Origin of the sequence: Microbacterium maritypicum MF109, assembly GCF_000455825.1 — a bacterium.
GTDB classification, from domain to species: Bacteria; Actinomycetota; Actinomycetes; order Actinomycetales; family Microbacteriaceae; genus Microbacterium; species Microbacterium maritypicum_A.
On the sequence record NZ_ATAO01000195.1, the window covers coordinates 57,672 to 113,958 of the forward strand.

55 protein-coding genes (1 of these 55 running past the window's edge) are annotated in these 56,287 nt (G+C 68.8%); 33 read left to right on the forward strand and 22 right to left on the reverse strand.

Translation table 11 applies throughout. The features are described 5' to 3' along the window. A protein-coding gene (locus L687_RS33100; protein WP_021200115.1) for a beta-ketoacyl-[acyl-carrier-protein] synthase family protein crosses the window boundary here: on the reverse strand, positions 1-529 show its beginning. The gene continues 716 nt to the left of window position 1, outside the view; 529 of the gene's 1,245 nt are visible here — the first part of the coding sequence; its start codon is at positions 527-529; the stop codon falls past the left edge of the window. Beyond that, positions 526-2,001, reverse strand: coding sequence for a class I adenylate-forming enzyme family protein (locus tag L687_RS33105; RefSeq protein WP_031207465.1), 1,476 nt, complete (start codon positions 1,999-2,001; stop codon positions 526-528). Before L687_RS33105 ends, L687_RS33100 begins: the two co-directional genes overlap by 4 nt. A gap of 106 nt (positions 2,002-2,107) precedes the next feature. Here L687_RS33105 and L687_RS33110 point away from each other — a divergent pair, with 106 nt between their 5' ends. From L687_RS33110 to L687_RS33115, 3 genes are read left to right on the forward strand one after another with little or no spacing between them, the layout of a single operon-like run. Further along, positions 2,108-2,692 carry a biotin transporter BioY gene (locus L687_RS33110; RefSeq protein ID WP_021200117.1) on the forward strand — a complete coding sequence of 195 codons (585 nt, stop codon included), beginning with the start codon at positions 2,108-2,110 and terminating at the stop codon, positions 2,690-2,692. Positions 2,693-2,710: 18 nt separating this feature from the next. Next, a complete protein-coding gene (locus L687_RS0121675; RefSeq protein ID WP_031207467.1) occupies positions 2,711-4,672 on the forward strand; it encodes an RHS repeat-associated core domain-containing protein in 1,962 nt (653 codons plus the stop codon). Then, positions 4,666-4,944 carry a hypothetical protein gene (locus tag L687_RS33115; RefSeq protein WP_152525899.1) on the forward strand — a complete coding sequence of 93 codons (279 nt, stop codon included), beginning with the start codon at positions 4,666-4,668 and terminating at the stop codon, positions 4,942-4,944. Before L687_RS0121675 ends, L687_RS33115 begins: the two co-directional genes overlap by 7 nt. Positions 4,945-5,277: 333 nt before the next feature. On the opposite strand, the gene L687_RS42810 is transcribed toward L687_RS33115, so the two are convergent. After that, on the reverse strand, positions 5,278-5,436 hold the full coding sequence (locus L687_RS42810; RefSeq protein ID WP_167256419.1) for a hypothetical protein: 159 nt from the start codon (positions 5,434-5,436) through the stop codon (positions 5,278-5,280). 116 nt (positions 5,437-5,552) lie between these two features. Between L687_RS42810 and L687_RS33120 the strand changes: the two genes are divergently transcribed. From L687_RS33120 to L687_RS33145, 6 genes are all read left to right on the forward strand, one after another. Beyond that, positions 5,553-6,989, forward strand: a complete 1,437-nt coding sequence (locus L687_RS33120; RefSeq protein WP_021200121.1) for a dihydrolipoyl dehydrogenase family protein — start codon at positions 5,553-5,555, stop codon at positions 6,987-6,989. Positions 6,990-7,167: 178 nt separating this feature from the next. Next, entirely contained in the window at positions 7,168-7,470 is a 303-nt protein-coding gene (locus L687_RS33125) for a DUF427 domain-containing protein (RefSeq protein WP_021200122.1), read from the forward strand. A gap of 80 nt (positions 7,471-7,550) precedes the next feature. Next, complete coding sequence (locus L687_RS33130; RefSeq protein ID WP_021200123.1) at positions 7,551-8,423, forward strand: ABC transporter ATP-binding protein; 873 nt, start codon at positions 7,551-7,553, stop codon at positions 8,421-8,423. Then, the gene (locus L687_RS33135) at positions 8,420-9,103 is read left to right on the forward strand and encodes an ABC transporter permease (RefSeq protein WP_021200124.1); all 684 of its coding nucleotides are present in this window, start codon (positions 8,420-8,422) and stop codon (positions 9,101-9,103) included. The genes L687_RS33130 and L687_RS33135 overlap by 4 nt, the downstream gene beginning before the upstream one ends. Next, positions 9,100-9,825 (forward strand): ABC transporter permease, encoded by a 726-nt coding sequence (locus L687_RS33140; protein ID WP_029258814.1) that lies wholly within the window; start codon positions 9,100-9,102, stop codon positions 9,823-9,825. Before L687_RS33135 ends, L687_RS33140 begins: the two co-directional genes overlap by 4 nt. A gap of 81 nt (positions 9,826-9,906) precedes the next feature. Further along, entirely contained in the window at positions 9,907-10,821 is a 915-nt protein-coding gene (locus L687_RS33145; protein WP_021200126.1) for an ABC transporter substrate-binding protein, read from the forward strand. Positions 10,822-10,885: 64 nt separating this feature from the next. Here L687_RS33145 and L687_RS33150 read toward each other — a convergent pair whose 3' ends face one another. Continuing rightward, positions 10,886-12,103, reverse strand: a complete 1,218-nt coding sequence (locus L687_RS33150; RefSeq protein ID WP_021200127.1) for an AI-2E family transporter — start codon at positions 12,101-12,103, stop codon at positions 10,886-10,888. Positions 12,104-12,165: 62 nt separating this feature from the next. Between L687_RS33150 and L687_RS33155 the strand changes: the two genes are divergently transcribed. After that, a complete protein-coding gene (locus tag L687_RS33155; RefSeq protein ID WP_021200128.1) occupies positions 12,166-12,465 on the forward strand; it encodes a chorismate mutase in 300 nt (99 codons plus the stop codon). A 161-nt stretch (positions 12,466-12,626) separates the two neighbouring features. Beyond that, entirely contained in the window at positions 12,627-13,793 is a 1,167-nt protein-coding gene (locus tag L687_RS33160; protein ID WP_021200129.1) for an ROK family protein, read from the forward strand. Between the two features lie 81 nt (positions 13,794-13,874). Here the strand turns inward: L687_RS33160 and L687_RS33165 are convergent, their stop codons facing one another. The 3 genes from L687_RS33165 to L687_RS33175 are packed head-to-tail and all read right to left on the reverse strand — an operon-like array spanning position 13,875 to position 17,051. Then, positions 13,875-14,801 (reverse strand): carbohydrate ABC transporter permease, encoded by a 927-nt coding sequence (locus L687_RS33165; RefSeq protein WP_021200130.1) that lies wholly within the window; start codon positions 14,799-14,801, stop codon positions 13,875-13,877. A 2-nt stretch (positions 14,802-14,803) separates the two neighbouring features. Beyond that, positions 14,804-15,775, reverse strand: a complete 972-nt coding sequence (locus L687_RS33170) for a carbohydrate ABC transporter permease (RefSeq protein WP_021200131.1) — start codon at positions 15,773-15,775, stop codon at positions 14,804-14,806. A 31-nt stretch (positions 15,776-15,806) separates the two neighbouring features. Then, positions 15,807-17,051: an extracellular solute-binding protein gene (locus L687_RS33175; RefSeq protein ID WP_021200132.1), complete on the reverse strand. Its 1,245-nt coding sequence runs from the start codon at positions 17,049-17,051 to the stop codon at positions 15,807-15,809. Between the two features lie 325 nt (positions 17,052-17,376). Here L687_RS33175 and L687_RS33180 point away from each other — a divergent pair, with 325 nt between their 5' ends. Genes L687_RS33180 through L687_RS33200 form a run of 5 tightly spaced genes read left to right on the forward strand, consistent with a single transcriptional unit; the run spans position 17,377 to position 21,858 of the window. Beyond that, entirely contained in the window at positions 17,377-18,273 is an 897-nt protein-coding gene (locus L687_RS33180) for an SIS domain-containing protein (RefSeq protein ID WP_021200133.1), read from the forward strand. Positions 18,274-18,297: 24 nt separating this feature from the next. After that, a complete protein-coding gene (locus tag L687_RS33185; RefSeq protein WP_021200134.1) occupies positions 18,298-19,290 on the forward strand; it encodes an ROK family protein in 993 nt (330 codons plus the stop codon). Further along, the gene (locus L687_RS33190; protein WP_021200135.1) at positions 19,287-20,231 is read left to right on the forward strand and encodes a 1-phosphofructokinase family hexose kinase; all 945 of its coding nucleotides are present in this window, start codon (positions 19,287-19,289) and stop codon (positions 20,229-20,231) included. The genes L687_RS33185 and L687_RS33190 overlap by 4 nt, the downstream gene beginning before the upstream one ends. Continuing rightward, positions 20,228-21,082 carry a class II fructose-bisphosphate aldolase gene (locus L687_RS33195; RefSeq protein ID WP_021200136.1) on the forward strand — a complete coding sequence of 285 codons (855 nt, stop codon included), beginning with the start codon at positions 20,228-20,230 and terminating at the stop codon, positions 21,080-21,082. The genes L687_RS33190 and L687_RS33195 overlap by 4 nt, the downstream gene beginning before the upstream one ends. Next, positions 21,082-21,858 carry a DeoR/GlpR family DNA-binding transcription regulator gene (locus tag L687_RS33200; protein ID WP_021200137.1) on the forward strand — a complete coding sequence of 259 codons (777 nt, stop codon included), beginning with the start codon at positions 21,082-21,084 and terminating at the stop codon, positions 21,856-21,858. The genes L687_RS33195 and L687_RS33200 overlap by 1 nt, the downstream gene beginning before the upstream one ends. Positions 21,859-22,111: 253 nt before the next feature. Here L687_RS33200 and L687_RS33205 read toward each other — a convergent pair whose 3' ends face one another. The 4 genes from L687_RS33205 to L687_RS33220 all read right to left on the reverse strand — a co-directional run bounded on the left by L687_RS33205 (position 22,112) and on the right by L687_RS33220 (position 27,467). Continuing rightward, positions 22,112-24,562 carry a CHAT domain-containing protein gene (locus tag L687_RS33205; RefSeq protein ID WP_021200138.1) on the reverse strand — a complete coding sequence of 817 codons (2,451 nt, stop codon included), beginning with the start codon at positions 24,560-24,562 and terminating at the stop codon, positions 22,112-22,114. Between the two features lie 143 nt (positions 24,563-24,705). Beyond that, positions 24,706-26,277 carry a S8 family peptidase gene (locus tag L687_RS33210; protein ID WP_021200139.1) on the reverse strand — a complete coding sequence of 524 codons (1,572 nt, stop codon included), beginning with the start codon at positions 26,275-26,277 and terminating at the stop codon, positions 24,706-24,708. A 57-nt stretch (positions 26,278-26,334) separates the two neighbouring features. Then, positions 26,335-26,790, reverse strand: coding sequence for a hypothetical protein (locus L687_RS33215; RefSeq protein ID WP_021200140.1), 456 nt, complete (start codon positions 26,788-26,790; stop codon positions 26,335-26,337). Next, on the reverse strand, positions 26,787-27,467 hold the full coding sequence (locus L687_RS33220; RefSeq protein WP_231479796.1) for an RNA polymerase sigma factor: 681 nt from the start codon (positions 27,465-27,467) through the stop codon (positions 26,787-26,789). Before L687_RS33220 ends, L687_RS33215 begins: the two co-directional genes overlap by 4 nt. A gap of 69 nt (positions 27,468-27,536) precedes the next feature. On the opposite strand from L687_RS33220, the gene L687_RS33225 reads away from it, so the two are divergent. Continuing rightward, positions 27,537-27,755 (forward strand): SCO4848 family membrane protein, encoded by a 219-nt coding sequence (locus L687_RS33225; protein WP_021200142.1) that lies wholly within the window; start codon positions 27,537-27,539, stop codon positions 27,753-27,755. 33 nt (positions 27,756-27,788) lie between these two features. Here the strand turns inward: L687_RS33225 and L687_RS33230 are convergent, their stop codons facing one another. Continuing rightward, the gene (locus L687_RS33230; RefSeq protein ID WP_021200143.1) at positions 27,789-29,102 is read right to left on the reverse strand and encodes an MFS transporter; all 1,314 of its coding nucleotides are present in this window, start codon (positions 29,100-29,102) and stop codon (positions 27,789-27,791) included. A gap of 74 nt (positions 29,103-29,176) precedes the next feature. On the opposite strand from L687_RS33230, the gene L687_RS33235 reads away from it, so the two are divergent. After that, a complete protein-coding gene (locus tag L687_RS33235; RefSeq protein WP_021200144.1) occupies positions 29,177-29,767 on the forward strand; it encodes an ArsR/SmtB family transcription factor in 591 nt (196 codons plus the stop codon). Positions 29,768-29,781: 14 nt separating this feature from the next. Here the strand turns inward: L687_RS33235 and L687_RS33240 are convergent, their stop codons facing one another. The 7 genes from L687_RS33240 to L687_RS33270 form a co-directional block, all read right to left on the reverse strand. Then, a complete protein-coding gene (locus L687_RS33240) occupies positions 29,782-30,891 on the reverse strand; it encodes an FUSC family protein (protein WP_031207473.1) in 1,110 nt (369 codons plus the stop codon). Positions 30,892-31,073: 182 nt separating this feature from the next. After that, entirely contained in the window at positions 31,074-31,760 is a 687-nt protein-coding gene (locus tag L687_RS33245; protein WP_021200146.1) for a hypothetical protein, read from the reverse strand. Beyond that, positions 31,760-32,674: an ABC transporter ATP-binding protein gene (locus L687_RS33250; protein WP_021200147.1), complete on the reverse strand. Its 915-nt coding sequence runs from the start codon at positions 32,672-32,674 to the stop codon at positions 31,760-31,762. Before L687_RS33250 ends, L687_RS33245 begins: the two co-directional genes overlap by 1 nt. After that, positions 32,671-33,060, reverse strand: coding sequence for a GntR family transcriptional regulator (locus tag L687_RS33255; protein ID WP_021200148.1), 390 nt, complete (start codon positions 33,058-33,060; stop codon positions 32,671-32,673). Before L687_RS33255 ends, L687_RS33250 begins: the two co-directional genes overlap by 4 nt. Before the next feature lie 187 nt (positions 33,061-33,247). Next, a complete protein-coding gene (locus L687_RS33260; protein WP_021200149.1) occupies positions 33,248-33,763 on the reverse strand; it encodes a GbsR/MarR family transcriptional regulator in 516 nt (171 codons plus the stop codon). Positions 33,764-33,773: 10 nt separating this feature from the next. Further along, positions 33,774-35,396 (reverse strand): ABC transporter permease, encoded by a 1,623-nt coding sequence (locus L687_RS33265; protein WP_021200150.1) that lies wholly within the window; start codon positions 35,394-35,396, stop codon positions 33,774-33,776. Further along, positions 35,396-36,388: an ABC transporter ATP-binding protein gene (locus L687_RS33270; protein WP_021200151.1), complete on the reverse strand. Its 993-nt coding sequence runs from the start codon at positions 36,386-36,388 to the stop codon at positions 35,396-35,398. The genes L687_RS33265 and L687_RS33270 overlap by 1 nt, the downstream gene beginning before the upstream one ends. Before the next feature lie 90 nt (positions 36,389-36,478). On the opposite strand from L687_RS33270, the gene L687_RS33275 reads away from it, so the two are divergent. The 4 genes from L687_RS33275 to L687_RS33290 all read left to right on the forward strand — a co-directional run bounded on the left by L687_RS33275 (position 36,479) and on the right by L687_RS33290 (position 41,301). Next, positions 36,479-37,690, forward strand: coding sequence for a class I SAM-dependent methyltransferase (locus tag L687_RS33275; RefSeq protein WP_021200152.1), 1,212 nt, complete (start codon positions 36,479-36,481; stop codon positions 37,688-37,690). Positions 37,691-38,043: 353 nt separating this feature from the next. Then, positions 38,044-39,345 (forward strand): quaternary amine ABC transporter ATP-binding protein, encoded by a 1,302-nt coding sequence (locus L687_RS33280; protein WP_021200153.1) that lies wholly within the window; start codon positions 38,044-38,046, stop codon positions 39,343-39,345. Then, positions 39,345-40,340, forward strand: coding sequence for an ABC transporter permease (locus tag L687_RS33285; protein WP_021200154.1), 996 nt, complete (start codon positions 39,345-39,347; stop codon positions 40,338-40,340). The genes L687_RS33280 and L687_RS33285 overlap by 1 nt, the downstream gene beginning before the upstream one ends. A 52-nt stretch (positions 40,341-40,392) precedes the next feature. Then, a complete protein-coding gene (locus L687_RS33290; RefSeq protein WP_021200155.1) occupies positions 40,393-41,301 on the forward strand; it encodes a glycine betaine ABC transporter substrate-binding protein in 909 nt (302 codons plus the stop codon). Positions 41,302-41,398: 97 nt separating this feature from the next. Here the strand turns inward: L687_RS33290 and L687_RS33295 are convergent, their stop codons facing one another. After that, positions 41,399-42,286, reverse strand: coding sequence for a MurR/RpiR family transcriptional regulator (locus tag L687_RS33295; protein ID WP_021200156.1), 888 nt, complete (start codon positions 42,284-42,286; stop codon positions 41,399-41,401). A 103-nt stretch (positions 42,287-42,389) separates the two neighbouring features. Between L687_RS33295 and L687_RS33300 the strand changes: the two genes are divergently transcribed. From L687_RS33300 to L687_RS33325, 6 genes are read left to right on the forward strand one after another with little or no spacing between them, the layout of a single operon-like run. Further along, positions 42,390-43,574 (forward strand): C45 family autoproteolytic acyltransferase/hydolase, encoded by a 1,185-nt coding sequence (locus tag L687_RS33300; protein WP_021200157.1) that lies wholly within the window; start codon positions 42,390-42,392, stop codon positions 43,572-43,574. Between the two features lie 34 nt (positions 43,575-43,608). After that, the gene (locus L687_RS33305; protein WP_021200158.1) at positions 43,609-45,252 is read left to right on the forward strand and encodes an ABC transporter substrate-binding protein; all 1,644 of its coding nucleotides are present in this window, start codon (positions 43,609-43,611) and stop codon (positions 45,250-45,252) included. A 5-nt stretch (positions 45,253-45,257) separates the two neighbouring features. After that, positions 45,258-46,208: an ABC transporter permease gene (locus L687_RS33310; protein WP_021200159.1), complete on the forward strand. Its 951-nt coding sequence runs from the start codon at positions 45,258-45,260 to the stop codon at positions 46,206-46,208. Then, complete coding sequence (locus L687_RS33315; RefSeq protein WP_021200160.1) at positions 46,205-47,053, forward strand: ABC transporter permease; 849 nt, start codon at positions 46,205-46,207, stop codon at positions 47,051-47,053. Before L687_RS33310 ends, L687_RS33315 begins: the two co-directional genes overlap by 4 nt. A 3-nt stretch (positions 47,054-47,056) precedes the next feature. Then, positions 47,057-47,851 (forward strand): ABC transporter ATP-binding protein, encoded by a 795-nt coding sequence (locus L687_RS33320; RefSeq protein WP_021200161.1) that lies wholly within the window; start codon positions 47,057-47,059, stop codon positions 47,849-47,851. Then, positions 47,848-48,702 (forward strand): ABC transporter ATP-binding protein, encoded by an 855-nt coding sequence (locus L687_RS33325; protein ID WP_021200162.1) that lies wholly within the window; start codon positions 47,848-47,850, stop codon positions 48,700-48,702. The genes L687_RS33320 and L687_RS33325 overlap by 4 nt, the downstream gene beginning before the upstream one ends. A gap of 6 nt (positions 48,703-48,708) precedes the next feature. Here the strand turns inward: L687_RS33325 and L687_RS33330 are convergent, their stop codons facing one another. Continuing rightward, positions 48,709-49,986 carry a sensor histidine kinase gene (locus L687_RS33330; RefSeq protein WP_021200163.1) on the reverse strand — a complete coding sequence of 426 codons (1,278 nt, stop codon included), beginning with the start codon at positions 49,984-49,986 and terminating at the stop codon, positions 48,709-48,711. A 5-nt stretch (positions 49,987-49,991) separates the two neighbouring features. Then, a complete protein-coding gene (locus L687_RS33335) occupies positions 49,992-50,657 on the reverse strand; it encodes a response regulator transcription factor (RefSeq protein ID WP_021200164.1) in 666 nt (221 codons plus the stop codon). Between the two features lie 136 nt (positions 50,658-50,793). Between L687_RS33335 and L687_RS33340 the strand changes: the two genes are divergently transcribed. The 5 genes from L687_RS33340 (at position 50,794) to L687_RS33360 (ending at position 56,141) form a co-directional block, all read left to right on the forward strand. Further along, the gene (locus L687_RS33340) at positions 50,794-51,552 is read left to right on the forward strand and encodes a hypothetical protein (protein ID WP_021200165.1); all 759 of its coding nucleotides are present in this window, start codon (positions 50,794-50,796) and stop codon (positions 51,550-51,552) included. Then, on the forward strand, positions 51,549-52,604 hold the full coding sequence (locus L687_RS33345; RefSeq protein ID WP_084487353.1) for a peptidoglycan-binding protein: 1,056 nt from the start codon (positions 51,549-51,551) through the stop codon (positions 52,602-52,604). Before L687_RS33340 ends, L687_RS33345 begins: the two co-directional genes overlap by 4 nt. After that, a complete protein-coding gene (locus L687_RS33350) occupies positions 52,601-53,311 on the forward strand; it encodes an ABC transporter ATP-binding protein (protein ID WP_021200167.1) in 711 nt (236 codons plus the stop codon). The genes L687_RS33345 and L687_RS33350 overlap by 4 nt, the downstream gene beginning before the upstream one ends. A gap of 17 nt (positions 53,312-53,328) precedes the next feature. Continuing rightward, on the forward strand, positions 53,329-54,516 hold the full coding sequence (locus L687_RS33355; protein WP_021200168.1) for an ABC transporter permease: 1,188 nt from the start codon (positions 53,329-53,331) through the stop codon (positions 54,514-54,516). A 149-nt stretch (positions 54,517-54,665) separates the two neighbouring features. Beyond that, the gene (locus L687_RS33360; protein ID WP_040569748.1) at positions 54,666-56,141 is read left to right on the forward strand and encodes a lipase maturation factor family protein; all 1,476 of its coding nucleotides are present in this window, start codon (positions 54,666-54,668) and stop codon (positions 56,139-56,141) included. Positions 56,142-56,287: the final 146 nt, after the last annotated feature.

Consider the following 56,287-nt stretch of genomic DNA (forward strand, 5'->3'; position numbering starts at 1 on the left):
GAAGGGCTTCCCCGATCGCGACCGCTCCACTCGCGCAGGCCGCGGCGACCGCATGGGTCTGACCGAGGAATGCGTACCGTCTGCTGAGCACGCCGGCGATCGCATCCGCCGTTCCGTACACCGTGAGCCTCGGCGGCACCCGACGCGCCCCGTGGTCCCGCAGCGCGCCCGCGGCTCGCACGGTCGCATCTACCGGCCCGGAACCGGTCGCGACGATCACCTGCGCGACATCCGTCTGCCACGGCTGCCCCTGGACGCCCGCGTCGGCGAGTGCTTCATCGGCGGCGGTGATCGCCCACAGCTGCATCGGGGTGAGGTGCCGGGCGAGCGATGCCGCCAGATCGACCGGGGTGGTGAAGCCGTGCACCACTCCGCCGACCTGCACAGGGCCTGAGCCGGAGATCTCCGGAGGGAGGCGGGTGATGCCGCTTCGTCCCGCGCGCACAGACGCCCATGACGCCGATACCGTCAGTCCGCTCGGTGTGACCGCGCCGACACCGGTGATGACCACGGATCGCCTGCCGTTCATGCTCGCCCCTTCCCGAGCGCGACGAGATCCGCGACGGCGGCGCGACGGATCTTCCCGCCGGCGGTCCGCGGAAACTCCGGCAGCGCGTACCAGCGGCGCGGAACGGATGCCGGGGCGAGATGCTGTTTCGCCCACCGACGCAGCTCCGCGGCGGGTGGGGCGACGCCTTCGGTGACCAGCGCGATACGCGTGCCGAGACGCTCGTCGCTCTCGGTGATCGCGCAACAGGCGCTGAGGCCCGGCATCCCTTCGAACGCGCGGTCGACCTCGTCGAGCGCGACGGTGTGTCCGCCCGTGGTGACGACGTCGCCTCTTCGGCCGACGAACGTGAAGTCCCGGCCGAGCAGTCGCCCTTGATCGTGCACGCTCGCCCAGCCGTCAGCGTCCGTCAACGATGTCGTGCTCGTCTTCGGCAGGTAGTCGGTCGAGCAGGAGGGCGAGCGCACCCAGAGACTGCCGAGCTCGCCGGGAGCCAGGTCGTCGCCGTCATCGCCACGGACGCGGGCCTCGACCTGCGGGTAGAGCCGGATGGCTTCGTCGCCGGCGCGATCGTCGCCGATGAAGCCGAGTTCGCCGGTGCCGAAGTAGCCGATGCTCCGGGCATGGGGGAGCGCCTCGGCGACGTCGGCTCGCGTCGATGCGGAGAGCGCCGCCCCTCCCGTGACGATGAGCTCGATGCCGTCGTACCGTCCCGGATGGCGGAGGGCTGCGTCGACGAGTGTCGTCACCGCCGCGGGGATCGTGACGAGGCGCGTGATGCGCTCGTCGTGCACGCGGGAGGTGAGCCACAGCTCGTCCAGGCTGTCGGCGACGTGCAGCTGACCACCCGTGGCGAGTACCTCGAACAGTGTGTACAGGGTCAGGCTGTACGACATCGGGCCGGGCGCGAAAGTCGCGACGCCATCGTGCGCGCCCAAGTGCTCGCGGGACACCTCGATGTTCGCCGCGTACTGCGCTCGCGTCTTGAGGAACGCCTTCGGCGCGCCCGTCGTACCGGATGACGTCAGCAGCAGGAACGGGGTGTCGTCGGCGGGAACCTCCGGCTCCGCGGCATTCGGGGTGGTGGGGGCGAGGTCGGCGAGTCGGAGGACCGGTCCGCGCCATCCGCTCGCTCGAAGTGCCGTTTTGAGCGCAGGAGCATCCGTGATGAGGGCCGTCGCTCCGGTGGCGGCGATCAGTCGCATCTGTAGAGCGGTCGGCCATCGTTCATCGATGACGGTGAGAATGCGCGGGCCGGCCTCTACCGCGACGGAGATGCGTGCGATGTCGACGGCGGTGGACAAGCAGATGGCGACGATCGGTGGCAGGGCCGAGGGGAGATGCGGATGATCCGTGGTCGCGGCCATCATGAGCTGGCTCTCGAGAGTCGCTGAGATTCGACGGGACTCGGCGTGGAGTTCGCCGTACGTCAGGTGGGCATCGCGGCCGACGATCGCCCAGCGGTCGGGGTCGTCGGCCGCGATACGGTGCAGCGTCGGGGTGAGAGACGTGACGACTCCTGGGGTGGGTTTGCGTGGGGAGGGCGGGCGTCCCTATTCTAATGAACACCGTTCAGGTGAACGGTGTTCAGGAGGATTCATGACCAAGCCCCGCGCCACCGACACAAGCGCCTCGATCGGACGCATCGCGGTCTTCGCAGCTCTGATCGTCGTGCTCGGCACCGTGATCGTGCCCCTGCCGAGCGGCGTGCCGATCACGGCGCAGACCCTGGGGGTCATGCTCGCCGGACTCGTGCTGGGGCCGCGTCTCGCGCCACTCGCCGTGGTCCTGGTGCTCGCGCTCGCCGCGGTCGGACTTCCGGTTCTCGCGGGTGGTCGTGGCGGCCTCGGCGTGTTCGTCGGACCGAGTGCCGGGTACCTCGTCGGCTGGATCGCCGGAGTCGTGGTGATCGGGCTCCTCATGCGCACGGGACGCTTCACGTGGTGGCGTTCCGCGACTGCCGCGTTCGTCGGCGGGGTGCTCGTCGTCTACGCATTCGGCATCCCTGTGCAGGCGCTCGTGACCGGCGTGCCGCTCGGACCCACCGCGCTGTCGAGTCTCGCCTTCCTGCCGGGAGACCTGATCAAGGTGGTGGCCGCGACGCTGGTTGCGGTCGCGCTCCGGCGGGCCTACCCGCGTGCGTTCGCCGATGGTCGGCGGGTGCGGACGGTTTCTGCGGTCTAGGAATCCGCGCAAGCTCGAGTGACGAACGGTGGATACACCACCGTCACGAGCGGGGTGTCGGTCGCGGGTTCGCCGAATGACTCGACGATCACGACGGTCACCGACCTGCTCGGTCGGACCGTGAGCTACACGGATGTGTGGGGCACGGTGACCACGCCCACATACGACCCGACTTCCGGTCGTGTGACCCAGATCTCTACGACTCCTGCCGGTGGCGCGGCGTCGGTGACGGCGTACACGTACGACGCCGACGGCAAGGTGAAGACGGTCGCGGTCGATGGGCAGCAGCTCGCATCGGTCACTTACGACGCCCTGCAGCGACTGAAGCAGGTCGCGTACCCGGATGGGTCGGCGTTGAGCAGTGTGGGTCGGGATGTGGCGGAGCGGGTGGTCGGTCAGGAGTGGCTGGTCGGCGGGCAGGTCGTGTCGGATGCTGTGGTGCGTTCGCAGTCGGGGCGTGTGGTGAAGCAGCGGTCGTCGATGGGGTCGGCGTCGTATTCGTCGACATACGGGTATGACGCGGCTGGGCGGTTGGTGTCGGCGACCATTCCGGGGCATGAGTTCACGTATGGGTTCGGGTCGTCGGGTGGGTGTGGTCCGAATGCGGCGGCGGGGATGTCGGGGAACCGGACGGGTCTGACGGATGTGCGGACGGCGCCGGGCCAGGCGGCCGTGACCACGACGACGACGTCCTGTTACGACTGGGCGGATCGGTTGTTGTCGTCGTCGGTGACGGGGGCGGTCCCGGGTGCGACGACGGTGATGGATGGTCTGGCGGCGTCGGAGATTGTGTACGACGTGCGGGGGAACACGGTTCGTCTGGGCGATATGCAGTTCTCCTACGACGCGGCCAACCGGCACATCGGGACGACGTATGACGATGGCACGACGGTGCGGATTATGCGCGACGCGTCCGGACGCATCGCCACACGCACCATTGACCCGACTGGTGATGCCCCCGCGGTGACGACGAGCTACTTGTTTGCGGCGGGTGGTGATGCGGCGTGGGGTCAGAAGTCCGGTGCGGAGTTGACCCGGAGTGTCGGGTTGCCGGGCGGGGTGTCGTGGACGAACCAGGCCGGGGTGGTGACGTGGTCGTTCCCCGGGTTGGGTGGACACGGTCTCGTGACCCGCACCGGGGTGACGACGAGTGCGTTGTTGTTGTGGGATCCGTTTGGTCAGCCGGTGGACCCGGTGACGTTCGCGATCGGCACCACTGCGTCGGATGACTCCGGGCAGGTGGCGGGGAACACGCTGTGGCATCAGGGGGCGTTGAAGCCCGCGGAATCGGCAGGGTCGGCTCTGGTGGTGGAGATGGGCGTGCGGTTGTATGTCCCCGCCCTCGGGAGGTTCCTGCAAGTCGACCCCATCGAAGGCGGTGGAGCGAACGACTACTCCTGGCCTACGGATCCCATCAACGGACACGACCTCACCGGCAAGAAATGGTCCATCGCTCCACTAGTCGACGGTGGCTCGACAGCCGCGAAACGGTCAGGGACCAAGCCTCTAACGTGGCTAGGAGGAGGCGGATTGCCGTTTAGTAAGTCACGCCCCAAGGCAAGTGGCACGCCCACGCTCATCTCGCAGCTCGCCGCGCTGCCCGCCGCACCGTCACAGCCAACCCGCACCGGGCCCAAGCAGCAACCTCTCTGGCAATGGATGCCCGAAAACGGTGGAACTGCAGACCTCACTGTCTCAGCCTGCGCCGGTGCCTGTCTCAACCTCTCAATTGGTCACGACGGTACGGGCCGAGTCGGACTTGGTTTCGGCCTGAAGGCGGGAGTATCGGTCTCAGCGGGAGCATCGACTGAGTCTGAAGGGGGGCTCTATTTGGGAGGAAGCTGCACTGCGGTCATGGGACCGGTGGGTGGCTACATCTCAGGCGGAATCCAAGAGAACGGGCCACTAGGATATGGGGGTGGCGGCGTCTCGGTGGGCGCAGCTCTCGGATGCAGCGCAGACGTCGGATGGGGATGGTGAACTTGAACTTCGTTCATGCTGGCACGATTCTCCCGAATTTGATCTTTGGGTTGATGGCCGTCGTTTTAGGGATGCTTACCATTCGCTATCGTCGGCGGCTCAACGACGCGGTCTACAAGAACCAAAAAGCGATGTTCGGTCAGCGTGCCGCTCAGGCCTCGGCGGGCCGCCAGACGCCGTTTATGATGGGGGTCGTCGGCGCCGGAATCATACTCGTGGGTCTCGTCATGCTAGCTTTTGCGATGACGGGTATTGTTCAAAACTTTCTTTGATGGATTTCTTTCGCGTCATCGATGGCTGAGTATGTGAAGACCGTGGCGGCGGGATCCGTCAGCGAGTTCCTGCGGGCGGCGGAGGGGATGTTCACTAAGGTTCGCCAGCGAATTGAGAGCGTCCACCCCGAACTACTCAGGAACCCCCACTATCGGGAACTGCTCGGTTCGTACGGGCGACCGTTGCCGTGAACGTAGCTCGGCGTAGATCCCGGAGCGATCCCCCAGCAGATCCGTCGACGTCACCTCAGCGGAACCGGTGACGTTCGACCGGGGTAGCCTGCAACGCTCAGATTGGAGTGAGTGAGGCATCGGGTTGGTGGCGCCTGCGGGCTACTGCTGCTGTGCACGGTGGATCACGCCGTGTGTGATTCCACGGATGATGATGAAGGCCATCAAGGCGGCGGCGATGAGGAAGGCCTCGCCCAGAATGCTGGACCACATCGTGGCGCGGGCGGGGCCTCCGCCGCCGATCCAAACAACGAACCACACTCTATGACCTGCCCCAGGCGTTCCCCGCCACGCCGCCGGGAACAACTCACCCGTGACTCGACGTTGCTCATGAGCGAGACTGGGCCACGTAACCGGCTCACGGAGAGGTGCGACGCATGAACGCTGCGGAGAAGACCGACGAGTACGACCTGATCGTGTTGGGCGGTGGTCCGGTGGGCGAGAATGTCGCCGATCGCGCCGTGCAGGGCGGACTCACCGCGATCATCGTGGAGAGCGAGCTTGTCGGAGGCGAGTGTTCCTACTGGGCGTGCATGCCGTCGAAGGCGCTGCTGCGTTCGGCGCAGGCGCTCAGGGCAGCTCAGCACGTGGGTGGGTCTTCGCAGGCGGTGACCGGAAAGCTCGATGTGCGCGCCGTGTTCGACCGCCGCGACTCGTTCACCAGCAACTGGTCGGACGACGGTCAGGTCAAGTGGCTCGAGTCGGCCGGCATCGACCTGGCCCGCGGCCACGGCCGCATCACGGGCGAACGCGAGGTGACCGTGACCGATGCCGACGGCGCCGAGCGCGTGCTCACGGCCCGGCACGCTGTCGCGATCAGCACCGGATCGGATGCCGTCATCCCGCCCATCGACGGACTCCGCGGGGCCACCCCGTGGACCAGCCGCGAGGCGACGAGCGCAGAAGAGCTGCCCGAGAGCCTGGCCGTCATCGGCGGAGGCGTCGTGGCCGTCGAGATGGCGACTGCCTATGCCGCACTCGGCTCGAAGGTCACCGTGATCGCCCGCAGCGGCCTGCTCGGCGGGATGGAGCCCTTCGCGGGCGAGCGCGTCGCCGCAGGCCTCAAGGAACTCGGCGTCGACGTGCGCACCGGCACGGGCACCACATCCGTGCGCCGCGGCGCGGACGGCGTGACCATCACCCTCGACGGCGGCGAGGAGATCACCGCGACCGAGGTGCTGGCCGCGACGGGTCGCTCGCCCCGAAGCGGTGACATCGGCCTCGACGTCGTGGGACTGGAACCCGGTCGCTGGATCGAGACGGACGACACGCTCCGCGTCCCCGGATCCGACTGGCTCTATGCGGTCGGCGACGTCAACGGGCGCGTGCTCCTCACCCACCAGGGCAAGTACCAGGCGCGCGCTGCCGGCGATGTGATCGTCGCCCGCGCCCAGGGCGAAGATGTCGACGATGCCCCGTGGGGCCGTCACGTCGCCACGGCCGACCAGGCCGCTGTCCCGCAGGTCACGTTCTCGATCCCCGAGGTCGGCTCCGTCGGGCTCACCGAGGGCCAGGCGGTCAAGGCCGGTATCGCGGTGAAGGCCGTCGACTACGACCTGGGCTGGGTCGCCGGCGCGAGCCTCTACGAAGACGGCTTCGAAGGCCAGGCGCGGCTCGTGGTCGACACCGACCGCGACGTCGTGATCGGTGCGACGTTCGTCGGTCCTGAGGTGGCGGAACTGGTGCACGCGGCGACCGTGGCGGTCGTTGGAGAGGTGCCGATCGCCCGCCTCTGGCATGCGGTGCCGTCGTACCCCACGATCAGCGAGATCTGGCTGCGACTGCTCGAGGGGTACGGTCGCGACTCCGCCTGATCGACACTGGGGCGTGACCCGCATCGGGGTCTGATCCCGCCGTCCGTGGCAATCCGTTCTTCCGATCGCATCGAACAGGATCCGGATTGTTTCTCATATTGACGGCCGCGGCGCAACCCTCACCCCCGATGTCCGCACCGTCTTATACGCTCATACCCACATCCGAGGAGGCAGGACCATGAAGGCTGTACTCGCAGGAACCGTCATCGCCGAAGCCGACGAGAGTGATCTCGCCCGCATCGAGGGGAACTGGTACTTCCCACCGGCGTCCATCACGCCCGGAGTGCTCGTCGAGAGCCCCACGCCCTACACCTGTCCGTGGAAGGGGGCCGCTCAGTACTACTCGGTGCAGACCGAGGGCGAGCTCCACACCGACTACGCCTGGTCGTACCCGAACCCCTACCCCTCGGCATTCGACCGCGTCGGCAAGGACTTCTCCGGGTTCGTGGCGTTCGATCCCCGTGTCGAGGTCGGCCCGTAGCCATCTGAAGAGCCCCGTAGCCATCAGAAGAGCCTAGACTCGTCCGCTCACACATCGATCGACCGACTGGAGACCAGCCCATGATCGAGTTCCGCAACGTCACCAAGCGCTTCCCCGGCGGCGCCCTCGCCGTCAATGACTTCAGCCTCGTGTTGCCCTCGCGCAAGACCACGGTGTTCGTCGGCTCGTCCGGCTGCGGTAAGACCACTCTGCTCCGCATGATCAACCGCATGGTCGAGCCGACTTCCGGCGAGGTCGAGATCGACGGCGAGAGCGTGCTCCAGGGTGACCCGGTGGCCCTGCGTCGACGCATCGGCTACGTGATGCAGAACTCCGGTCTCATGCCGCACTTCACGGTCATCGACAACGTGGCTACGGTGCTGCGCCTGACCGGCGTGAAGAAGGCTGCCGCCCATAAGCGCGCACGGGAACTGCTCGACACGGTCGGTCTCGACCAGGCACTCGCCGAGCGGTACCCGAGCCAGTTGTCCGGCGGTCAGCAGCAGCGCGTCGGTGTGGCCCGCGGTCTTGCCGCCGACCCGAACATCCTGCTCATGGACGAGCCCTTCGGTGCGGTCGACCCCATCGTGCGGGCCGACCTGCAGCAGGAGACCCTGCGGCTGCAGCGCGAGCTCGACAAGACGGTCGTGTTCGTCACGCACGACATCGACGAGGCGTTCCTGCTCGGCGACCAGGTCGTCATCCTCGACAAGGGTGCGCGAATCGTGCAGGTCGGCAGCCCCAGCGAGATCATCGAGAACCCTGCGGACGACTTCGTCTCGGCGTTCATCGGCGCCGAACGCGGACGCCGTGCTCTGCACCTCAAGCAGACGCCGCACGGCACCGTGGTGGTCGACGGCGAGGGTCGCACCCAGGGGGCGATCATCGATGTTCCTGATGCCGTGACCGACGCGCTTCTGAGCGAGGAGAGCGCGACGAAGGGCGCTCCGTGAACTGGATCGGCGACAATCTCGGCCTCATCCTCGAGCTGACCGGGATCCACCTGCAGCAGAGCGCGATCGCCATCGTGCTCGGCTTCGTGCTGTCGCTGCCGCTGGGGTGGGTCGCATGGCGTTATCAGCTGGTGAAGGGGCCGGTCATCGTTCTCACCGGACTCCTCTACACGATCCCCTCGCTCGCGCTGCTGATCCTGCTCCCGTCCGTCGCCGGATATCCCGCCCGCAGCCCCGTGAACCTCATCATCGGCCTCACGATCTACGCGGTCGCGATCCTGGTGCGCGCGGTATCCGACGGCCTCGACTCGGTCGACCCCGCCATCCGGCAATCCGCGACCGCGATGGGTTACGGCGGCTTCCGCCGGTTCTGGACCGTCGACTTCCCGCTCGCCGGTCCCGTCGTGCTCGCCGGTCTCCGCGTGGCAGCCGTCAGCACCATCTCCCTCGCCACGGTCGGCATCCTGGTCGGGGTGAACAACCTCGGTTACCTGTTCACCAACGGCCTGCAGCGTCGCATCCTCGCCGAGGTGTTCGCCGGCGTCATCGCGGTGGTCGTGATCGCGCTCGTGATCGACCTGCTGCTCCTTCTCCTGGGTCGCGCACTGATGCCGTGGACGCGCGCGGCGAAGACACCGTCGGCCGCACGACAGGCCGCCACCCTGAGGACCGCCGCATGAACGTGTTCACCGACGCCTTCGCCTGGCTCTTCTCCCCTGACCGCTGGGAGGGGCCGTACTCCCTGCCCATCCTGTTCGGCCAGCACATGTACTACACGCTGATCTCGGTGCTCATCGCCGGCATCATCGCGATTCCCCTGGGGTGGCTCATCGGTCACACCGGCAAAGGCCGTGAGATCGCGGTCGCGGTCTCCGGCGCGGCACGTGCCATCCCGTCTTTCGGTCTCATGGTGCTGCTCGTGCTGATCCTGGGCGTGCTCCGCGTTCCCGAGGCCGCGATCATCACGTTCGTGCTCCTCGCGATCCCCTCGCTCCTCGCCGGCGCCTACACCGGCCTCGAAGCCATCGACCGTCGCGTGCTCGACTCCGCGCGTTCGATGGGCATGACCGAGTGGCAGGTGTTCTGGAAGGTCGAGGTCCCGCTCGGTCTCCCGCTGCTCGTCGGCGGCATCCGCGCGGCGCTCTTGCAGGTGATCGCCACGGTCACGATCGCCGCATACGTGAACCTCGGCGGACTCGGCTGGCCGATCATCCAGGGCATTCCGCTGCGCAAGTTCGACCAGGTGCTCGGAGGGGCGATCCTCGTCGCGGTGCTCGCCCTGGTCGTCGACCTGATCTTCGCCCTGCTCCAGCACGCCGCCGTCCCCGCGGGGGTGCGCGCACCGACCACCACACGTCGCTCGCGCGCGGCCGCTGCCTCGCCGGCACCGGCCACCGCCTGACGCCCATCATTCGACTCATCCCACAGCCCTCACACCGTCCCACAGCACCAACCCCGTTGTCCCAGAGAAGAGGAAGTCCTCATGTTCACAGCACGTAAGTCACGACTCGCCCTTGCCGGTGGTGCCGCGCTCGCCGCGGTGCTCGTCCTCGGCGGCTGCGCGAACAGCAACCCGCTCGACGCCCCGAGCGAAGGCTCGAGCTCCGGCGGCGACACGATCGTCATCGGCTCGCAGGCGTATTACTCGAACGAGATCATCGCCGAGATCTACGCCCAGGCTCTCGAGGGTGCCGACATCAAGGTCGACCGCCAGTTCAACATCGGACAGCGCGACGCCTACATGCCCGATGTCGAGTCCGGCGCGATCGACCTGTTCCCGGAGTACACCGGCAACCTGCTCGAGTACCTCGACAAGGACGCGACCGCCACCAGCCCGGAAGACGTCTACGCCGCTCTGAAGGAAGCTCTGCCCAAGGGCCTGACCGCTCTGGACTACGCCGAGGCCTCTGACCAGGACACCTACACGGTGCTGAAGAGCTTCGCCGAAGAGAACGGCCTCACCACGATCGGCGACCTCTCGAAGGTCACGACCCCGGTCACGATCGGTGCCGCGCCCGAGTTCGAGCAGCGTCCGTACGGTCCGGCTGCGGCCAAGGAGGTCTACGGCGTCGATCTCGGCTTCTCGGCCACCGGCCCGACCACGCTCGAGTCGCTGCTCGCCGGCGAGATCCAGGTCGCCGACATCTACTCGGCAGACCCGGCCTTCCAGACCGAAGACATCGTCGCGCTCGAAGACCCGGAGAACATCATCCTGGCCTCGAACGTCGTGCCGATCGTCTCGAGCGACGTCGCCGACGAGATCGCCGACGTGATCAACGCGGTCAGCAAGAAGCTCACCGCCGAGGAGCTCGTGGGGCTGAACGTGCAGAGCACGGTCGACCAGAAGTCGGCGGAGGACATCGCCAAGAAGTGGCTGGCAGACAACAAGCTCAGCTGAGTCGTCATCACGCAGAAGCGCCCGGGCCCCCTGAGGGTCCGGGCGCTTCTGCGTGGCGGGTGGGTCAGATCCGGGCATCCTGCTTCGGGACGAGAACCTGTTTGATGATGATGAGGATCGACGCGGTCACCGGCACGGCGACCAGCGCCCCGAGCAGACCGAGCAGTGTGCCGCCGGCGAGAGCACCGATCACGACGAGAGAACCCGGCACCGAGACCGCCTTGTTCATGACGCGTGGGGTGATCACGTAGGCCTCGATCTGCATGTAGACGAGGTAGATCGCCGCGAAGATCAGGGCGGCGATCGGGTTGGTGAACAGCGCCAGGCAGGTGCCGAGGATCCAGAACAGCACCGAGCCGACCAGCGGGATCAACGTGATGCAGAAGGCGATGGCCGCCATCAGCGGGGGGAACGGCAACCCGAGGAAGAGGTAGAGCAGGAACGCGAGCGTCGCGTTGCAGAACGCGAGCACGACCATGCCCATCACGTAGCCGCCGACCGAGTCGGTGATCTGGTCGGTGATGTCGCCGGCACGAGCGCGGTCGCGGGCGGGGGCGAGACGCAGCAGACCCTGCTTCATCGACGGCAGCGACGCGAGGAAGTACAGCGTCAGCACGAGCACGACGATGGCTCCGGAGATGCTGGTGGCGATCGAAGCGCCCACGGCCAGGGCGCCGCCGCCGATCGTCGCGAGGTTGCCGAAGTCGGTGAGGAAGGACTGCACCTGGGCGACCAGTTCTTGGAACTGGTCACCGAACTGGGCTTCGAGGGTCGCGTAGATGTCGCTGTGCGTGAAGTCCTTGATCATGCCGGGCACGGACTGCACGAAGCTCACGATCTGATCGATCACGACGGGAACGATCATCCAGAGCACGAGGGCGAACACCACGATGAGTGCGAGGATCGTGATGACCACCGAGATCACACGCGAGAGTCCACGGCGTTCCAGGAACCGTACGGCGGGGTCGAGTCCGAGCGCACCGAACAGGGCGAGGGCGATGTAGATGAGCACGGTCGACAGGTTCGACAGCGCGAGGCCGATCACGATCGCCCCGAGTCCACCCAGCGTCACGAGGAAGCCGAACACGAACGGGCGGTCGATGCGCGTCCAGAACGAACGGCTCGGCGTCGTCGGCTCGATCACGACCGGGATCGGGGCGTCTGCGACGGCCGGCACGGATGCGGGTGCGGCCTTGCGACGGCCGGTCGCCGGCGCGGCGGGAGTCGCGGCGGATGCGTCGTCGGCGTGGGGCGCGGATTCCGGCGGCTCTTCGTTGCTCATGTGCTCACGATAGCGGTGCCATGGATCGAAACCAGGATGTCACGCGGCTCTAGAGTAGGGGCATGACCGCCGCCGAGGACCCGAAGGCCGAACTGCTCCGGCTTCGCGCCACCATCGACAACATCGACGCCGCACTGATCTTCATGCTGGCCGAGCGCTTCCGCGCGACTCAGCAGGTCGGGCATCTGAAAGCGGAGCATGAGATGCCGGCATCGGACCCGAATCGGGAGGAACAGCAGGTCGCCCGGCTGCGTGCTCTCGCCGAGGAGGCGCACCTCGACCCGGAGTTCGCGGAGAAGTGGTTCAACTTCGTGGTGGCAGAGGTCATCCGTCACCACACCGAAGCGGCCGAGAGCCGCTGAGGAGGAGCCGGACGGGCGACGGTGTGTGCAGCACTCGCCCGTCCGGAGCTTTGTGAGATTCATTGACCAACTAAGTTCAATGAATAAACTTAGGGAGAGACTACGGATCGCGCCACGATCTGTCAACAGCTCGCGACGGGCGAGCGTCGGAACGGGAACACATGCTCAGCACGGATGACGGCCTCGACACCCAGGCGTCTGTTCGGCGTGCGAACCTGCGCCGGGCTCTGCAGCTGGTCTTCCGGAATCCGGGCACGCAGACGCGCGCGGGCATCGCGAGGTCGACCGGGCTGACCGCCGCCACCGCGTCATCGCTGGTCGCCGAACTCATCGAGAACCGGCTGATCGTCGAAGGGGAGCAGGCGGCGAGCACCGGTGGCAAACGGGCGACCACTCTGAGCGTCGATGCGGACCATCACCTGATCCTGGTGCTGGTGATCCAGCCCCTGCACGCCGACATCGCTCTCGTGGCGCTCGACGGCACCGAGGTCGACCTCCGTCGCGTGAGCTACACCGCCGAGAACCGCGACCGCACCCTCGACGAGGCGGTGTCGGCCGTGGCGGAGGAGTTCGGCGGACGGCTCCTCGCCGCCGGCGTGCAGCTGCCGGGCACGACCGATGGGCGGTCGGTGCTCGAGAGCGTGCAGCTCAAATGGCAGAACGTCCCCCTCGCCGACCGGTTCGAGCGTGTGCTGGGAGCGCCCGTGCTGCTGATCAACGACGTCGACGCCGAAGCCATCGCCGAGGCGGGTATGGAGGAGTCGCCGTCCGGCTACCGCCTCTTCATCCATCTCGGCGGCGGTGTCGGCGCGGCCGTCACGCTCGACGGCGAGCTGGCTCCCGGCCCCCGAGACCGCGCGGGTGAGATCGGACATGTGCAGGTCGTGTTCGGCGACGCCGCGCGCGCCTGCCGATGCGGGCAGCGCGGCTGCCTGGAATCGGCCGCCGCTCTCGGGGCGATGCTCGGCGACGACTTCTCCGACGCCATGGATGCCCCGGAGATCCGCGCGCTCGCGGCTCAGGCCGACGAGGAGCAACTCGATGAGGGGGCTCGCGCGCTGGCCAGAGCCGTCAAGCTCATCGGCGCGCTGCTCGACCCGATCGAGGTCGTCATCGGCGGCCCGGCAACCGAGCTCGGACCGCGCTTCCTCGATCGCGTGCGCCGTGAGACCGAGTACCCCGCCCGCGGCACGGCGCAGGTTCCGGTGCGCTACGCCGATCCTCGTGTGTCGCTCGCCGCCGGAGCCGCCCAGGCCGCACTGACGTCGGCGCTCGGCGTGCGCTGGAATCCCGAGCAGCTGCGCGCGGCATCGACGTCGCGCTCCTGACCGGCAGACGCACATCCGCCCGACGGGTGCTCCCATCGGGCGGATGTCGTCAAGCGGATGTCGACGCGCGGATGCGGAGGGCTACTTGACGCTGCCCGCCGTCAAGCCGCCGACGAGACGCTTCTCGATGAGCATGAACAGGATGACCACGGGCAGGATCGCGACGATCGAGACGCCGAACACGTACTGCCAGCTCGTCTCGTACTGACCGACGAACTTGGTCAGAGCGACCGACAACGGCTGGTTCTTGTCGGTCGACAGGATCACGAGCGACGCCGCGAACTCGTTCCAGCAGGCGACGAAGGTGAACACGATCGCCGTGACGATGCCCGGCCACACGAGCGGCAGGTTGATCTTGAACAGCACGGTGAAGCGCCCGGCGCCGTCGATCTGGGCGGCCTCGTCGACCTCCTTGGGGATGCCGGCGAAGAACGAGTGCATGATCCACACCGCGAACGACAGGTTGAAGGCCGCGTTGATGAAGATCATCGCGATCCAGGTGTCGCCGAGCCCGAGCACGGTGAACTGGCGGAACAGACCTGAGGTGAGCACGGCCGGCTGCAGCATCTGCGTGACGATGACCAGGAACAGGAACACCATGCGGCCGGGGAACTTGAAGCGCGCCGTGTAGTACGCCGCCGGAAGCGAGACCAGCAGGACCAGCAGCGTCGCGAACACGGCGATGACGATGGTCGAGATCAGGTTGTACGGCAGGGGCGTCTCGGGGGTGGACCACATCGAGATGTAGTTCTCCCAGTGCCACTCGATCGGGAGGTAGGTCGGATCGACCGACCGGATCTGCGACTTGGTCTTCACCGAGCCGAAGAACATGATCAGGTAGGGCAGCACGAAGATGGCGAGCACCAGGAGACCGGCGACGGTGCGCAGGATCACCCGGGGCAGCGTGACCTGGTCTTCGGTGTAGCGGCGCTTGCGGCCGGGTGTCGGCGGCGTGCGACGACCGCGGCCTCCGGCGGTGGTCACGAGCTCGGTCTCGGTCATGGTCATGATCAGACCTCCTTCATGGGCTTGACGATCTTCACGTACGCCGCGACGATCACGATGACGATGAGGAACGCGACCACCGACAGGGCACTCGCGACATCGACCTTCTTCTGCAGCTCGATGTATTTGAAGATCAGGGTCATGATCGTGTCGGCGCCGTAGCCGGGGATCGACCCGGTCATCACCTTCAGGATCGGCAGCGAGTTGAAGACGTTGATGATGTTGATGAGGATGGCCACGGCCAGAGCGCTGCGCAGCTGCGGCAGCACGATCGACCAGTAGGTGCGGGCAGGGCCGGCGCCGTCCATCTTCGCCGCCTCGATCGCGTCGGCCGGGACCGACTGGAGTCCGGCGAGGATCGTGTAGGTCGTGAAGGGGAGCGACACGAAGATCGCGATCACGATCGACCAGGTGAAGGCCGTCGCGGGGTTCTTCGTCCAGCCGTAGCCCACCGCGTCATCGGAGAGCCCGATGTCGTAGAGGAACTTGTTGAAGATGCCGAAGTACGGCTCGAGGCTGTAGTAGAACACCATGGTCGTCATCACGACGGATGCGGCCCACGGCACGATCACGGCCATGCGCACGAGCTGGCGCCCGGGGAAGGCCTTGTTCAGGATCTGCGCCAGACCGAGCGAGATCACGACCGTGAGGGTCACGACCGCGACCACCCACACGATCGTGCGGAAGAAGATCGGCCAGAACTCGGTGAACGTGAAGACCGTGACGAAGTTGTCGAAGCCCACGGACCCCTTGTCGAGGCCCGACAGGGAGATGTCACGCGTCGAGTTGAAGAACATCACCCCGGCGGGGAACAGCACGACGCCGATGATGAGCAGCAGTGCCGGTGCGATCCACGGCAGCGCTTGGAGAAGATCCTTTCCGCCCGGCCTGCCACGCGTGGCATCCGGGGACTTCGGAGTGCGGGGGCGGCTCTTCGCCGCCCCCGCGAGGTTCGAGGACTCTGTCTTCTGGCTCATTCGGGTACCCGAACCTCTCCGATCAGCGGGCTCAGCCCGCGTCGACCTGTGCCTGGATCTCGGTCAGCACGTCCTGTGCCGGCTTCGACTGGATCTGACCGAACAGCGACTTGAACGCACCGTCGGCAGCGGACCACTTCGGGTTCGTCGACGGGTAGAACTGCGCGTCGGGCAGCACGTCGAGGAACGGCTTGAGTGCCTCTTCGCCGGAGAGCTGCTCGGCGCCGGACTTGGTGACCGGTAGGAAGCCCTCGGCCTGCACCCACGGCACGTAGACGTCGGCGGAGTAGTAGTAGTCGAAGAACTTGGTGATCGCCTCCTGCTTGTCACCATCGTTCTGGAACGCCATCAGCTGGTCCATGACGCCGAGGGTGAAGGGCGAGCCGTCCTTCGTCGGGATCGGAACGATGGAGTAGTCCAGGTCGGGGTTGTTCTCCTTGATCTGGCCGACCGTCGGCGGGAGGCCGACCTGCATGCCGATCTTGCCCTGGATGAAGATGTCCATCAAGGGGGAGCGCTGCGTGGAACCCGGGTCGGCCTGCGTCGCACCGGCGTCGATCATCTTCTTGATCTGCTCGGCGCCGGGGAGGTTCTCCGGGGTGTCGATCGTGATCTCGGAGGCATCGCCGAACGATCCGCCGCCGCCCCACAGCCACACGGCCGCTTCTGCCTGTGCCTCTTCCGATCCGAGCGGCATGCCGTAGCCGGCGACACCGCCGCCGAGTGCGGACACCTTGGTGGCGGCATCCAGCAGCTCATCCCAGTTGGTCGGCGCCTCGACGCCGGCCTGGTCGAGCAGCGCGTTGTTGACGAACAGGGCGCGCGCCGAGGCGATCATCGGCAGCGCGTAGGCGGTCCCGTCGACCTCGGCGTTCTTGAGGAACGACTCCTGGAAGTCGGAGTAGGTGTCGTCGGAGACGACGTCCTTCGTCGGGTAGAGCAGCTCATCGCCGACGAAGCCCGCGAAGGGTCCGCCGTTGTAGATGTCCGGTGCCTCGCCGGCCTGGATCTTGGTGGAGACGACCTTCTCGAGGTTGTCCCACGACTGCACCTCGAGCTTGACCTTGATGTCGGGGTTGGCCTTCTCGAACCCGTCGATCACCGTCTCCCAGTTGGCCTTGGTGCCGTCGGAGTAGCTGGGGACGAGGAGGTCGAGGGTGGTCGAGCCGTCCCCGCCTCCGCTGTCGCCGGACGAACCGCCGAACCCGCACGAAGCGAGCGAGAGCGTGGCGACGGCCGCAATGGCGGCGGCGCCGAACCGCAGTGACTTCTTCATGTGTATTGCATTCCTCACTGTGATGTCCGAACCCTCGGCGGCAGGGCCGCTTCGGGAGGGGGTGTGGTGCACAGTCGCAAGCACATCACGCGACAGTGCGTGGGTGATCGTTTCGCCGTGAGGCAGCCACGATCGTTCAAGCCGGGGCTCGGGGCTCTCGACTTCGGCCGGGGTCGACGTCGAGGGTGGAACTCGTCTGATTATTTGTCAGGAGAACAAACAAATCAAGGTAAAGCTGTTGGTGTTGTGATTCGACGCCATACTATGATCGAATTAGGCTTCAAACGATCACAAGTCTGCAACTTATCGCCAGAAAGGCACCTCGATGTCCGAATCGCTGCCCGGCGCACACATGCGCGAAGAACTCAATTCCCAGCCGGAGATGTGGGCGCGGGCGGCCGATCTGAAGGCCGAGCAGGCACTGCTCCCCGCATCGGGAGCCCGCATCGCCGTCGTCGGATGCGGCACGTCGTGGTTCATGGCGCAGTCGTACGCCGCGTTGCGCGAGTCCGCCGGTCAGGGTGAGACCGACGCCTACGCGGCGTCCGAGGCCTTCCTCGACCGCGGATACGACGCCGTCGTCGCCCTCACCCGTTCCGGGACCACGAGCGAGGTGCTCGAGCTCGTCGACCGCATCAAGGGGCGCATCCCGACCATCGGAGTGATCGGCGATCCTGATTCGCCGCTCGTCTCGCTCGCCGACGAGGCTGTGCTGCTCCCGTTCGCCGATGAGCAGTCGGTCGTGCAGACGCGATTCGCGACCACCGCGCTGGCGCTCTTCCGGGCGTCGCTCGGCGAAGACCTCTCCGGCGCCATCGCCGATGCCGAGGCCGTGCTCGCCGAGGACGGCGACGACGAGCTGCGCGACGCGGAGCAGTACACGTTCCTCGGACGCGGATGGACGATCGGCCTCGCCCACGAGGCCGCGCTGAAGCTGCGCGAGTCCTCGCAGTCGTGGACCGAGGCGTACCCCTCGATGGACTACCGGCACGGTCCGATCGCGATCGCGGCCCCTGGCCGCGTCACCTGGCAGTTCGGCGAGGCTCCCGAGGGACTCGCTGCGCAGGTCGAGGCCACCGGCGCCCGCTTCGAGCAGCGGTCGATCGACCCGCTCGCCGACCTCGTGCGCCTGCACCGCACCGCGCTCGACCGCGCCGTCGCCCGCGGCCTCGACCCCGACCAGCCCCGCAACCTCACGCGATCCGTCATCCTGGATGCATGACGCAACCCGCCGCCGGAGCTGACCATGACCCGAGCTGACGGGACGGATGCCGTTCCCGACGTCGAGCGAGACGCGACCGGTGAGAAGCTCGCCGCCGTGCGCACGCTCGGCGTCGGTGCCCCCGTGCTGGCGTTCGACGTGGGCGGCACCGACATCAAGTCGGCCCTGTTCGACGCCGACGGCACCGCCCTCGGACTGCGCCGCACGCCCACGCCGATCGCCGAGGGCGACCGCACGCAGGTGCTGCTCGAGCGTCTCGAGGTGCTGGCCGAGGAGCTCCGCGCCGCGCACCCCTCTGTCGTGCCGCAGGCGGTGGGACTCGTCGTGCCCGGGATCGTCGATGCGGATGCCGGCTTGGGCGTCTTCGCGAGCAACCTCGGCTGGCACGACTCGCCCTTGCGCGACCTCGCCGCTGAACGCCTCGGGCTGCCCGTGGCCTTCGACCACGATGTCCGTGCCGCCAGCTGGGCGGAACGCCGACTCGGTGGCGCGCGCGACTACGCCGATTCGGTGGTGCTCGTGATCGGCACGGGAATCGCCGGTGCGCTGCTGGTCGGGGGCGTCCCGTACACCGCCGGCGGTTACGCGGGTGAGATCGGGCACTCCCCGATCGCGGACGGGCCGATCTGCGCGTGCGGCGCACGCGGTTGCCTCGAAGCCGTCGCCTCGGCCGGTGCCATCGCCCGGCGGTATCGCGAGGCGACCGGGATCGCTCCGGACGGAGCGAAGGACGTGATCGCCCGCGCGGCGGCCGGCGACGAGGTGGCCGCGGAGATCTGGAACTCCGCGCTCGACGCGCTCACGATGTCTCTGGCTCAGCTCACCGCCGTCGTGGCGCCGGAAGCAGTGGTCATCGGCGGCGGGCTCTCCCGCGCCGGCGGCGCCCTGTTCGATGAGCTGCGCACGCGCCTGGCCGCCCGGCTCAGCTTCCATCGCATCCCGGCGCTGGTCCCCGCCGAGCTCTCCGGCAACGCAGGGCTGCTGGGCGCCGCTCTCCGCGCACGGGAGCTCACATGATCCTCACCGTCACTCCGAACCCCGCCCTCGACCTCACCTGGCGCGTCGATCGGCTCGTCGAGGGCGGAACGCACCGGGCGGATGCCGGGGCCGCTCGTGCCGGCGGCAAAGGACTCAACGTCGCGCGGGTGGCGCACGCCGAGGGTGCGGACGTGCTCGCGGTCACCACCGTGGGCGGTCGGGTCGGCGAGGAGTTCGCCGCGGAGCTGCGCACGAGCGGTGTGCCGAACGCGCTGGTGGCGGTCGCCGCGGAGACCCGCCGCAGCATCGCGGTGGTCGATGAGGCGCTCGGCGACACCACGATCATCAACGAGCGGGGTGCGAATCCGACCGATGCCGAATGGGCGGCGCTGCTCGCCGAGGTCGTCGAACGGTTGTCGGGTGCGCGAGTGCTGGTCGTGTCCGGCAGTGTGCCGCCTGGCGCGCCGGAGTCGTTGCTCCCCATGCTCATCGCGGTGGGGAAGGACGCCGGAGTGCCGGTGATCGTCGACACCTCCGGACCCGCTCTGCTGCGCGCGGCGGAGGCCGGAGCCACAGTGCTCAAGCCCAACGCGGCCGAGCTGGTCGAGGCCACAGGCATCGCCGACCCTGTCGAAGGGGCCCGATCGCTGATCGCCCGGGGCACCGAACTCGTGCTGCTCTCGCTGGGGGCCGAGGGCATGCTCGCGGTCACGGCATCCGCACTCGTGCACGCTCGCCTCGACGAACCCCTCGCGGGCAACCCGACGGGCGCCGGTGATGCCGGGGTCGCCGCCTGCGCCGTGCTGTACGCCGAGGGGGTGCGCGATCCCGAGCAGATCCTTCGCCGGGCCACCGCCTGGTCCGCCGCCGCGGTGCTGACCCCGCTGGCCGGCGACATCTCGTCGCGCTGGACGGAGCTCGAACAACAGCTCCGCATCTCGCATCCCCATCCTGAATCGTTCCGGAAGGACCCTTCGTGACCCTCGTCTCCGCTCGCGACCTCGTCTCCGCCGCTGCCGCCGAAGGCACCGGCATCGGCGCCTTCAACGTGATCCACCTCGAGACCGCCGAGGGGCTGGTGCGGGCCGCCGCCCTCGCGCAGCTGCCCGTCATCCTGCAGATCTCGCAGAACTGTGCCGACTACCACGGCGGGCTCGAGCCCATTGCGCTCGCCACGCTCGCGGTGGCCAGGCGCGCGCAGACACCCGTGGCTGTGCACCTCGATCACGCCGAGCGGCCCGAACTGGTCGACGAGGCCATCGCGCTGGGCTTCGGCTCCGTCATGTTCGACGGCGGCGCCCTGCCCTACGACGACAACGTGGCTCTCACGGCGGAGGTCGCCGCCCGTGCTCACGAGGCGGGGGTCTACGTCGAGGGAGAGCTCGGCGAGGTGGGGGGCAAGGACGGGGCGCACGCTCCGGGTGTGCGCACCGACCCCGACGAGGCGCGTGCGTTCGTCGCGGCCACCGGCGTCGATGCGCTCGCGGTCGCGGTGGGTTCCTCGCACGCGATGACCGACCGCACGGCGTCCCTCGACCTCGACCTGATCGCACGACTGCACGAGGCCCTGCCGGTGCCGCTGGTGCTGCACGGGTCTTCCGGCGTCGCGGATGCCGTGATCGCCGACGCCGTGCGGGCGGGCATGACGAAGATCAACGTCTCCACGCACCTGAACGGGTTCTTCACGCGGGCGGTGCGCGAGAAGCTCGACGCCGATGAGCGTCTCGTCGACTCCCGCAAGTACCTCGCCCCCGCCCGCGACGCCCTCGCCGGTGAAGCGGCGCGGATGCTGCGGCTGTTCGCGCTGCGGCCGGCGGAATCGGTCGCCTGATGAAGCGGGCGGCTCGGCTGAACGCGATCCTCGACCTCCTGGCCGCGAAGGGCGAGGTGACGGTCGAAGAGCTGGTCGAACGGTTCGAGGCCTCGTCGGCGACCACACGCCGAGACCTCGACACCCTCGCCGAGCAGCGACTGCTCACCCGCACCCATGGCGGTGCGGTGGCGCAGACCGTCGCCTATGAGCTGCCCATCCGCTACAAGAGCCACCTGCGCACGCACGAGAAGGCGAGCATCGCGCAGACCGCGGCCGGCCTGGTCGCCCCCGGCATGGTCGTCGGCCTCTCGGGCGGAACCACCACGACCGCCATCGCCGCAGCGCTCGCCGCGCGCGACGATCTCTCGGGCAACGGCGGCATCACGGTCGTCACCAACGCCGTGAACATCGCCGCCCAGCTCGCCACCCGCCCCGACATCAAGGTCGTCGTCACCGGCGGCGTCATCCACTCGCGCAGTTACGAACTGGTCGGTCCGTTCGTGGAGCAGCTGCTGCGCGGGGTGCGGCTCGACATCGCCTTCATCGGCGTGAACGGGATGGACGCCGTCGCCGGTGCGACCACGCAGGACGAGCGCGAAGCCGCGGTGAACCGGATGATGGCCGAGCGGGCCCGGCGTGCGGTCGTGGTGACCGACGGCAGCAAGCTCGGCGTGGAGGCGTTCTCGACGGTCGGCGGCGTCGACCTCTTCCCGACCGTCATCACGGACGCCGGAGCGGATCCCGAGGTGCTCGCCGCCCTCCGCGCGGCCGGATACGCGGTGCTGGTCGCCTGAGCCCGGACGGCGTCGGACACCCCAAGGGCCCCGACGTCCCCAGATCGTCGAGGCCCTCTGAGGGTGTCGCGGCTGCATGCCGCGACGCCCCCGAGCAGATGGTGTCCGTGTCGTACTCGCGCTCCCCAGTGCGCCTGATCCCCAGATCCGACTGCGCCTCCCTCGCGCCTCACCCTTCGAGGCCCTTCGCATGGCACCTTCCGAAGAACAGGAGCGTGCGGCATCGGTTCTGATACACCGAATGGAGGAAAAGTCAGAATCCGTTTCCATGACACTGGAACGGCGCGTTCACGCCGGTGTCGACCGCGGCCCTCGCGAGCGCGACGGCCGGTGCGGCACCCGCGGAGAGACCGGTGTGCACAGCGCTGAGCAGATCGCCGGCCACATCATCGGGGACCGCGACGGGGGCGGCGATCACGCAGTCGGCACCGGCGTGCAGCCACACCCGCGTCATGCCCAATGCCTCCTCGCCCCAGCGCACCGACGAGCGTCCGAGCTCACAGGCCGAGAGGATCACCGTCGCCGGGACCCGCGGAATGAGATCGACGTCATAGCCGAAGAGGATGCCGTCGGCGAGCTCGAATCCGGAGAACAGCGGGTTGTCCACCGCGTGCCTGCCGTGCGCGGCGATGTGCAACACATCGGTGGCTGCGGCGAGTTCGGTGACCGCGGCGACCGTCGCCTCCCCGGTCAGCAGGGTCTGCGGTGCCACCCCGGCGCGTCGCCAGGCCGCCGCTGCCCGTTCGACCTCGTCACCGGCGCGAGCGACACGCGGACCGGCGGCGAATCCGACCGAGGCCGGCCGCGTGATCGTGCGGGAGGGGCCGGCCAGCAGGCGCGAGACGGATGTCGCGAGCGTGAACGGGGTGCCCGACATGCCGGAGAGTATCGCCCACGGAACTCCACCGAGCGCTCCGGGTACCGTGATGGCCAGTCGTGCTGCGGACGGCGCGGCGAGCAGCAGCGGCGCGAGGAGCTCGGCGTCGAGGATCGCCAGGCGCGAGGCGAGCGCCCTTTCGGTGACCTCGCCCATCAGGCCGCCACGGGTCAGGGCGGCCATGTCGAGGTCGGCGCGGAGGCCGTCGAGCGCCGACTGCACCCGCGACCAGGACAGATCGACGACGGTCGCTCCGGTGGCGGTCACCACGACCGCATGCAGATCGGTGCCGGTGAACACGTATGACAGGACGGCAAGGTCGGGATCGAGCAGCGCCATCGCCTCCGTGAGTCCGAGCCGTTCGCGCGTGCCGCCTGAGCCGGTCGCCGCCCACTGTCGTTCGCGCACCCGATCACGGAGGGCGCGCACCCTCGCATCCGTCGTCCAGTCGGCGCCGGCCAGCTCGGCACGGAGCATGCGCAGTTCCGCCAGATCGACCGCGAGGGATTCGTCGTGCGGGGGGCGCACGGGGGCGACCTGCTGGCTGAGGTGCCGCGCACGCTCCGACCACTCGAACAGGAGGGCGGGTTCGCGCCGTCGAGCGGCCGCGGCGAGTCCAGCGAACATCAGGTCGCTGCCGTGCATCGCGACCGACGCCTGCAGGTCGAGAGCGCCGAACGACTGCTGCCAGGCGGTGAGCAGATCGAGGCCATCGGCGGCTGCCCGGAGGGCATCGCGGTCGCGACCGGCGGCTGCGGCGCGAGCGGCGCGCACCTCGTGTGCACGCAGGCGCAGGGGTGTCGGGGCCGCATCGTCCAGCCGCGGCAGCCGGCCGGAACCGTCACGCCGAGCGCTCAGGCGGAGCCCTGTCGCCTCGGTGCGGAAGCCGCCCTGGTCGAGCGCCTTCGCGGTGCGCGCGAAATCGTCGCCGTCGACGGGGCGGTGCGGCTTCGCCCGCTGCTGCGCCTCGAGGCGCACCGCTTCGGCACGCGCCGCCCACCCGTGATTCCCGAGTGCGGTGAAACGTCGGGCGGCGGTGCGGGCCGCCCGCTCTGCGGCGGCGGGATCATGTCGCAGCAGCGAGCGGGCGAGGTGGAATTCCGCCTCGCCCCTGGCTTGCCGCATCCGCTGCGCGCCGAACTGGGCGGCGACCTGTGCGAGCAGCGCTTCGGCCTCGGTCGTGAGGCCCGCGTCGCGCAGCACCTCTGCCCGATCGAGGTCGCTGATCGCCGCGGCGAGGTCGCTGATCGCGGCGAGCTTCGGACGGGAACGGGTCATTAGGGTGAGCGCGGTGACGAGGTCGCCCCCGAGCAGCGCCGCATAGCCGAGATTGTGCCGCGCCTCGGCCAGGGGCTCGTCATCGTCGTTCGCCTCGTACACGGCCACCGCGCGCCGCAGATCCTCGACGCAGGTCTCGAGCTCGCGCTGCTGCATCCGCACCACCGAACGGTTCATCAGACAGTTCGCGAGCTCGGTGGTCTCGTCTCCGATCGCCGTGAGCGTGTCGATGGCGCGGGTCAGTTCGACTTCCGCCTCGGCCAGCCGTCCGCCGTGCATGAGAAGTGTGCCGAGCTGGCCGCTGAGCACCGTGATCGTCTCCGCACGGAGGCCCGTTCGGCCGAGGGCCTCGCGGCACAGCTGCTCGGCGGCCGCGGGCTCTCCGGTCTGCGCGAGCACGTAGGCGACCGTGCCGTCGATGCGCGCGCGGAGGTCGGGGTCGTCGGTGCGGGTGGATGCCGTGTCGAGCGCGCGTCGTGCCTGCGTGAATCGTCGGGCGTTCGCCGCTTCGACGCCGCGCCGGTGCAGCTCGATCGCGGACAGGGGCATCCCTCCAGAATGCCGTGCGTCGGGTCTGCAAGGGAAGAGCCCGGATTCCGCGGAGCACCCCGCGCACCAGGACGGGCCGCCCGCATCGGTACGGACGGCTCGTCCCGGGGGTACATCAGGCCGGGTGCATCAGGCGCGATCGATCAGGCGGAGTCCACGGGATCCGGAAGCGACTTCAGCACCGCGGCGACGGCTTTCGCCGCGGCTCCGGGGCTGACACCGCCGACCGGCACGGTGCCGAGCTGCGCGGCGACGCGCGCGGCCACGTACGGGGCGGAGAAGGAGGTGCCGCTCCAGATCGCGAATCCGCCGCGATAGTCGTCGGGGTCGATCGTCTCGCGGCGGAGACCGTCGACGTCGGCCCTCGTCACCGCCTGGGTGCCGCCCACGAACGCGGGTGACGTGCTCACCACGGCCGCGCCCGGTGCATAGACCCGGACCCAGGGGCCGATGTTCGAGAAGAGGGCGACCGACTGCGCCGACGGGTTGAGAGCTCCGACCGAGACGAGCGGCGCGTCCTTGTCGGGGCGGATGCCATTGTCGGCACCAGGCCAGGGCCAGAGCGACGCGGGGAAGGAAGGGCGGTCGATCGCGTCGTTCCCGGCCGAACACACCACCACGCATCCGAGCTCGCGCGCCTTGGCGAGCAGCTGGTACAGCGTGAGGCTGAAGAGTCCGTCGGTCGGTGTCTCGTGGTAGTAGCTGAGCGACAGGTTCAGCACATCGATCGGGAAGCCCGTGTTCGGATCCTCCCGGTGGCGGGCGAGCAGCGTCACGACCTGGGCGACGGTCTCGAGCAGGGTGCTCTCGTCGACCACTCCGAGGGCTCCGGCCACCCGGATGGAGAGGATATCGGCATCCGGGGCCGCCTGTCGGACGAGCCCGGCGATGAATGTGCCGTGCCCGGCGACCGCGTCGATCTCGCCGTCGAGCTGCCCGTACAGGTCGGGGTAGCGCTCCGGGTCGGCGTCGTCGGTCAGCCCCACCGGCACGCCGTCGAGGTCGACCGTGCGGGTGACGATGTCGGCGGGCAGCCAGGCGTGTTCGCCGCAGCCGGTGTCGAGCACCGCGACGACGGGCCGCCGTCCGCGCTTCGGTGCGGGCCCGCGCACCGGAGCGGGGCCCAACCAGGTGACGGGCTGTCGCGCGCCGCGTCCGGGCTCGAGGTAGTCGTCGCTGCCGCCCGCGCCCCCTCCGGCGCCGCGCACCGGGTTGGTGCGCGTGAACGGGTTGGTGCGGGTGAACGGGTTCGTCCGGGTGAACGGATTGAGCCCGACCGGGTCGATGGACAGCACGTGGTCGAGGCTCGTGCGCGGCATCGTGGAGCGGGACATGCGGCGGGCGCGCTGGAGCACGCGCCAGGCGTCGGGTGCGACGGGCGATTCGCCGCGGACCGGTTCGTCGGGGGTGCGCAGCCGTGCGCGCAGGAAGCCGGGGACTCCCGGAACCAGCTCGCCGTCGAGTGCCGAGCGGGTGCCGTCCTCGATCTCGAGCTGCCATCCGAAGGTGTCGGCTGCATCACGCAGGGTGCGCACCTCGCGGTCGTAGGCCTCTTCGTCGCCGAGGGCGCGGGTGATCAGCAGCCGCTCCGGCAGGTACGCCGTCGGAAACGCGCGGATGCCGTCCACCGGTTCCGTGCTCGGGTCGAGTGCCGTGCCCCGGCGGATCGATCCCTCCGCGCGGTCCTGCCAGGTCCATCCCTTGGGCTGATCCATGCGTCATCCTCTCCGTGCGGGTCGCCCCGCGTCCTCATCGACGGGCGGTGCCCGCGATCACAGCTCGAACTGCGGGGTCGCGAGGGTGCGCGTCTCGTCCCCGATCACGGTCGTCAGGCTCACGCGTGTGAGGCCGGGAGGCACATCGTCGAACACGAAGCGTCCTGTCTCCTCCGGCGAGACCGACCGTGTCTTCTCGCCCTGCGTCAGCACGATCTCCGCGGCAGCGGTGTCGACCCAGCCGTCGACGCGGCGGTGACCGGACGCGGTGGTCGTCACGTGCAGCAGGATGCTCGTGGAGCCGTCGCTGAACTGCAGGGTGAGCGCATCCGCTTCGCCCCGCACCGCGCCGAACTGTCCCTCCACGAGGGTCAGAAGCGCGTACTCGCGGTTCAGGCCGTCGGCGGCGACCGCGGCGACCATGCGATCGATCAGGCCGGCGGGCATCGGATCGACCTCGCTCCACAGGGAGCGGAGCCGGGCGAACATCTGGGCATCCTCATGCTCGGTCATGCGAGTCCCCCTGTCTGCGCTGTCGGCGGCGCGTCCAGCAGGGCGCGCAGCTTGGCGAGGCACCGATTGCGTGTGGGGCCGATGCTTCCGATGGGCATGGCGAGGTCGCTGGCGATGCGTGCATAGTCGGGGCGATCCTCGAAAGCGATCACACGCAGTAGCTTCTGGCAGCGTTCGTTGAGGCGGCGCACGGCCGACCACAGGCGACGGTTCTCGTCGCCGAGCGCCGCGTGCTCCTCAGCCGAGGCCTGCTCGGGAAGAAGCGTGTCGAGGTCGTCTGCTTCGGCCGTGTCGACCTTGCCATGCGCCTTCGCGACCTTCCAGGCCTCGCGGCGCGCGGTGGTCGTGAGCCAGGCAGACACGGCGCGAGGATCGCTGATCGACCCGTGACCGCGGACGAGCTGCAGCCACGTGGTCTGCACGACGTCTTCGGCGAGCGTGCGTTCGAGCCCGTACGCGCGCACGACGTGCCAGAGCACGGGCGTCATCAGCCGTACGAGCTCGTCCATCGCGCGGCCGTCGCTCTCGCGCCATGCACCGAACAGATCCGCGGCGCGCTCCCAGCGTGCGCGCCCGTCGTCCGAGGCAGGATCGTGAGCGGTGCCGGGTGCACCGTCGATCATGAAGCCCATTGTGATCACACCTACCAGGAGCGCGGCAAGGGCTTTCTGATACATGTCTGCATCCAAGAATCCCGCGGCTCCCCGGTGGGTCGCCCACATAGGTGACGCCGATAGCGTGGAGGGGTGATCCCCCTCGCCGTCGTGCTCTTCCTCAATGCCGTCTTCAACGCTCTCGTCTGGCCGCAGTTCTACAAGCGCGTCGCCAAGGATCCGCGGGCGCGGGATGAGAACGGCAGGGCCACCACGTTCCTCAAGGTGCACGCGGTGCTCATCGGGATCGCGCTCGTGCTCGCCCTGGTCTCCCTGCTCGCCGGTATCGCGGCGCTGACCGGCGTTCTCTAGGCCGGAAGAGTCGGGCCTCGCCGCCGCGCGGCGTCAAACCCTCTCGTACTGTTTCGCGTGCGCGGCCCAGCCTGACTCGACCGGGAGCGCCCGCAGCGCACGGTTGCTCACGGCGAGCACGACCGAGATCAGGCACAGTGCGGCGCAGATCAGGATGGTCCACTCCCTCCCGATCCACGCGAGCCCGAAGCCCGCGATGAGCGGTGCGAGCGGCATCGCACCCATGCCGAGGACTCCGGCGGCGCTGTTGGCGCGACCGAGCAGATGACTCGGGGTGGCGACCATGAAGTAGCCCATCATCCCGGCGTTGAGCGCGGGGATCAGGAGAACCGAGGCGCCGAGCACCACCGCGATGGCCCAGGGATCGGTCACCATCGAGAGGGCGATCGCGCCGATCGAGACGACCGTGAGTCCGGCGATGGTCAGGACGCCGGCCTTGATCCTCGGCACGAGCAGCGGTGCACAGACCGCGCCCACGAGCATCACGGCTCCGATCGACGCGCTCAGGGTGCCGATCAGCAGCTCGGAGTAGCCGTCCTGCTGGAGGGCGTAGATGATGGTCGTGATCGTGGCGTTGAAGCCGAGGTTGATGACCGTCGTGATGAGCAGCACTCCGCCGAGGTCGGGGCGGGAGAGCAGCCAGCCGAATCCCTCGCGCAGTTCCGCCCAGGCGTTCGGCTTCACGGCCACACCGGGCTCGACGGCGGTACTCGGCTCGGCGACGTCACCCGCACCCGTGTCGATCATTCCAGCACGGCGCACCTGACGCCCCAGCATCCACGCGGTCAGGGCCGCGATCGCGTGACACAGCGTCATGACCACGCCGACGAGCCATCCGCCCACGCCCAGCAGCAGGCCGCCGAGCGGACCGCCTGCGAGCTGGAGAGCGGCATCGCGTCCCTGGTTCGCGGCTTGGGCACGGCCCATCGCGTCGTCGGGCACGATCTCCTTGATCGCGCTCTCGCCCGCGACATCGAAGAGTCCACTGCGCGCGGCGAGCAGCACGTCGATCACCAGCAGTGACCCGAACGTCATCGCATCGCCGAGGGCGAGAAGGGTGAAGCCGCCCGCGAGCACGATGCCGATGAGGGAGCCGAGGAGCATCAACGCGATGCGGCGGTGGCGGTCGGCCAGCACGCCGCCGGCCAGGGTCATGAGGAGTCGGGCGACCATGCCGGCACCGCCGATGATGCCGGCCTGGGCGGGATCGTTCGTCACGATCAGTGCGAGCAGGGGGATGGCGAAGCCGAACAGCGAGGCCGCGAGGCCCTTGCTCGTGTCGCTCACCAGCCAGGTGAGGTATCGGGTGTTGCGCCACAGGCGGTGGGGCGCGGTGACGGTGGTCATGTCTTGAGAATAGATGCGCAAGAACTATTGCGCAACGCTTATTGCGCAATTCTGGGTGCGGGTAGGATCGGCACATGACGGAGGACACCGCGAAGAGCACCAGCGACGATCCCGTCTGGATGACCTCGGCCATGCTCAAGGCCTACTCGCACCCACTGCGGCGCCAGATGATCCGGCTGTTCTCGCGGCGGGAGTTCCTCCGCGCCGCCGACATCGCCGCCGAGCTCGGTGTGCCGGCGAACAGTGCGAGCTTCCATCTGCGCGCGCTCGCCGACGCCGGGCTCATCGAAGAGGCGCCCGACAAGGCCCGCGATCGGCGCGATCGTGTCTGGACCGGACACAAGGGTGCGCTCAACGTCGGAGGGCCCGAGAGCCCCGTCGCCGACGAGGCTCTCGGCTCTGCGGTGATCGCCGCCCTCGTCGAGGACCATCAGGATCTGATCCGCCGGGTGATGGCCTGGACCCCGGAGTACGTGGCCGGGCGCACGGCCGAGGTGCACGCCGCCTTCACCCAGCGGACCATCCGGCTCACCGAGTCGGAGTTCGACGATGTGATGGTGAAGATCAACGACGTCTTGAGCGCTGCCGATGATGCCCACGACAGTTCCGACTCCGAGGGTCGGTACTGGCAACTGGATCTGATCGCCGCCGACGACACCATCTGACGCGGCTCAGGCTGCTACTCCTCCGCCGGGGCGGGCGTCCCGCTCAGGATCAGGATCCGCCGCAGATGCATGGCGGTGAGCACGCCGGGTCCCATCGACCGCCGGACATCGATGGTGCGGTCGTCGACGGTCTCGAGAAGCAGTCGGATCGCACGGGCCGCCTCGCCGCGAGCGCGGTGATCGTCACTGGAGGAGGCGTCACCGCGAGCGATCACGTCGGCGACCGCGTGACAGGCGGCGGACAGGGGATCCGGCAGGGCGGGGTCGAGCGCCAGGCCGGCCGGTCGATCCCAGATGGTGTCGGCGATCTCGTCGGAGATGTCGCGGATGAGGTGCGCGATGCGATCGAGGGCGGCGAGCTCATCGTGGCTCTGCTGGATCCGGGTGCGATGGCCCTTGGCGCGAGGGTTGCCGCGTCTGCTCTCGTCCGCCTCCGTCAGAGCCGAGCGCAGCGCGGAGGACGTGTCGGCGAGCGAGGCCGCATCGTCGGCCCATTGCTCGTGCTCCGGAGGCCACGACTCCGAGACCGCGGAGCCGATGTCGTGCAGGTGCGCGGCCAGTTGCTCCCGGAAGGCCGCCACCCGCCCGGCTGCCGCGACGGTCAGGGGTGCCGGCGCGATGATGAGGTTCACCAGCAACCCGACGATCACCCCGACGGCCGTCTGGGTCAGGTAGCCGAGCGAGTAGTCATCGGCGTCCTGCCCGCCGATGATCAGCACGAACAGCGCGGCCATCGGCACGTACTCGCGACCGACACCGAACCAGCCCGTGCCGGAGAGCAGCACTCCGACCCCGACCACCAGCGGGATGCTCCACCAGGTCGGGCCGATCGTCAGCACCACGATCGTGGCGAGCCCGATGCCCGTGGCGAGGCCGAGCAGCGTCTGCAGACTCGACTTCGCCGAACCCATCAGCGTCGGGTACATGCTCAACAGGGCCCCGAGCGGAGCGTAGTAGGGGTACTCGTCGGTGACCCCGGGCATGTGCGGGGCGATCATCCAGGCCAGTCCGACCGCGAGGGTCGTCTTGGCCACGAGCAGGAGGCGGGCGGGGCGGACGGCGTCGTGGAGTGCGCGTTGGACTCCTGCTCGTCGTACCCGGAGCCGGGTGCGGGTCTGGGGCACGGCGTCCTCTCGGTCGGGGTGGGCGCGGTCGGGGCGTGTGCGGTAGGGGCGGGTGGTTCCGCGAGCCTATGCGTCCTGTGCGTCGGGGGCGAGCGGGTTGCGTCCTCGGGGACGTACGGGTAGCGCGTACACGCGACGCCGGCCGCCCGGGAGGGCGACCGGCGTCGACGAGGCGGTCGGATCTAGGGGATGGCTCTGCGGAATGCGAGGAACGAGACGCCCATGAGGGCCGCGGTGACCACGAGGCCCCACAGCGCGAGGCCGAGGGCCCCCAGATCGCCGATCCCGGTCCAGACCTGTCCCCACAGCTCGAGCCTGGTCACGAGGTACACGATTCCGACGAGGATCAGTGCCAGCGCGATCCACGTGATCGTCAGGACCGTCAGCCCCCAGCTCTTGTAGATCGTGGCGCCCGTGAAGCCGACCACGAAGAAGAACAGCGCGAGCGTGAAGTAGACGATGAAGGCCCCGAGCGGACCCGCCTCCCACAGCCACGGAAGATAGAACACCCAGCCGTTCACGCCGTAGCCGTTCGTGGCGACCTCGATGCCTCCACCGACCAGGAAGAGTGCGCCCATGAACGTGCTGGCGAGCACCGCAGTCAGCATCGTGCCGAAGAAGAACTCGCGACGTGTGATGCTCATCGCCTGGGAGAACGGGAACGTGAGCGTCATCGCCGACAGCCCGATGGCGAAGAAGTACCAGAGGGGCGCCTGGCCGCCGCCGCCGTATTTAGGGGAGTCGCCCGGGATCATCGCGTAGATCAGCACCGAGATCAGTGTTGCTCCGGCGAGGACGATCAGCGGGACCCAGATGAACGTCTGTCGATTGATCATCTGCAGGCGGATGACGTTGAGCGTGCGTCGCATCAGCGCACCTCCTCTTTCGTGATGGCCGATCTCGTGGAGTCGGCCTCGGCCTTCTGGGTGAGGCGCACGATCAGCTGCTGCAGCGAGACCGGCGCGAGGTCGAGCCCGGAGGCTGTGATCTCCGCACGCTCCGCCGGGGACACGGCACCGAGGACGGTGACGGAGGCCACGCGGCCGAGCGCCTCACGGTGCAGCACCTCGCGAGCTCCCACCCAGGCGTCGACCTTGGCGGCGTCACCCACCACGGTCACGGCGCGGTCACGCACCGCATCCGTGTCCTCGTTCAGGAGGATCCGGCCGTTGTCGATCACGATGACCTTCTCGATGAGGTTGGAGACCTCGTCGATCAGGTGCGACGAGAGGATGACGGTGCGCGGGTGCTCGGCGTAGTCCTCGACCAGACGGTCGTAGAAGATCTGCCGGGCGACGGCGTCGAGGCCGAGGTAGGGCTCGTCGAAGAACGTGATCTCGGCGCGCGAGGCGAGTCCGATGATGACGCCGACCGCGGAGAGCTGTCCGCGGGAGAGCTTCTTGATGGTCTGCTTCATCGGCAGCTGGAACTCGGCGATGAGCTCGTCGGCGAGCGACTGGTCCCAGTTCGGGAAGAACAGGCTCGCAGCCTTGAAGGCGTGCTTGGGGTACGCGTCGTCCGGGTACTTCTGGCTCTCGCGGACGAAGCAGATCCGGCTGAGCACGTGCGCATTCTCATACGGGTGCTCACCGAACACCTTCACGGTGCCGGACGATTCGAAGTTCTGGGCCGTGAGGATCGACATGAGTGTCGTCTTCCCTGCCCCGTTGCGACCGAGGAGGCCGTAGATGGCGCCACCCTCGATGGCGAGCGACACGTTGTCGAGGGCTCGCTTCTCCTTGTAGCGCTTGCTGAGGTTCTGCACCTCGATGACGGTGGTCATGCGGGGGTCTTCCCTTCTGCGTCGGTGGTCAGTGCGGCGCGATGCCGGAGCAGGGCCGCGAGGTCTTCGGCGCCGAGCCCGAGCGTGCGGGCCTCGGCGAGGAGCGGGTCGATGTAATGGTCGGCGAAGGCGGCACGGCGCTCGCCGAGGAGCAGATCCCTGGCGCCATCGGCGACGAACATGCCGATGCCTCGGCGCTTGTAGAGCACTCCCTTGTCGGTGAGCATGGCGACTCCCTTGGCTGCGGTGGCGGGGTTGATGCGATAGAACGCGGCCAGCTCGTTCGTGGAAGGGGCCTGCGCCTCCTCGGCGAGCGAGCCGTCGACGATCGAGTCCTCGATCTGCTCGGCGATCTGGAGGAAGAGCGGCTTGCCTTCTTCGATCACGAGTCCTCCGCTGGGTTAGTGGGTTACTTACTCGACTAAGTAACCATGCAACCCGCGCGGGTGTCAACCCCTCGTCGTCTCGCGTGCGAAAACCCAGAGCATTCGTCTCGGGCTCGGCGCGTCGACGCGCGGCACGCCGGAGCGCACGCGGATGGTCTCCGTTTCGGCCGACGGGTGGGCGCTGCGGTCAGTCGGCGTCGCGGCGGTGCTCGCGCCAGTCCTCGACGATCTGCAGCATGCGTGTGGAGAGGAAGCGGAAGAATTCGGCCAGTTCGACGGCCCGGTCATGCGCGCCCCGGTCGTCGTCGTGCGCGGCGGCGATGTCGTCGATGTACTCCGACAGGCGCGAGTACACCGGCATGTTCCCGACGATCGAGCTGTAGAACGGATCGTGCACGAACTCGTAGCGGTCGCGCCGGTCGCCGGGCCGTGAGCGGCGCTGGATGAAGTGCAGCTGCTGCAGGTAGCGCACCGCACCGGAGACGGCGGCTGCCGAGACCCCGAGGCGCTCGCCGAGCTGGGCGGCGGTGTATCCGCCCTCGGGGGCGGCGATCAGCGCCATCATCACGCGGGCGGGCATGCGTGGCATCCCGGCCGCGGTCATCATGGCCGCGGCCTGCTCGGCGGGTTCCATCCCGCGGTGGGAGTCGCTGTGGCGAATCGACGCCTCGGGGTCGAGGTCGTCGGTGCTGTCGTCGGCCATCGGAGTCCTCCTATGCTCCGGGGGCGAGTTCGCGCCGCCTCATCAGGGCCAGGGATCCTGCAGCTCCAGCGGCCAGCGCGAGCATCAGCCACCAGAGGCCGCGCACGTCCACGCCGCTGCCGTCCACCACGGGGGTCACGGCGAACGGGGAGAGGTTCGCACTCCATTCCGGCAGACCGAACAGGGGGCCGAACATGCCGAGCAGGGCCGCGAGCAGCACGAGGCTCCACGCCACCGCTGTCGTCGCCCGGGGGAGGAGCACGAACACCAGCGCAGTGAGCACCGCGAAGATCGAGGCCGCGACCGCCTGGCCGAGCCCGGCCACCGCGACGATGCGGTAGAGCGACGCGTCGCCGCCGTTCGACCAGACACCCGCCCAGCCGGCGAGCACCGCGGCGGCGACCACGATCAGCACCGCGACGATCCCGACGATCACGAAGTTGGCGAGCCAGCGCACGCGACCGACCGGGGTGGCGAGCACGGCCTCGGCGGTGCCATGGGCCTCCTCCTGTCGCGCGCGCACCACCGTCTGTACGGCACAGCACGCGGCCAGGATCCCGAGCAGGGTGAAGAACACCGTGACGACGACCTCGTCGAGTCCGCCCGTCGCGCCTCCGATCTTCTTCAGGATGTCGGCGACGGCCGGATTCTCGCCCGAGATCTGGTCGACCAGCCCGCTCAGCGTGGTGGCGAGGATACCCGTGATGGCGCCTCCGATCGCCCAGCCCACGATCGAGCCGGAGGTGAGCCGCCACGCCAGGGCATGGGGCGAGGCGAGGGTCGGTCGTGCCGAGACCCGGCCGAGGCGCTCCGCGACGAAACCGGCATCGATGTCGCGCAGCGACTGCAGGGCGACGGCGGCACCGGCGAGCACGAACCCGAAACCGAGCCCGAGCAGCATCGGCCAGACGATATCGGTGTCGTACGGGCGGGTCTGCTCGACCCAGCCGAAGGGGGAGAGCCAGGCGGGCCAGGCGCTCGTCATGCTCGTGAGGTCATCGCTCGGGGTTCCTGCCGCGTTGCCGATGCCGCGGATCAGGAACGTCGCCACGAGCACCCAGACCGTCAGGGAGTTCGCCCCGCGCGAGGTGCGCATGAACTGTGCGGCCAGCAGGCCGATGCCGAGGAATGCGATGCCGCACGACGCGGCCGCAGCTCCGGTGAGGAGCGATCCTCCCGCCGGGAGTCCGGTGGCGACCAGCGCGAGCGCTGTGAGCGCGGCCAGCACGACGTTCGCCAGGATGCCGTGCACGATGGTGGCGATCGTCGGCAGGCGGCGTCCGGCCGGAGTCGCCCACACGAGCTCGGCGCGCCCGGCCTCCTCATCGCCGCGGGTGTGCCGCACGGCGAGGAACGTGCTCATGAGCGCGGCGAGCAGCGCCAGCCACGGCAGCACCTCGAAGGCGAGGAAGGCGCCCTCGGATGTGCCGGAGGGGAGGCCGCGGAACATCAGGATCACCGGGTTCGCGAGCGCCGCGGCCAGGATGTTCTGCCGGTCGGCGAGGGTGGCGTACGACTGGCTGACACCGGCGTACCCCGCGAACGCCATCAGCGCCGTGCCGACGATCCACAGGGTCAGCTGCAGCCGGTCACGCCGCAGCCGCTGTCGGAGCAGCACTCCGAAGGCGCTCATCACGCACGCTCCTTCTGCGCACGCCGCTCGCGGCGGGTGGAGGGGCTCGCGTCGTCCGTCCGACCGTCCTCCGCGGCCTCGAGCGTCGCGAGGTCATCGCCGTAGTGGCGCAGGAACAGCTCCTCGAGCGAAGGCGGCGCGACGCGCAGGTCGCTGATGCCGAGGGCCGCGAGCGCGGGAAGCACGGTGGCCGTGCGGTCGCTGTCGACGGCGAGGCGGATGCGGTCGCCCTGCTGCTCCGGGCTGTGCACATCCGGGATGCGGGCGACCTGCTCGAGGGTGGCTCCGGAGGGGGTGAACGACACGTCACTGCGCGTGAGATGCCGCAGCTCCGTGAGCGTGCCGGTCTCGACGATGCGGCCGGCGCGGATGATCGACACCCGGTCGCACAACTGCTCGACCTCACTCATGATGTGGCTCGACAGCAGCACGGTCGCACCGTTCGCATGCGCACGGGCGACCTCGCGCTGGAAGATGACCGCCATCAGGGGATCGAGGCCGCTGGTGGGCTCGTCGAGGATGTAGAGGTCGGCGGGCACCGCGAACGCCGCGATGAGGGCGACCTTCTGCCGGTTTCCCTTCGAGTAGGCGCGGCCCTTCTTGCGCGGATCGAACTGGAACGCGTCCATCAGCCGCTTCTTCTCGTGCTGGTACGCGGGATCCTTGGTGTGCGCTCCCCGCAGCCGGGCGAGCAGATCGACGGCCTCACCTCCCGACAGGTTGGGCCAGACGCTGACGTCACCGGGAACGTACGCGATGCGTCGATGCAGCTCGACCGCGCGATTCCAGGGGTCCTCACCGAACACGGTCGTCTCGCCCCCGGTGCGCCGCGCGAGGCCGAGGAGGACGCGGATGGTGGTCGACTTGCCCGCACCGTTCGGGCCGAGGAAGCCGTGCACCTGGCCGTGTTCGACCGTGAGGTCGAGGCCGTCGAGAGCGTGCACGTGGCCGTAGTGCTTGGTGAGGTTCCGGGTGGTGATGACGGTGGTCATGCGCGGGAGCGTACGCCCGATTCACAAACTTGTGAATCGGGCGAAAACAACGCATGCGAAATCCTTACGGCCGCCGCGTACAGTGGGCTGGTGCCGGAGTTCCCCTACAGCCGCCTGCGCCGCTGGCCCGACGTCGAGGCGGACAACCTCCAGGCTCATGACGCGACCGATCTGCTGCTCGTCGAACGGGCGCTCGCGCTCGATGTCGCCGGCTCCGAGACCGTGGTCATCGGCGACGAGTACGGTGCGATCACCCTCGCTCTCGTCGCCGCCGGGAGACACGGCATCCGCGTGCATCAGGACCTCGCGACCGGTCGGCGGGCTCTGCTGCGCAACGCCGAGGAGCTCGGACTCGCCGTCGCGGACGGCCGAAACGGAGACGAGGGCGCCCCGGTGCGGCGCGTCGCCCCGCAACACGCCGAGGGTAAGTCGGATGGTCTGGGTTTCGACGAACCGTTCCGCCCCCGCGAGCTCGATGCCGAACCGCTCACCGGCGCGAAACTGGTGCTGCTGCAGCTGCCGAAGGCGCTCGCGGAGCTCGAGGAGATCGCGGATGCGGTCGCCCGCTGGGCGGCTCCCGACGTGGTGCTCGTCGCCGGAGGGCGGGTGAAGCACATGACCCTCACGCAGAACGAGGTGCTGGGACGCAGCTTCGCGCGGGTTCAGCCCCAACGCGCCGAGCGGAAGTCGCGTCTGATCGTGGCGTCGGAAGCCCTGCCGGTCCCGGTCGATCCGCCGTACCCCGTGACCGCGCAGCATGACGGGCTGACCTTGGTCGCCCATGGCGGAGCCTTCGCGGGCGCGCGCCTCGACATCGGCACGCGTGTGCTGCTCGACGCACTCCGTGCTCAGCCGCCGGCCGCCGCGCCACGCGTGCTCGATCTCGGCTGCGGCACGGGAGCGCTCGCCGTGTCGTACGCGCTCGCTCACCCCGATGCGCGTGTGACGGCGACCGACCGATCCGCCGCCGCTGTGGCATCCGCGCGGGCGACGGTCGCCGCGAACGGCGTCGCCGACCGGGTCACGGTCACCCATGACGACGCGGCCTCCGAGCTGCCGGACGCCTCCTTCGACGTGATCCTGCTGAACCCGCCGTTCCACCTCGGCGCGAGCATCCACACGGGGGCGGCGACCCGCCTGTTCGAGGCCGCGGCGCGCCTGCTCCGACCGGGCGGCGAACTCTTCACCGTCTACAACTCTTCGCTCGCGTACCGCCCCGAACTCACCCTGCTGGTGGGTGCGACCGTGCAGGTGGAACGCACGCCGAAGTTCACCGTGACACGCAGCATCCGCAGCTCCTGAGAGGGCGGTTCCGGCCTGCGGCCAGCCACGCAGAAGGATTGTTGAATACCCGTGCAATTCCCCGGTCAGCGACGGAAACCCGAGCGTGCCGCGGACCCAGGATTTGCCCCTGATCGGCCATTTCGTTACGTTGGAACGTGGGCCTGACGGCCCGAAGACCAGTCCGCGACCACGTCCTTCTTTCGATGAGCTGTGCTGCGAAGAGGCGTGGACGTACGGTCGATGCTCTATCGCGGCGGATCCGAAATCCGCCGTCTGTGCCGCCACAGCGAACACGTCGAACGGCCCCGAGAGCCTCACCCGGGCGTAACCGAAGCAGGCTCAGCCACCCGAAGGCGAGCCGCGGGGGAAACGTGTCCGAAATCGCTCTCGAAGCGCGCCATCTGTACAAGGTTTTCGGTAAGAATCCGAACACCGCCGTCCGTCGATTGAAAGCCGGTGAGAGCCGTGCCGCCGTCGCGGATGCCGGTACCGCGGCGGTCATCGACGCCAGCTTCACTGTCAACCGCGGTGAGATCTTCGTCATCATGGGGCTGTCCGGATCGGGCAAGTCCACCATCATTCGCATGCTCAACGGCCTGCACGACGTCACCGACGGCACCGTCACCGTCAACGGCGACCCGATCACCGGCATCCCGTCATCGAGGCTCCGCGAGATCCGTCGCGACCGCATCTCGATGGTGTTCCAGCACTTCGCCCTGCTGCCGCACCGCTCGGTCGCCGCGAACGTCGCCTACCCGCTCGAGCTCAAGGGCACTCCCAAGGCCGAGCGTCTGGCCAAGGCGGAGGAGATCCTCTCCCTGGTCGGCCTCGAGGGCCAGGGCGAGAAGCTCCCCTCCGAACTCTCCGGCGGAATGCAGCAGCGTGTGGGCATCGCCCGTGCGCTCGCCGCCGACAGCGACATCCTGTTGATGGACGAGGCGTTCAGTGCCCTCGACCCGCTGATCCGCCGCGAGATGCAGGAGCAGCTGCTCGAACTGCAGCAGAAGCTGCAGAAGACGATCGTCTTCATCACCCACGACCTGAACGAGGCCATGTTCCTGGGCGACCGCATCGCGGTCATGCGCGACGGCCGTATCGTGCAGATCGGCACGCCGGAGGACATCCTGATGGACCCGGCCAACGACTACGTCGAGCAGTTCGTGCAGGACGTCGACCGCGCTCGCGTGCTCACCGCCGCGAACGTGATGGAGCGCCCGCGCCCCGTCGTGCCGCACACCGCCGGCCCCCGCACGGCGCTGCGGCAGATGCGCGACGCGTACATGTCGGCCACCTACGTCGTCGGCCGCGACCGGCAGCTCGTGGGCGTCGTGACCGACCGGGATGCGGTCAAGCTCGTGCGCAACGGCGCGACCACCCTCGATTCGATCATCAAGCCCGTGCTGCAGAGCGTGCGCGAGGACGACGTGCTGATGAACCTCTTCGTCCCCGCCGTCGAGTCTCCGCTGCCGCTCGCCGTGATCGACGCCGACGGCCGTCTCGTGGGTGTGATCCCGCGCGTCACCCTGCTCGCCGCCCTCGGCCCCGGGCCCGGCGCGACCGAGGAGATCACCCTGCCGATGATGCCGATGCCCCAGGCCGAGATCGATGCCGTGCTCGATGACGGGTGGACCGCCGACCCGGTCGACGCCCCGACCACGGAGGAGGTGCGCTGATGGATGGCTTCCGCATTCCCATCGGAACCTGGATCGAGTCCGCTGTCGACTGGATCAAGGACAACCTCGACGGCCTGCTCGATGTGATCTCGTTCGTGATGAGCTTCCTCGTCGACGGCCTCACCCGAGCGCTCCTCGCCCCGAACTTCGTGGTCATCATCGTGATCGCCGCACTCATCGCCTGGGTCGTGCGCTCGTGGCAGCTCGCGATCGGCACGATCGTGTCGTTCGCGCTGATCGTGGGGATGGACCTCTGGGTCCCCGCCATGCAGACTCTCGCCTTGGTGCTCGTCGCCGCCGTGATCGCGGTACTGATCGCCGTGCCGCTCGGCATCTGGTCGGCGCGCAACGCCACGGTGCGCGCGGTGCTCAAGCCCGTGCTCGACTTCATGCAGACCATGCCGGCGTTCGTGTACCTGATCCCCGCGATCGTGTTCTTCGGCATCGGCGTGGTGCCAGGCCTGGTGGCCACCGTGATCTTCGCGCTGCCTCCGGGCGTGCGCCTGACCGAGCTCGGCATCCGTGGCGTCGACTCCGAGACCGTCGAGGCGGGACAGGCCTTCGGTGCGAAGCCCGGCCAGATCCTGCGCGGTATCCAGCTGCCGCTCGCGATGCCGACCATCATGGCCGGCGTCAACCAGGTCATCATGCTCGCCCTGTCGATGGCGGTCATCGCCGGTATGGCCGGCGCGGACGGTCTCGGGAAGATGGTCGTCGAGGCGATCTCGACGATCAACATCCCGAAGGGCGTGGAGGCCGGCCTCGGCGTCGTGCTGATCGCGGTCTTCCTCGACCGCGTCACCGCGGCGCTGGGCGCGCCGGGCGAGAACCGGTCGTCGCTGCTCGGCATGATCGAGCGTCGACGCACTCCGAACGGTGGCGGAACAGCATCCGCTCCCGCTCCCGAGGTCATCGAGCAGCAGGATGCCGCGGCTGCGGCGGAACGTGCCGAAGTCGCTCCGCGACGCAACGCCGTCGGTGGCGGAGTGCACTGACTCACACCCCTACGAAACAACACCCATACGGAACGCAAGAGAGAGAAATCACATGAAGAAGAAGATCCTCGCAATCACAGCGCTCGGTGCCGCAGCGGCGCTCACCCTCGCCGGATGCAGCGGCGACGGCGCCGGTGGTACGGGCGGCGGCGACGGCTCGGCCGACGACAAGGGCACGATCACGCTGGGCTTCCTGCCCTCGTGGACCGACGGCCTCAGCACCGCATACCTGCTGCAGGACCAGCTCGAGAAGATCGGCTACACGGTCGAGATGAAGACGCTCACCGAGGCGGGACCGCTCTACACCGGACTCGCGCAGGGTGACGTCGACATGTACCCGTCGGCGTGGCCCGAACTCACCCACGCCTCGTACATGGAGAAGTACGGCGACGACATCGAGGATCTGGGCAAGTACTACGAGAACGCCAAGCTCACGCTCGCCGTGCCCGAGTACTCCGAGCTCACCTCGATCGAGGACCTCGTGGGCAAGGGTGCCGAGTTCGACGGCAAGATCTACGGCATCGAGCCGGGCGCGGGTCTCACCGCCCAGACCCAGAAGATGATGCCCGAGTACGGACTCGACAGCGAGTACGAACTCGTGACCTCGTCGACCGCGGCCATGCTCACCGAGCTGAAGACCGCGACCGACAAGCAGGAGGACATCGTCGTGACGCTGTGGCGTCCGTTCTGGGCCAACGATGCCTTCCCCGTGAAGGACCTCGAAGACCCGAAGGGCGCCATGGGCAAGGCCGAGGGCCTGCACTTCCTGGGCACCAAGGGCTTCGCGGAGGAGTTCCCCGAGGCCGCTGAGCTGATCGAGAAGATCAAGCTCGACGACGCGCAGTACGGCGCACTCGAAGACCTCGTGGTGAACGAGTACGGCGAGGGCAAGGAAGCCGACGCGGTCGACGCCTGGCTGAAGGAGTACGGCGACCAGTTCGACTGGGCCGTCACCAGCTGACGCGAACCCGTCTCAGAGGTGTGCTCCGGTCGCACTTCCTGCCGCTTCCCGGTCCGCCGGGCGACAGGAAGGGCGACCGGAGCTTCTGCGTGGGGGCTCAGTAGCCCAGTCGTGCCCGAACGTCGTTGAGCAGCTGCGAAGAACGCAGTGCCGCATCGGGGGCGACGGCGGAGATGCCCTGGACCAGCACGTCCGAGATCAGGATCGCCGAGAGGCTCTCGGAGGTCAGCCCTGTGGGGGTGTGCGGTGCGGTCAGGATCGCGTCGACACGGGAGGAGAGCCTCTCGTGGAGCTCGTCGGTCACGAGGATGACGCCGGCGCCCATCAACTGCGCGTGGTCCAGGAGCACATCGATGTCGCGGGTGACCCGTCCAGGCGCGAAGATGACGAGGACGTCCTTCGCCCCGAGGTTCAGGACCTCGTCTGCGAGACGGAATCCGTCGGTGCTGAGCCGTCGAGTGGAGAGTCCCGTGCGTCGTAGGCGCAGTGCGAGGTTCTCGGCGGCGATCCCGGAGGCGCCGAGGCCGTAGCAATAGATGCTCTCGGCGCGCATGAGCAGCGTGATGGCGGCGGAATACGCGTCGTCGTCGTTCGAGCTGCGGGCGAGTTCGATGAGCGACGCCGCCTCATCCCAGGTCTCCTGCTGGATGCGGGCGAGATCCTGGCCGATGTGCTCGATGCGGGTCTTGAGGCGCACCTCGGGCGAGACGCTGCTCGAGAACGGAGCGGCCACCTCCTGCTTCAGATGTGAGAGGCCCGAGTATCCGAGCTTCTGCAGGGTGCGCACGACGGAGGCGTTCGAGGTGCCGCTCTGGGTGCCCAGTTCGGCGGCGCTCGCATAGAGGATGTGCTCGGCTGACGTCGATGAGAGCACGCGGCAGACGGCACGTTCGGATTTCGAGAGATCGTTCCACGTCCTGGCGATGCGCGCGCGGAGGCCGGAGAGCGCGGGGTTCTCTGTATCGCTTGTTACAAACGGTTCCATTGCTGTATCATTCTGTTCGAGAGGCGCATCATCCGTAACGGATGATTCAATCATCTCGGGTGCAACCACATTGCGCAACAGGCGCACCTGACAGGGAGGTCACATGGCGGCCATGACACCGATCCGCACGATCGAGATCAGTGGGGCGCCCCGCGAGCGCGGGCGCCGATACGGCGAGGCCGCCGCCGACCTCATCGCCGGCTCGATCGAGTACTACACGGAAGCGCTGACCCAGCAGACCGGCATGAGCTGGGCCGCGATCACGGATTCCGTCTCGCGATGGGTTCCGATCAGCGAGCAGATCGCGCCGCACCTCGTCGAGGAGATGCGGGGGATCGCGGAGGGGGCGGGTGTCGCCTTCGCCGAGATCGTCACGCTGAACGTGCGCGGCGAGTTCGTCTACGACCACCAGGGACCGTCGCGAGTCACGAGCACCACGGCCCGTGCCGCCGACGACGAGCGCGACGACGCCGTCGACGGATGCACGTCGTTCTTCCTGACGGGTGAGGGCAGCGGCACCGGGCACACGCTCGTCGGGCAGAACTGGGACTGGCGCACGCGCACCGCGGGAACGACCCTCATCGTCCGCGTCGTGCAGGATCCGCTTCCCACGGTGATCATGCAGGTGGAAGCCGGGCAGGTGGGACGCCACGGTGCCAACTCCGCCGGCATCTCGTTGAACGCCAACGGGCTCGGGGGGAGCTTCGGAGCGGCGGTCGGCGTGCCGCAGACCCTGATACGCCGACTCGTGCTCGATCAGGGCGATATCGCGAGCGCGCTCAGGATGCTGGTCAAGACCCGTCCCCATATCGCGAGCAATGCGCTCCTCGCCGACCGTAGCGGATTCGGCATCGACCTCGAGACCACGCCGAGCGGCGTGGACTGGATCTATCCCGAACGCGGCGTGATCGCGCACACCAACCACTTCCAGGCGTCCGTGCCGCCGCAGCTCGCCGGGTCCTACCTTCCGGTGGCAGCGGATTCGCTGCTTCGTCTGCCGCGTGTCCAGGCCGGGCTGGCGGCGGTCGCGCGTGCGGAGAACCCCGAACAGAGCTACGCGCTCGTGCGTGAGGCGATGTCGGATCACCTCGGCTTCCCCGAGGGCGTCTGCACGCATCCGCATCCCGACTCCCCCTCGGTGAAGCAGTGGTCGACGCTCCTCTCGAGCTGTGTCGACCTCACCACCGGCGAGTACCGCGTCGCGAACGGATTCCCCTGCGAGACCGAGTACGAGGTGCTGCCCTGGAACCTCTACGACGGCCCGCACGTCGAACTCCCCTCCCCCTGACCGACAGATTGAGAACCCGAGGAGATAGCGTTCAATGAAGAAGCAGCATCACCCCATCGCCGTGACGATCGGCGTGCTCGCCGCCTCGGCATTCGTGCTCGCCGGCTGCAGTTCGGGCTCGAAGGGCGAAGACGGCGACACCGCGCTCGACGTGCCTTTCGGCGCGACGACACCCGCCGCCTCCGGCCCGCTCGAGAGCGTGACGTGGATGCTCGGCGGAGAGCCGACGACACTCGATGCCGACATCGATGCGACCACCGCCGACGACACGGTTCTCGCGAACGTCTGCGACCGGCTCATGCAGGTGCAGCCCGACCTGACCCTCGGCCCCGGGCTGGCATCGGACGCCGAGTGGACCGACGACACCCATCTCGTCTTCACCATCAGGCAGGGGGCGCTGTTCCACGACGGCAGCCCCGTGAGCACGGCGGACGTCGTGTGGAGCATGCAGCGCCACTCCGAGGACGGTGCCGCCGAATCCGACGAGTACCGGAACGTGGTCTCGATCGAGCAGACCGGCGCCGACCAGATCACCGTCACGACATCGCAGCCGGATGCGATCCTGCTCCAGGCGATGGCGGGCGATGGCGGTATCGTCTGGAACCCGCGTGTGATCGAAGCCGAAGGAGAGGATTTCGGCAGCCCCGGTTCGGCCTCCGCGTGCAGCGGGCCGTACCAGGTGACGTCGTGGGACGCGGGGTCGCAGCTCACCATCACCAGGTTCCCCGACTACTGGGACTCCGACGTCGACGCCCTCACGGACGAGGTCGTCTTCCGATGGGCCGACGAGACCGCGATAGCCAATTCGGTCACGACCGGTGAGGCCCAGGGGTCGTTCCTCGAGAACGCCGGCGCCGCCCGGAGTTTCATCGGCAGCGCCGACGTGTCCGTCTATCAAGGACCCTCGACGAACGCATGGGTGCTCGAAGCGACCGATCGCGGCGCACTGACGGATGAGCGCATCCGTCAGGCCCTCTCGCTCGCCCTCGACCGGACTGGTGTCGCCACGGCTGCCTTCGGCGGTCTCGCCCAGCCATGGAAGACACCCGTCGGCTCGGGAGCATGGGGATACGAGGTCGACACCTTCGAGCAGGCCTACGACGCCCTCGAGGGCGCGCCCGCGAAGCCGAGCGAGGCCGATCTCGCGGCGGCCAAGGACCTGATCGCCGAGGCCGGCGCCCCTTCCGCCCCGATCGTCGTCGCCTCGAACGGCTCCTCGACACACAACGTGATCGCGAATGCGCTGGTCGCCGCGGCGCAATCGATCGGGCTCGAGGCGGAGATCACCGTGATCCCGCAGGTGCAGTACGGCGACTTCTACTCCGACCCCGACCTCCGAGGCCAGGCCGATCTGTGGCCCGACGAGTACTACATCTCGAAGAACGACCCCCTCGGCTTCTACAAGAACGGCGCGTCCGATGCGAGCGTGAACTTCGGCGTCTTCTCCGACCCGGAATACGATGCGCTGGTGGACGAGGGCTACGCCGCGACCGATGACGTCGAGCGCGCCGAGATCACGACAGAGCTGCAGAAGCGCTGGGTGGAGCACGCGGTGTGGATCCCGGTCGTCGCGACGCCGTCGACGCTCATCATGTCGAAGACGGTGACGGGTGTCCCCGCCTCTGCGGCGTTCATCTACTACCCGTGGGCCGTCGATCTCGGCAGCGCGAAGGGGTAGGCACGATGCCATTCGCGCTCCGCAAGCTCGCCGGCATGGTCTTCACGCTGGTGATCGCCTCCTTCATCATCTTCGCTGCGATGTACGCAGCGCCGGGTGACCCGGTCACGTTCCTCATCGGCAACCCCGAGAACCTGACCCCGGAGCGGATCGCGAGCGTCCGGGCCCAGTACCACCTGGACGAGCCGATGCTCGTCCAGTACTGGCACTGGGCCTCCGGAGTCCTCACCGGCGACTTCGGACAGTCGTTCCAGTACCACCAGCCCGTGAGCGCGCTCCTGGCGGCGAGGGTGCCCATCACCCTGTCGCTCGTCGCCTACGCGGCCGTCGTGCTCACCGTCGTCGGCATCGGCCTCGGCATCGTCGCGGCCGTGCGCCGAGGAAAGGCGGCCGATACCGCCATCATCGGATTCACGACTCTCGCCGCGAGCATCCCCTCCTTCGTGCTGGGAATCGCCTTCGTCGCGTTCTTCGCCGTGGAACTGCGATGGTTCCCCGTGGCAGGTGCGGGTTCCGCTGGACTCGATCGTCTGTATGCGCTCACACTCCCGGCACTCACCCTCGCCATCACCGCGCTCGCCATCGTGAGCCGCGTGACACGACAGTCCATGATCGAGCAGTTCTCCTCGGAGCACGTCGAGGCCGCCCGTGCCTCGGGTATCCGCGAGCGGTACATCGTGCGCGATCACGTCCTGCGCGGGGCCTGGGGGCCCATCATCACCATGGTCGCGCTCGTCATCGCGAGCATGATCGCCGGAACGGTCGCGGTCGAGACGGTGTTCGGGATCTCCGGCGTCGGCTCGCTCCTCGTCGACGCGATCAACACGCACGACTTCCCGGTGGTGCAGGCGGTGCTCCTGTTCATGGTCGTGGCCTACATGATCGTCACGACGATCGTCGATCTGCTCCTTCCCGTGCTCGACCCCCGTATCCGACGAAGGACGGTGTCCGCATGACCTCCGTGATCCTCCCGCGGGTGCGCCGCCGTCGGCGGTCCGGATCCGACCTCGGTTTCTGGATCTCCTGCGGCCTCCTCGCACTCATCGCGGCGGCGGCCGCGTTCGCCCCGCTCCTCGCCCCCTACCAGGCCGACAGCGTCGACTTCGCCGCGATCTGGGAAGGGCCGAGCGCACAGCACCTGCTCGGCACGGACCAGCTCGGACGCGACCTCTTCTCCCGGCTCCTCATCGGAGCGGGTGAAACGCTCGTCGGGCCGGTGGTGCTGCTCGCGCTCGCCACCGTGCTCGGAGTGGCGATCGGTGTCCTGGCGGCGTGGCGGGGCGGATGGATCGATACGGTCCTGGCCCGCGCGACCGACGTGATGTTCGCGTTCCCCGGGCTGCTCTTCGTCGTGCTCGTCATCGCCGTGTTCGGCAAGGGGCCGGCCACGGCGATCGTGGCGCTCGCGCTCGCATACGCGCCGGTCATCGCGAAGTACACGCGCAGCCTGGCCCTGAGCGAGATGACGCGGCCCTACATCGACGCGTACCGGGTTCAGGGGCTCGGCGGCCTGACGATCTGCGTGCGCGGAGTCATCCCGAACCTGCTCCCTCCGCTCGTCGGGTATCTCGTCGTCCTCTTCGGCGAAGCCCTCATGAGTCTCGCGACGCTCAGCTTTCTCGGGTTCGGGGCGCAGCCTCCGAGCTCGGAGTGGGGCCTGATGGTCCAGGAGGGGCAACCCGGAATCATCCAGGGGGAGTTCCTTCCCACGCTCGTCCCCGGTGCCGCCATCGCCATCGTCGTCATCGCGGTGAACGTCGCCGGGGTGCGCGTGGCCGACCGACTGCTTGCGAAGGGATGAAAGATGCTCCTCGACATCCAGGACCTTGACCTGGCCTTCGGCGAAGGAGACGACGCGGTTCGGATCCTCGCCGGTGTCAGCCTCACGGTGGACCGCGGTGAGCTCGTCGGACTCGTGGGAGAGTCGGGCTCGGGCAAGTCCACGACGGCTCGCGCCGTCCTCGCGCTCTACGGCGATGAGGCGTCGATCGAGGGGAGCATCCGCGTCGACGGCACCCAGATGGTCGCCGCCGATGGGAGCACCCGGCGCCGAGTGCGCTCCGATTCCGTCTCGCTGGTGCAGCAGGATCCGCGCGCCGCGCTCAATCCGGTGCGGCGCATCGGGGACTCGCTCACCGAACGACTCGTCCGCGTGCACGGCTGGCGACGAGGTCGCGCCGAGGCGCATATCGTCCAGCTTCTCGCCGCGGTGGGACTCACCCACCCGGAGCGGAGAATGCGACAGTACCCGCATGAGCTCTCGGGCGGCATGCTCCAGCGCGTGGTCATCGCTTGCGCACTGAGCACCGATCCCGCGCTCCTGCTCGCCGATGAGGCGACGAGTGCGCTCGACGTGACGACGCAGGCCGAGATCATCGCGATCTTCCAACGGCAGATCCGCGACCGTGGTCTCGGCATGCTCTTCATCACCCACGACCTGGCGCTCGCCGGAGCGATCTGCGATCGGATCCATGTGCTCCGGCAGGGCGAGATCGTCGAGACGCTGACGACACCGGGGCTGTTCGCGGACGCCGTCCATCCGTACACGCTCTCGCTGATCGCCGCGGCCCCGGTGCTCGACACGAAGGAGGCGTCATGAGTCTGGTGGAGGTCTCCGAGCTGTATCGGGCCTTTCGGATGGGTCCGGGAGCCGAGCGCGTCGTCGCGGTGAACAACGTGAGCTTCGCCATCGAATCGGGTGAGGCGCTCGGCCTCGTCGGTGAATCGGGTTCGGGCAAGTCGACGATCGCTCGGATCCTCGTCGGTCTGGAACGCGCCGACGCGGGGTCGGCGGTGATCGACGGTGTCGACCGCCTGAGCAGGCCGCGCGGCGGAGCCGAGCGCCGTGCGAGGGCTCGTGCGGTGCAGATGGTGTTCCAGGACCCGAACGGTTCGCTCGATCGACGGCTGACCGTGCGCGAGGCGTTGCGGCGCACCCTGCGTCTGCGGGAACAGGGGGCGGGCGCGCACATCGACCGCACGATCGGAGAGCTGCTGGATCGCGTGCGGCTGACCGAGCGGCACGCCGACGCGAAGCCGCATGAGCTGTCGGGCGGTCAGCGGCAGCGCGTCGCGATCGCGCGCGCACTGGCGGTGTCTCCGCGCCTCGTCGTGCTCGACGAGGCCGTGTCCGCACTCGATGTCTCCGTGCAGGCGCAGGTGCTCGAACTCCTCGCCGAGATCCAGCGCGAGTCGGGGGTGAGCTATCTGTTCGTCAGTCACGACCTCGCCGTCATCCGCGAGCTCTGCTCCCGCGTGCTCGTGCTGTTCCGCGGCACGGTGGTCGAACAGGGAGAGACCGGCCAGGTGCTGCGAAGCCCGCAACACCCGTACTCGCAGCTCCTCATCGCCTCGACGCCCGGCCCGGGGTGGGACCCGGAGCGGGTCGTGCAGGACCGGATGACCTTCACGCAACGCATGGAGGTCGTCGGTCGGGGCGACCGGAGGTAGGTCGGGTCAGAGCGGGAGGACGATCGCGGCGATCAGGCCGCCGCCCTTGCGGGCGCGCAGACGCACCTCGCCGCCATGGGTCTTGGCGATGCTCTGCACGATCGCGAGTCCCAGGCCGGTGCCGTCCGGGCCGGCCGAGGTGCGACTCGCATCGCCACGGTAGAACGGCTCGGTGAGCAGCTGCACGGTGGCAGGGGTGATCGGCGTCCCGGTGTTCTCGACCTCGATGACGGCTCGTCCGCGTTCCCGCCGGCATCGCACCCACAGCTCACCGCCGGGCACGTTGTGGCGGATGCCGTTCTCGAGCAGGTTGCGCACGGCCCTGGCCAGCAGCACCGCATCGCCCTCGACCGTGAGGTCGCGCAGGTTCGCGTGCACCTCGATCTCCTGGGCGTCGAGGTCGTCGACCTGGTCCTCGATGAGCGTGCGCAGCTGCACCGGTTCGACCTCGTCCAGCCCGGTGCGGGCGCGGGCGAGGGCGAGCAGGGCCGTGATGAGACGCTCGCTCTGCTCGGTGGCCCGCAGCGCGCGCTGCATGTTGGCCTGCAGGTCCGCCGGCACCGCCCCCTGTTCGAGCGGGATCTCCAGGGCGGTCCTGGTCGTGGTCAGCGGGGTGCGCAGCTCGTGCGAGGCGTTGGCCACGAAGCGATCCTGCGCGGTGAACGCCGACTGCAGCCGGTCGAGCATCCCGTCGATCGTGTCGCCCAGCTCCTTGATCTCGTCGTCGGGGCCCGGCAGATCGAGGCGGCGCCCGAGGTCGCGCTCCGAGATGTCGCGGGCTGCGGCGGTGACTTCGCCGATGCGGTCAAGTGAGCGCCGTGCGAGCCAGAACGCGATCGCGGCGGCGACACCGGTGAAGGCGACGAGCACCACGATCGACCACAGGAGGAGCCCGCTGCCGACCTCGTCCGCGAGGAACGTCGACTGCTGCAGCACCGCTCCTTCCACGGCGTCGAGTGCGACGGTCTGCATCGGCGTGGCCACCGCGAAGCCGGTGACATCGGCGGTCTCGGCGAAGTAGGCGCATCCGGTGCCGGTCGTGCCGTAGAGGAGATCGCCGCTCTCGGCGAGCGGGGAGACGCCGCTCATGTCGGTGCTGTCCGCGGCCGGCGTCCCCGGTGCGACCTGTGTGACCGAGAGTGCGGGCACGCAGGTCGCGGCCGTCGTGTCGATGGCCGAGGCGAACAGCGACTGCACCACCAGGTACTGCACCGAGAGCAGTGCGGCACCCGCGGCGATGAACACGGCCGCGATGGTGACGACCAGCCGGGTGCGGAAGCTCATGCGTCTCATGTCGTCCCCACTCGATACCCGTGCCCTGCCGCGGACTGGACGACCTCGGGAGCCCCGAGCTTGCGGCGCAACGTGTGCACCACGATCTTGACCACGCCTCGGGTGCGCTCGTGCGGCTCGTCCCACACCTCGTCGAGCAGATCGTCGGCGCTGACGTAGCCGCCCTCCGCCGCGAGAAGCGTCTCGAGCACCCCGAACTCCTTGAGCGTGAGGCGGATCGGCGTGCCGTCGCGCTCCACGATGCGCCGCACGACGTCGAGGCGCACCCCGGCGAATTCGAGCACCGCACTCGCGCGCGCGGAGTGTCCGCGGCGGCCGAGAGCACGCAGGCGCGCGAGCAGCTCGACGTACGCGAACGGCTTGGCGAGGTAGTCGTCGGCACCGAGGTCGAGGCCCTCGACGCGGTCGTTGAGGGTGCCGGCGGCGGTGAGCATCAGGATGCGCGCCGGGTACTCCTGCGCCACGAGGGTGCGGCACACGGCATCGCCGCTCAGCACGGGCAGGTCGCGGTCGAGCACGATCACGTCCACATCGTTCGATGCGGCGGCGGTCAGGGCGCTCGCCCCATCGCGCGCCACGTCGACGAGGTATCCCTCCCGGCGCAGGCCGTCGGCGAGGGTGTCGGCCAGGTCGGCCTCGTCTTCCACCAGCAGCAGTCGCATGGCACCTCCCGTCTCCGAGGGTGCGCGGTGCGCGGTTAGTTTCCGGTTAGGCGCCGTCATACCCCCAGCAAACCAGCGCATCCGTAGAACTGACTGCACGTCGCGGACGAGCTGCGACCGCGAGAAAGGGAAAGTCATGTTCGACTCGAAAGCACGCCGGTCCATGGTGGTGATGCCCGCTGTCGTGGCGCTCTTCGCGCTCTCTGCGTGCACCGCCCCGTCCGGGGACGACAAGGCGAAGGACGGAGCGAACGATGCGGCCGCTGCGCGGTTCGTGAGCTGCCTGACCGACGAGGGCCAGACGGCGAAGATCGTCGAAGGCGGTCAGGTCGGGCTGCTGATGCCGGATGCTCCCGGTGACGGGGCGATGGGCACGCTGAGCGACAGTACCGCCTCTGCCGGCGCCGGAGAGGAGATGGCGATGACGATGATCTTCACGGACGACGACGGCACGTGGATGGCCTCGACAGCTGCATCCGGCTACCCCGAGGACGGCGGCCAGCGCGCGGCGTGGGAGGCGTGCGAGGAGAAGGTCCCCGAGTTCACGCAGCCGGAGCCGGACATCTCGATGAGGGCGGGCGCCGAGACGCAGATGATCTCCCCCGAGGAGCTCACGGAGGCCGGGCTCGCCTTCGCGTCGTGCGCACGGGACAACGGCTTCACGGACTTCGCCGACCCCGACTCCGACGGCATGCTGACGCTGCCGACGGGCATCACCGAAGACGAGGCGCGCACCCTCCTCGAGGCGTGTGCGGAGAAGGCGGGCGACATGCCGCCCATGTTCACGCAGGAGAGCATCGAAGCCGTCGACTTCGACTGGTTCGCCCTGATGAGCGAATACTTCGAAGGCGCCTTCACTGCGGCGACCGTCATGCCCTCCGGAGGCGAGGAATGAGCCGCCGGGTGACGAAGGTGCTGCTGCCGGTCGGGGTGCTGCTCGTGGCCGCGGCGGTGGCACTCGCAGTGCTGCAGCCGTGGAGCTCGGTGGCCGAGTCTCCGGACGACGCCGAGAAGCCGGTCACCGCCACGGCCGAGCTCACCACGCTGACCTCCGACCTGCGGCTGAACGGCACCCTCAGCTACGGAGCGTCCATCGCGCTGCCGGGGCGCGGGGGGACCATCACACGCCTGCCCACCGCGGGTGAGGTGATCGGCGTCGGCCAGGCGATCTACGAGGTCGACGGGAAGCCGGTGATCGCGATGCGCGGCGACCGTCCGTTCTGGCGCGACCTCGGCGTCGGCGTCGAGAAGGGCCCGGACGTGCGCCAGCTGGAGCAGGCGCTCGCCGACCTCGGCTTCGGCAGGAACATGACGGTGGACGACGAGTTCACCGCGGTCACGGAGACCAACGTCAAGGCCTGGCAGAAGTCGCTCGGGGTGCCGCAGGACGGCATCGTGAAGCTGGGAGACGTGGTCGCGATCACCGCCGCATCGGTGCGCATCGAGTCGGTGAAAGGAAAGCTGGGAGACCCCGCCGGGACGAGTCCGTTGACCTACACCAGCACCACCCTGCGTGTGGTCGCCAAGCTCACCGACGCGCAGGCCCGCGAGATCCTGCCGGGGACCCGGGTGACCGTGGTGCTGCCGGACGGGACGGAGGTGCCCGCGACGGTGACCGCCGTCGACCCCGGTGGTCAGCCGACCGAGAAGGAGGGCGAGACGACGCCCGCCACGGCGAACGTGGAGTTCGACGATCCGGCCGTCGCCGAGGGCATCGGACTGCGTGCGGTCAAGGTCGTGTTCGCGACCTCGGAGGTGAAGGAAGCGCTGGTCGTGCCGGTCACCGCCCTGGTGGCGACGACCGACGGAGGCTATGCGGTCGACGTGCTGCGCAAGGGCGGCAAGGTCGAACGGGTCGCCGTGGAGGTCGGACTGATCGCCGACACCAAGGTGCAGGTCACGGGCGGAGACCTCGCTGCCGGCGACGCCGTGGTGGTGGCGCAATGACACCGGACACCGTGGTCGAGCTCGTCGACGTGATCAAGGAGTATCCGGGAAGTCCGCCGCTGCGCGTGCTGCACGGCATGAGTCTCGCGATCGAGAGCGGAGAACTGGTCGCAGTGGTCGGGGCATCCGGATCCGGCAAGAGCACGATGCTCTCGATCATGGGCACGCTCGACGATCCCACCAGCGGCACCGTGCTGATCGACGGGACGGATGCCGCAGCCCTCGCCGAGCGCGAGCGGGCGGTGCTGCGCGCTCGCCGCATCGGGTTCGTGTTCCAGCAGTTCTTCCTGTTGCCGGCGCTCAGCGCGGTCGACAACGTGGCGCTCGGACTCCTCTACTCGGGAGTGCCTGCTGCGGAGCGCGCGGTGCGTGCCGCGGCCGCCCTGGAACGGGTCGGTCTCGGCGCCCGCATGAAGCACCGGCCCGGGCAGCTTTCCGGCGGGGAGCAGCAGCGGGTGGCCATCGCCCGCGCGATCGTCGGGAATCCGTCGGTGCTCTTCGCCGACGAGCCCACGGGGGCGCTCGACTCCACCACGGGCGACCGCATCCTCGAACTCCTCACCTCGATCGCCGACTCCGGCACTGCGGTCGTGATCATCACTCATGACCCGCACATCGCGGAGCGCACGCAGCGGCAGGTCGGCATCCACGACGGACGCATCGTGAGCGATACGGGCTCACCGGATCGGGAAGAGGTCGCGGCATGAGGCGCCGAGGGGAGCGGATGCCGCGGCTGAGCGTCGCGGACAGCATCCGCACGGCGCTCATCGGACCGCGCAGCCGCAAGATGCGCACGGCCCTGTCGGCGCTCGGCGTCGCCGTGGGCATCGCGGCACTCACCGCCATCACGGGTATCGCCGCATCGAACCAGGCGGAGCTGCTGGCCAAGCTCGACGCGCTCGGCGCCAACATGATCGTGGTGCAGCCGGGGTACGGGCCGGACAACAAACCGGTCGCACTGCCGGAGACGGCCGGCGGGATGATCGAGCGGGTGACGGGGGTGGAGCAGGTCGGGGTGCTCGAGAAGGTGCCGGACGGTACCGGCGTGTATCGCAACGACCTCATGCCGAAGAGCCAGGGCAACGGGCTGACCGCGTATGCGGCGAGTCCCGACTTCCTCTCGTCCGTGGAGGGATCGGTCGCGAAGGGGTCGTGGTTCGACGAGACCGACCGCTCCCTGCCGGTGACCGTGCTCGGGTCAGCGGCAGCTGCGCGCATGGGCATCACGGAGCCGGGCGTGCGGGTGTGGATCGGCGAGCAGTGGTACACCGTGATCGGGATCCTCGACTCGGCTGGGCTCGCGGAGGACATCGACGCGAGTGCCTTCCTCGGCGATCATTGGGCGGCCGAGCACGTGTCGGCGAAGGGCGATGACACGATCGCCTCGATCTACGTGCGCATGGCCGACGGCGGCACGGGCGAGAAGGTCCGAGACGCGATCGCCCGCGCCGCGAATCCGTCGTCCCCGTATGTGCAGGTGACCGGACTCGGCGACCTCGCCGGGGCGCGGGACACCGCGGATGACTCGCTGTCCGGCCTCGCGGTCGGTCTCGCGGCGATCGCGCTGCTGGTCGGAGGGATCGGCATCGCGAACACCATGGTGGTGGCGGTGCTGGAGCGGCGTGGCGAGATCGGACTCCGGCGGGCGCTCGGCGCGCGTTCGGGTCAGATCGCGGGTCAGTTCGTGGCGGAGGCGATCGTGCTCGGCGGCCTGGGGGGCGTCGCCGGTCTGCTGCTGGGGGCCGCGGGGGTGTTCGTCTACGCCGGCATCCAGGGGCAGGCGGCGACGATACCCCTCGTGGTGCTCGTCGGGGGCCCGGCCGTGGCGCTGGTGGTCGGTGTGATCGCGGGGCTGTATCCGGCGATCAGCGCCGCCCGCCTCTCGCCCACGTCGGCGCTGCGCACGGTGTGAGCGCGCGGTGGGAGGAGATCTCGCGTTCGGGCGGAGATCTCGACCTCGAGGCTCCTCCCGACGCGGAGACCTCCTCCCGACGCGGAGACCTCCTCCCGACGCGGTGCAACCCCCTGACCCGTTCACGAGCCCGGGCGTAGCCTGTGGCCGTGGACGGGTTCGCGGCGGTCGACTTCGGATTCGCGCGTGAGGTGCTGCAGCGCGGCATCGCGGCGATGTACCTCGTCGCGTTCGTCTCCAGCCTGAACCAGTTCCGGCCGCTGCTGGGCGAACACGGACTGCTTCCCGCGCCGGCGCTGCTCGAATGGGTCGGCCGCGACAAGGCGAGACGACGGATGCTGCATCCGACCCTGTTCTCGCGCATCCGCTATACCGACCGCCGCCTCGTGCTGCTGTGCGCGGCCGGCATCGTGGTCGCGGCACTTCTCGTGGTCGGCATCCCGCAGTGGGGGCCGCCGTGGGTTCCGATGCTGTGCTTCCTCGCGCTGTGGCTCGGGTACATGTCGATCGTCAGTATCGGGCAGACGTTCTACTCGTTCGGGTGGGAGATGCTGCTGCTGGAGGCGGGGTTCCTCGCGGCGTTCCTCGGCTCGGGCGATCAGCCGCCGCCCACCGTCGTGATCGTCCTGTTCTGGTGGCTGGTCTTCCGGCTCGAGTTCGGTGCCGGGATGATCAAGATCCGCGGCGGACGCGAATGGCGCGACCTGACGGCACTCATGTACCACCATGAGACGCAGCCCATGCCGGGTCCGCTCAGCAGGCAGGCGCATCTGCTGCCGCGCTGGTTCCATCGCGGCGAGGTGCTGGGCAACCACTTCGCGCAGCTGGTCGTGCCGATCTTCCTGTTCGCGCCGGTCCTGTCGCTGTGGGTGCGCGGCCCGGTGCCGCAGGTCGTCGGTGCGGTGGCGGCATCCATCGTGATCCTGACGCAGCTGTGGCTCGTCGTCACCGGAAACTTCGCGTGGTTGAACGCGGCGACGATGGTCATCGCGTTCTCCGTGATCGGGCTGCCGGGAGTCGGGATGCCTGTGGCCGCGCCGCGGACCGATCCTCCCTGGATCATCGACGGGATGCCGCTGGCCTGGGTCGTGGTCACCTCGGCGGTCGGGCTGCTGTATGTCGTGCTGAGCGTGCCGGCGCTGCGCAACCTCTTCGCGCGGCGGCAGCTGATGAACGCGAGCTTCAACCGCTGGCAGCTCGCCAACGCCTACGGCGCATTCGGCACGGTCACGAAGGAGCGCATCGAGATCATCGTCGAGGGCTCAGCCGACGAAGAGGGGATGGAGTGGCGCGAGTACGAGTTCCGGGGCAAGCCCGGTGATGTGCGCAGGATGCCGCGACAGTTCGCTCCCTACCATCTGCGGCTCGACTGGCTGATGTGGTTCCTTCCGCTCGGGCATTCGCTCGACGACTGGTTCACCGCGTTCCTGGTGCGGTTGCTGGAAGCGGATGCTCCGACCCTCGCGCTGCTGCGCATCGACCCGTTCGAGGGCGAAAGACCGCGGTGGGTGCGTGCGGTGTCGTACCGCTACCGCTTCGCCACCCGCGCCGAAAAGAAGGCCGACGGTGCGGTCTGGGTGCGCACCGGCCGCCGTGTGGTGCTCGCGCCCTTCGGGCTCCGGTGACGCCTCCCCCAGTCCTCGGTCCCTTCCCTCCAGCTCCGTCCCCTCCGGCGCTCCCGCACCCTCGTTCCGGTCGCACTTTCTGTCGCGCCGGCGGCCTTTTGGCGACAGTAAGTGCGACCGGAACGGAGGGCGGACGGGCCGGGACG

Bases quoted from the DNA above. Each gene is read 5' to 3' on its own strand.
- L687_RS33250 (WP_021200147.1), bottom strand. From the start codon at position 32,674: ATGACCACCGTCATCGAGGTGCAGAACCTCAGCAAGCGCTACAAGGAG.
- L687_RS33325 (WP_021200162.1), top strand. From the start codon at position 47,848: ATGAGTCTGGTGGAGGTCTCCGAGCTGTATCGGGCCTTTCGGATGGGT.
- L687_RS33230 (WP_021200143.1), bottom strand. From the start codon at position 29,102: ATGACCACCGTCACCGCGCCCCACCGCCTGTGGCGCAACACCCGATAC.
- L687_RS33310 (WP_021200159.1), top strand. From the start codon at position 45,258: ATGCCATTCGCGCTCCGCAAGCTCGCCGGCATGGTCTTCACGCTGGTG.
- L687_RS33210 (WP_021200139.1), bottom strand. From the start codon at position 26,277: ATGGATCAGCCCAAGGGATGGACCTGGCAGGACCGCGCGGAGGGATCG.
- L687_RS33140 (WP_029258814.1), top strand. From the start codon at position 9,100: ATGAACGTGTTCACCGACGCCTTCGCCTGGCTCTTCTCCCCTGACCGC.
- L687_RS33150 (WP_021200127.1), bottom strand. From the start codon at position 12,103: ATGAGCAACGAAGAGCCGCCGGAATCCGCGCCCCACGCCGACGACGCA.
- L687_RS33265 (WP_021200150.1), bottom strand. From the start codon at position 35,396: ATGAGCGCCTTCGGAGTGCTGCTCCGACAGCGGCTGCGGCGTGACCGG.
- L687_RS33330 (WP_021200163.1), bottom strand. From the start codon at position 49,986: ATGAGCTTCCGCACCCGGCTGGTCGTCACCATCGCGGCCGTGTTCATC.
- L687_RS33115 (WP_152525899.1), top strand. From the start codon at position 4,666: ATGGTGAACTTGAACTTCGTTCATGCTGGCACGATTCTCCCGAATTTG.
- L687_RS33295 (WP_021200156.1), bottom strand. From the start codon at position 42,286: ATGGAACCGTTTGTAACAAGCGATACAGAGAACCCCGCGCTCTCCGGC.
- L687_RS33175 (WP_021200132.1), bottom strand. From the start codon at position 17,051: ATGAAGAAGTCACTGCGGTTCGGCGCCGCCGCCATTGCGGCCGTCGCC.
- L687_RS33165 (WP_021200130.1), bottom strand. From the start codon at position 14,801: ATGACCATGACCGAGACCGAGCTCGTGACCACCGCCGGAGGCCGCGGT.
- L687_RS33130 (WP_021200123.1), top strand. From the start codon at position 7,551: ATGATCGAGTTCCGCAACGTCACCAAGCGCTTCCCCGGCGGCGCCCTC.
- L687_RS33190 (WP_021200135.1), top strand. From the start codon at position 19,287: ATGATCCTCACCGTCACTCCGAACCCCGCCCTCGACCTCACCTGGCGC.
- L687_RS33290 (WP_021200155.1), top strand. From the start codon at position 40,393: ATGAAGAAGAAGATCCTCGCAATCACAGCGCTCGGTGCCGCAGCGGCG.
- L687_RS33110 (WP_021200117.1), top strand. From the start codon at position 2,108: ATGACCAAGCCCCGCGCCACCGACACAAGCGCCTCGATCGGACGCATC.
- L687_RS33315 (WP_021200160.1), top strand. From the start codon at position 46,205: ATGACCTCCGTGATCCTCCCGCGGGTGCGCCGCCGTCGGCGGTCCGGA.
- L687_RS33160 (WP_021200129.1), top strand. From the start codon at position 12,627: ATGCTCAGCACGGATGACGGCCTCGACACCCAGGCGTCTGTTCGGCGT.
- L687_RS33260 (WP_021200149.1), bottom strand. From the start codon at position 33,763: ATGGCCGACGACAGCACCGACGACCTCGACCCCGAGGCGTCGATTCGC.
- L687_RS33350 (WP_021200167.1), top strand. From the start codon at position 52,601: ATGACACCGGACACCGTGGTCGAGCTCGTCGACGTGATCAAGGAGTAT.
- L687_RS33285 (WP_021200154.1), top strand. From the start codon at position 39,345: ATGGATGGCTTCCGCATTCCCATCGGAACCTGGATCGAGTCCGCTGTC.
- L687_RS33300 (WP_021200157.1), top strand. From the start codon at position 42,390: ATGGCGGCCATGACACCGATCCGCACGATCGAGATCAGTGGGGCGCCC.
- L687_RS33245 (WP_021200146.1), bottom strand. From the start codon at position 31,760: ATGCGACGCACGCTCAACGTCATCCGCCTGCAGATGATCAATCGACAG.
- L687_RS33215 (WP_021200140.1), bottom strand. From the start codon at position 26,790: ATGACCGAGCATGAGGATGCCCAGATGTTCGCCCGGCTCCGCTCCCTG.
- L687_RS33345 (WP_084487353.1), top strand. From the start codon at position 51,549: ATGAGCCGCCGGGTGACGAAGGTGCTGCTGCCGGTCGGGGTGCTGCTC.
- L687_RS33155 (WP_021200128.1), top strand. From the start codon at position 12,166: ATGACCGCCGCCGAGGACCCGAAGGCCGAACTGCTCCGGCTTCGCGCC.
- L687_RS33185 (WP_021200134.1), top strand. From the start codon at position 18,298: ATGACCCGAGCTGACGGGACGGATGCCGTTCCCGACGTCGAGCGAGAC.
- L687_RS33170 (WP_021200131.1), bottom strand. From the start codon at position 15,775: ATGAGCCAGAAGACAGAGTCCTCGAACCTCGCGGGGGCGGCGAAGAGC.
- L687_RS33355 (WP_021200168.1), top strand. From the start codon at position 53,329: ATGCCGCGGCTGAGCGTCGCGGACAGCATCCGCACGGCGCTCATCGGA.
- L687_RS33145 (WP_021200126.1), top strand. From the start codon at position 9,907: ATGTTCACAGCACGTAAGTCACGACTCGCCCTTGCCGGTGGTGCCGCG.
- L687_RS33200 (WP_021200137.1), top strand. From the start codon at position 21,082: ATGAAGCGGGCGGCTCGGCTGAACGCGATCCTCGACCTCCTGGCCGCG.
- L687_RS33340 (WP_021200165.1), top strand. From the start codon at position 50,794: ATGTTCGACTCGAAAGCACGCCGGTCCATGGTGGTGATGCCCGCTGTC.
- L687_RS33125 (WP_021200122.1), top strand. From the start codon at position 7,168: ATGAAGGCTGTACTCGCAGGAACCGTCATCGCCGAAGCCGACGAGAGT.
- L687_RS33205 (WP_021200138.1), bottom strand. From the start codon at position 24,562: ATGCCCCTGTCCGCGATCGAGCTGCACCGGCGCGGCGTCGAAGCGGCG.
- L687_RS33320 (WP_021200161.1), top strand. From the start codon at position 47,057: ATGCTCCTCGACATCCAGGACCTTGACCTGGCCTTCGGCGAAGGAGAC.
- L687_RS33120 (WP_021200121.1), top strand. From the start codon at position 5,553: ATGAACGCTGCGGAGAAGACCGACGAGTACGACCTGATCGTGTTGGGC.
- L687_RS33220 (WP_231479796.1), bottom strand. From the start codon at position 27,467: ATGTATCAGAAAGCCCTTGCCGCGCTCCTGGTAGGTGTGATCACAATG.
- L687_RS33305 (WP_021200158.1), top strand. From the start codon at position 43,609: ATGAAGAAGCAGCATCACCCCATCGCCGTGACGATCGGCGTGCTCGCC.
- L687_RS33270 (WP_021200151.1), bottom strand. From the start codon at position 36,388: ATGACCACCGTCATCACCACCCGGAACCTCACCAAGCACTACGGCCAC.
- L687_RS33235 (WP_021200144.1), top strand. From the start codon at position 29,177: ATGACGGAGGACACCGCGAAGAGCACCAGCGACGATCCCGTCTGGATG.
- L687_RS33335 (WP_021200164.1), bottom strand. From the start codon at position 50,657: ATGCGACTGCTGCTGGTGGAAGACGAGGCCGACCTGGCCGACACCCTC.
- L687_RS33180 (WP_021200133.1), top strand. From the start codon at position 17,377: ATGTCCGAATCGCTGCCCGGCGCACACATGCGCGAAGAACTCAATTCC.